We start from the raw sequence: 57,671 nt of genomic DNA on the forward strand, positions 1-57,671 counted from the left end.
CTAGACCAACACGGAATTGGTTCTCAGCCATTTCGCCAACACTACGTATACGACGGTTGCCTAAGTGGTCGATATCATCAACATCGCCTTGACCGTTACGAATAGCAATTAATACTTTCATAACAGACACGATGTCTTCTTTGCTTAATGTGCCTGGGCCTGTGTCAGAATCGTAACCAACACGGCTATTAAACTTCATACGACCAACAGTTGATAGGTCGTAACGTTCTTCAGAGAAGAACAAGTTTTGGAATAAGGCTTCAGCCGCGTCTTTCGTCGGTGGCTCGCCTGGGCGCATCATGCGATAAATTTCTACTAGTGCTTCTAAACGGTTGCTTGAAGAGTCAATGTTCAATGTATTTGACATGTAAGCACCGCTGTCCACTTCATTGATGTACAACGTATCAATGGTAGTGTGACCGGCTTTAACTAATTCAGCCATAAGCTCAAGAGTTAATTCATCATTCGCATTTGCAATAACTTCACCCGTTGATTCATCAACGTAGTTTTTAGAAATAATACGGCCAATGATGTACTCATGAGGTACTTCTAACTGAGTAATGCCTTTTTTCTCGATACTCTTGATGTGACGAGCCGTAACACGACGACCGCTTTCAACAAGTACTTCACCGTCTTCGCCTTTGATATCAAAAGCGGCAGTTTCACCACGTAAACGTGAAGGTACAAGTTCCATTAGAACTTTACCGTCAGCTACTTCAAACGCAGTAGTATCGAAGAAGATATCTAGGATTTCTTCACTAGAGTACTCAAGTGCACGTAAGATGATAGACGCCGGTAATTTACGACGGCGGTCAATACGTACATATAAGTTATCTTTTGCATCAAATTCGAAGTCTAACCATGAACCACGGTAAGGAATAACGCGTGCGTTATATAATACTTTACCTGATGAATGAGTTTTACCGCGGTCGTTATCAAAGAATACACCAGGGCTACGGTGTAGCTGAGAAACGATAACACGCTCTGTACCATTGATTACAAAGGTACCGGTATCGGTCATGAGCGGAATTTCGCCCATGTAAACTTCTTGCTCTTTAATGTCTTTAACTGTGCCTGGAGCTTCTTTGTCCATAACAACAAGACGCAGTTTCACGCGAAGTGGAGCAGAATAAGTCACACCGCGAATTTGACATTCTTTTACATCGAAAACTGGCTCACCAATACGGTAACTTACGTATTGAAGCTCAGAATTTCCCGAGTAGCTTTTTATAGGGAACACAGAACGGAAGGCAGCTTCCAAACCATGATCGCCATCAGCGTCCGGCACTAAGAATTTTTTAAACGATTCTAACTGTGTAGACAGTAAAAAAGGTATATCCAAAACTTGTGGACGTTTACCAAAATCCTTACGGATACGTTTCTTTTCAGAATAAGAGTAAGCCATGGGGTTCCTCAGCTTGCTGATCTTTGACCCGACCTGTTCTTGTAAGAACAGACTTAACTGGCAGCTATGCCAAGATTTACAACATTTTATTGTTGTTCTAATTAAATCCCTTTTCAACACTAGCAAACTATAAAGCGTTGAAAGTAAAGAAATAATTAGATTTTATTTGCGCTATAAGAGTGCATCACTCCATAGCGCAAAAAGGCCGGTGATTAAATAATCACCAGCCCTTGCCTGATTTCTCAGGCAGCGAACTTAGCGTAAGCTAAATTACTTAACCTCAACTTCAGCACCAGCTTCAGTAAGATCTTTTGCAAGTGCTTCAGCTTCTTCTTTAGATACACCTTCTTTAACAGGTGTAGGAGCAGCTTCAACAAGAGCTTTAGCTTCTTTAAGGCCAAGGCCTGTAGCGCTACGAACAGCTTTGATTGCAGCAACCTTGTTAGCGCCAGCGCCAGTAAGGATTACGTCAAATTCTGTTTTCTCTTCAGCAGCTTCAGCAGCTGGACCAGCTACCATAGCAGCTGCAGCAGTTACGCCGAATTTTTCTTCCATTGCTTCAACAAGAGCAACAACGTCCATTACTGACATTTCAGCAATTGCGTCAAGGATTTGGTCTTTAGATACAGACATTACAAATTTCCTAATAATTAACGGACTCTAGGTCCAAATAAATTTTACACCGAAAGGATTAAACAACTTAAAATTAAGCAGCTTGCTCTTCTTTCTGTACACGTACTGCTTCAATTGTTTTACACAATTTGCCAGCAGACGCTTCTTTCATAGCACTCATTAAGCGTGCAACAGCTTCGTCGTATGTAGGTAGAGTTGCAAGCATAGCTGCATCTACTACGTTACCTTCAAAAGCGGCCGTTTTAACTTCGAATTTCTCATTCTTTTTCGCGAAATCTGAAAAGATACGCGCAGCAGCACCTGGGTGCTCTGATGAGAAAGCGATTAAGCTTGGACCAACAAATGAATCAGAAAGACACTCAAAATCTGTTCCTTCAAGAGCACGTTTTGCTAAAGTGTTACGAACAACTTTCATCCATACACCAGCTTCACGAGCTTCTTTACGAAGGGCAGTGATTGCGCCAACTGTTACACCACGAGAATCTGCAACAACTGCAGATAGAGCACCATTGGCTGCTTCGTTGACTTCAGCAACTATTGCTTTTTTGCCTTGAAGATTTAAAGCCATGGGTGTTACTCCTGGTTTAATGGGGTTACCGACAATCGGTTTCCCCTGTTCTACTCTTCCCTACCAAAAAGGTAGAGATGCTTTTTACGGCGAGAGCCAGAAGGATTAGGAAAAATCTATCTGGGGTCTACACCGTCTACGTAGGTAAAATTAAGGCCAAAGCCGCCTACGGTCTTGGACGGAAGCCCAATTTATCGCTTTGCCAGAGGCGCACCGAAATTATGGACTTCAACCCGAATTCTTTATTTTGCTAATTAATAAATTAATCAACAAAATGGCGCGAAATTATAGTACAAATTTCGTGCCATGTAAACACTAAATTAAGCAACTACTGTGTTTAAAGTAGCTTGGTCAACAGAAACACCTGCGCCCATTGTTGTAGAGATAGTTACTTTTTTCAAGTAAACACCTTTAGCTTGAGAAGGTTTAGCCTTCTTAAGTGCAACAATTAGAGCTTCAAGGTTTTGTTGAAGTTGCTCAGCTGTGAAATCAACCTTACCAATAGTAGTATGGATGATGCCGTTTTTGTCATTGCGGTAACGCACTTGACCAGCTTTAGCATTTTTAACTGCTTCTGCAACGTTAGGTGTTACAGTACCAGTTTTAGGGTTTGGCATTAGACCACGTGGACCTAAGATTTGACCTAGTTGACCAACAACACGCATAGCGTCTGGAGATGCAACAACAACGTCAAAATCCATCTCGCCTTTTTTAACTAGCTCAGCAAGATCTTCCATACCTACTAATTCAGCACCGGCTTCTTTCGCAGCTTCTGCGTTAGCGCCTTGTGTGAATACTGCAACGCGAACGTCACGACCAGTACCGTTAGGTAGTACAGTTGCACCACGAACGTTTTGGTCAGATTTACGAGCATCGATACCAAGGTTAACAGCAACGTCAACACTTTCTACGAATTTAGCTGTCGCTAACTCTTTTAAAAGAGCAACTGCTTCATTGATTTCGTAATCTTTAGTTACTTCCACTTTTTCGCGGATAGTACGCATACGTTTAGTTAATTTAGCCATTTCTTAGTCCTCTACGTTCAAGCCCATCGCACGCGCAGAACCTGCGATAGTGCGAACCGCTGCGTCCATATCGGCAGCTGTAAGGTCAGTTCGTTTTGTCTCAACAATCTCTTCAAGTTGAGCACGAGTTACTGTACCTACTTTGTCAGTGTTAGGACGGCCTGAGCCTGACTTGATACCAGCAGCTTTCTTAAGTAAGTAAGCAGCAGGTGGCGTTTTCATGTCGAACGTAAATGAACGGTCACCGTAAACAGAGATCACTACAGGAACTGGAGCGCCTTTTTCGATAGACTCTGTACGTGCGTTAAACGCTTTACAGAATTCCATGATGTTTACACCGTGTTGACCTAGTGCAGGACCTACTGGAGGACTAGGATTAGCCATACCAGCGGCAACTTGTAGCTTGATTAGAGCTTCAACTTTTTTAGCCATTATAAATACCTCATTTGGTGGGTCTTAGCCTTGTGCGCGCGAGGACGCGTACTCTAACGGCTTCCCAGTTTAAAAATTGGTTTCGTACTTTTTGTACTGTAAAAATAAATTTTTACCTTTGTACAAAAAGGCCGCTGATTATAAGATAATCAGCGGCCTTTTTCAAGCTTCGTGCCAAAATTTAAAATTTCAGCAGTGAAGCTTTTTTAATCAATTACTTATCTTGCTCAACTTGACCAAATTCAAGCTCAACTGGCGTAGAACGACCAAAAATAAGTACAGATACTTTTACGCGGCTTTTTTCGTAGTCAACTTCTTCAACTACACCACTGAAGTCTGCAAATGGACCGTCAGTTACGCGCACTACTTCACCTGGTTCGAATAATGTAGCAGGCTTAGGTGCTTCAGCATTTTCTTGTAGACGGTTAAGAATACGATCAGCTTCTTTAGAGCTAATTGGCGCTGGACGGTCAGATGTACCGCCAATGAAGCCCATTACACGCTCTGTGCTATTTACTAAGTGCCAGCTAGCGTCATTCATATCCATTTGTACTAGTACGTAGCCTGGAAAGAATTTACGCTCAGATTTACGCTTTTGACCTGCGCGCATCTCAACCACTTCTTCAGTTGGTACTAATATTTCACCAAAGCTCTCTTCAAGACCTTCGATTTTAATGTGTTCAGTTAACGTTTGAGCTACACGCTTTTCATAACCAGAAAATGCTTGTACTACGTACCAACGTAATTTAATTTCTTTGTTCTCATCCGACATGGGATCAGATCTCCAATCCAGTTAAAAAGCCAACAGCGCGGAATAAAATGCCATCTAATCCCCAAAGGATAAGTGCCATAATCACGGTTGCAACCATTACAATTAATGTCGTGTGGGTAGTTTCTTGACGCGTAGGCCAAATAACTTTGCGTACTTCAATTCGCGCTTCTTTAGCGAAAGCAAGAAAGGTACGTCCCTTAAAAGTTTGTGAGGCAATGGCTAATCCGGCCGCTATTGCAACAACAACGCCGATAGCACGTAGTAATACAGACTGATCTGCATACATATGGTTACCAACAACTGCGCCTGCAAGTAGCGCGATTGCTACTAACCACTTCACTGACTCCATCCCGCTTGATGGTGTTTCTACATTCGTGCTCATAATATTATTACCTTAACTACAGACACAACAACCCTACACGCCGGCAGGGTTAATCCATTAAAATCTAAACTTAAAAACAGACTTATTTAAACCGATTTTTAACCCCAGACTTACTCATATTAATGAGTAAATTGGCAGGGGCGGAGAGATTCGAACTCCCAACCGTCGGTTTTGGAGACCGCTGTTCTACCAATTGGAACTACGCCCCTGCAAAGTGGATGCCTATTATACTTACGCAAATCATTTACACAAGCCTAAAAGATACCCGTAATGCAAAATCTCTATAAACAATTAAGTACTTAATATTAAAAAGGCTTAATTCGCCCCTTTAACAAGTGGCACGCCATTATTACCCACAGGAATATAAACCGTTGTATGGTTTGGCGACTCGGCCATTTTTATTTGCGCATTTATGGCTTCATGTTGTAAATAATTAGCTGTAAGCGTGGCGTTAATAATTTTTTGTGCCTGCGCTATGCCTTTTGCTTCTTCAACACGTATTTCTGCATCTTTACGCGCAATTTCTTTTTGTGTTTCTTTTTCAGCAAGTAACTGCTGCGCAGCTAGTTTTTTCTCTACCGCATTAGCAACAATATCGGGGTAGTTAATATTACCTACAACCACATTGGCAAGCTCAAAGGGGGTGGTTGATAAATAATTTTGTAAACGCAGTGTGACCTCTTGGGCTATTTTTTCGCGGTTTGTTTTAAGTTCACCACTGTCGTATTTCTGCACAGTATCTCTTACGTAAGTTCTGAACGTTTCACGCACAAAACGTTTGTACCAGTTCTCTGCTCCGTATTGTTCAACAACGGTTTGCACTGAACCACTTTGAATGGCAATCACAGCATGAAAATCAAATTTTATGTTTAAATCATCATTAGCTAATATTCTAAATGTTTCGGTATACGTATTAGGCCGCATATCTATGTTTACCACTTCATTACGCAGTAATGACATACCATAATTAGCAGGCCCTATCATGGTGCCTTGGTAACCACCTTCACCAAATACTCGTGGTTTTTCGTAAACATAGCCCTCTTCACCCGCTGGCGTACTTGGGTTAGTGCATGCGGTTAATCCAAACCCAATTACGCCAACAACAAAAGCACCTTTAACTAAATTATTAACCAAACTTTGCATCCCTGAATTTCTTGCTCTCATTATTTGTCCTTTATTTCTCTAATACTTTATATACATCGCTTAATAGGCTTGAAGCACCAAACCTAAATGTGGTGGCTTGAAGGTAGTCATCGCTCATTATTGAACGGGCTAGTGCTAAATATTCACTGGCATCAGCCACCGTTTTAACACCGCCGGCAGCTTTAAAACCAACACGTTTACCTGAATTTTTAATGGTCGTTAACATTACCTTAGTTGACTCAAGCGTCGCATTTATAGCGACTTTGCCTGTACTCGTTTTTACAAAATCAGCGCCGCCTTTGATAGCCAGTTCGGTCGCTTGAGCAATCAACGACTCTGTTTTTAGCTCGCCGCTTTCTATAATTACTTTTAGCTGAGCTTTAGTGCCGCACGCTTTTTTACTTTCACTTACGTACTTAAGCGTGGCTTGCGTATCCCCTGCCGTTAATTTTTTATAGGGGATAACAAGGTCGATTTCATCTGCACCACGTTCAATAGCTATGAGAGTTTCGTTTATTACATCGCTTAACGGGGCATCACCCGTTGGGAAGTTAGTCACCGTTGCTACTTTAACGTGGCTAAGCTCTCGTGCAGCAAGCGCTATTTTTGCATCGTCTACAAAATCACTATACACACACACCGCAGCTGGCGTGCCTAGTGCAGGCCTAATACTATTGATCAGAGCTTTAATGTCTTTTGTAGTGTCGCTTGTGTTTAAGCTAGTTAAATCCATAAGCTCTACTGCGAGTAATGCGTCTTGTTGTTTTGTCATACGGACTCCCTTGCCCTGCTTGGGTAAAATTAATATGCCTCATATTAACAAATTAAAAAAAACTCGCTATAGCTCATAACCAAACACTCTAAGCTTATTATTTTACTTGTAACTAGTCGCAATCCCTTGTTAACTCAGTCTTAGGCTTAAAACCGCTACCCAATATAACTTTTGGTTATATCAACTTGGTTTTAATTATTTTTTACTTACACATAGCCGCTATATTCTGCGCAACAGATTAAAGCGTTCTATAAAATTGTTTAGAGGTGTTACCAACGTGCAATATTTACCTATCTTTACCAAACTCGACAACAAACCTGTATTGGTTGTTGGCGGTGGAGAGGTCGCATTACGTAAGTGTCGCGCGTTTTTAAAAGCCCGTGCTGCAGTAACCTTAGTGGCGCCTTGGTTTTGTGACGAATTGAAAGAACACGCACAACACAACGAAGTGACCCTAATAGACGCTTACTTTGACGAATCACACCTAGACGGAAAAATGCTAGTTATTGCAGCAACCGATCGAGACGAAGTTAACAACACGGTGTTTGAGCTTGCCAATGCTCGCAATGTGTTTGTAAACGTGGTTGATGACCAACCTAAATGTACGTTTATATTTCCTTCTATTGTTGACCGTAACCCTATTACAATTGCTATTTCGAGTGCGGGAACAGCCCCTGTACTTGCTCGTCGTCTACGCGAAAAGTTAGAGACATTAATACCACAACACATTGGCCCACTTGCTACATTGGTGGGTGGCTTTAGAGATAAAGTAAAACAGCGCTTTAAGCACTTTTCTGATCGCCGCCAATTTTGGGAAGGCGTGTTCGACTCATCAGTTGTGAGTAAAGTACAAACCGGCGACACCCAAGGTGCTGAGCAACAACTTGAACAAATGCTAGACGCTAAAGCCGAGCCCGAGGGCGAAGTTTATGTGGTAGGGGCAGGCCCTGGCGACCCAGAACTTTTAACCCTTAAAGCACTGCAACTTATGCAACAGGCTGATGTCGTTGTTTACGACTTTTTAGTGTCTGACGAAATTATGGAGCTTGTTCGTCGTGATGCAGACCTAATTTGTGTTGGTAAACGCTTAGGCGACCATAGTGTTGTTCAAGAAGACACTAACCAAATGTTGGTTGACCTAGCTAAACAAGGTAAAAAAGTATGCCGAATTAAAGGAGGAGATCCCTTTATTTATGGCCGAGGCGGTGAAGAAGTACAAGTACTAGCTGCCAACAAGGTGAATTACCAAATAGTACCGGGTATTACAGCTGCAGCAGGGTGTAGTGCGTATGCAGGTATTCCGCTTACGCATCGCGATCATGCCCAAGCTATTCAGTTTGTAACAGGGCACTGTAAAAAAGACGGCCAAGAACTTGATTGGCAATCACTGGCTAAACCAAACCAAACACTTGCTATATACATGGGCGTAATTAAGTCACCACACATTCAAGCAGAACTATTACAGCATGGCCGCAAAGCCGACACGCCAGTTGCCGTGATCGAAAATGGCACGCGCAAAAATCAACGTGTAGTAACAGGCCAATTAGGTGAGCTTGCCAATTTAATTGAACGCAACAGGATTGTATCGCCAGCATTACTTATTATTGGTGAAGTAGCTGCCTTACACTCGCAGCTTGCGTGGTTTGGGCAAAACAACCAAACAAGTAGCTATGCGCAACCGTTAACCGATATAGCACATTAGTAACCAAATTTAATTTTATAACTTTTAATCATTTTAGTAGGACGACTAACAATGGCTTTAACTCATCTTCAGCAACTTGAAGCTGAAAGTATCAAAATCATGCGCGAAGTCGCCGCTGAGTTTGAGAACCCAGTAATGCTTTACTCAATTGGTAAAGACTCGTCGGTACTTCTGCACTTAGCGCGTAAAGCGTTTTACCCTGCAAAAATTCCGTTTCCGTTATTACACGTAGACACCGACTGGAAGTTTCGTGAAATGATTGAATTTCGCGACCGCATAGCAAAAGAGTACGACTTTGACCTACTGGTACACAAAAACCCAGAAGGCTTAGCAATGGGCGTTGGCCCCTTTACTCATGGCTCTGGTAAGCATACCGATATAATGAAAACCCAAGGGTTAAAGCAAGCTCTTAACAAATACGGTTTTGATGCAGCCTTTGGTGGCGCTCGCCGCGACGAAGAAAAATCACGTGCAAAAGAACGTGTGTACTCGTTCCGCGACAAGCACCATCGTTGGGATCCAAAAAACCAACGTCCAGAGCTTTGGAATACTTATAACAGTCAAGTAAACCCAGGCGAAAGCATTCGTGTATTCCCGTTATCTAACTGGACTGAGCTTGATATTTGGCAATACATTTATCAAGAAAACATCGAAATGGTTCCGCTTTACCTAGCTAAAGAGCGCCCTGTAGTTGAACGTGACGGCACCCTTATTATGGTTGATGACGAACGTATGCCACTTGAAGAAGGCGAAGTACCACAAATGAAATCGGTCCGTTTTCGTACATTAGGCTGTTACCCACTAACCGGCGCCGTTGAATCTACAGCCAGTACACTAACCGAAATTATTGAAGAAATGCTGTTATCTACGTCATCAGAACGCGAAGGCCGCGTTATTGACCATGACTCAGCAGGCTCAATGGAGAAGAAAAAACGTGAGGGGTATTTCTAATGTCTAGCCAAAATAACGATACATTTAACGAAGTAAAAGAAATAGGCATAGACGCCTACCTAGCACGCCAACAAGACAAAAGCTTATTGCGCATGCTTACCTGTGGCAGCGTAGATGATGGTAAATCAACACTGATTGGCCGCCTATTACACGACAGCCACCAAATTTATGAAGATCAGCTAGCAGCGCTTCACAAAGACAACGAAAAAGTAGGTAACGCAGGTGAAGATCTTGACCTTGCATTACTAGTAGATGGCCTACAAGCTGAACGCGAACAAGGCATTACCATTGACGTAGCATACCGATACTTTTCAACGGCTAAGCGTAAATTTATTATTGCCGACACACCAGGCCACGAGCAATATACACGCAACATGGTAACGGGTGCATCAACAAGCGATGTCGCCATTATTTTGGTTGATGCGCGTTACGGCGTGCAAGTACAAACTAAACGCCATAGCTTTATTTGTGACTCGCTAGGTATTAAACAGTTTGTTGTAGCCATTAATAAAATGGATATCGTTGATTTTGACGAAACCGTTTATGAAAAAATCAAAGCCGATTACCTTAAATTTGCTGAGCAACTAAATGTAACAAACATCAAGTTTGTGCCTATGTCGGCACTTAAAGGCGACAACGTAGTAACGCGCTCTGCACATACTCCGTATTACACCGACAAACCACTGCTTGAGCTATTAGAAGATTCGCCAGCGGCTGAAACCGATACCGGTTTTGAAGCACGTTTACCCGTGCAATATGTAATACGCCCTAACTTAAACTTTCGTGGTTTTCAGGGCACATTAGCATCGGGCAAGCTACAAGTAGGCGACGCTGTAAAAGTATTACCGTCGGGTAAAACATCAAGCATTAAAGAAATTGTCACTTTTAATGGCAACCTAGACACAGCAGAAGCAGGCCAAGCAATTACTATTACGCTAAACAGTGAAATAGACATTAGCCGCGGCGACGTAATCGTACCGGCAAGTTCAACTGCCGCTGTTACTAATCAGCTTCAGGCTAAAATTGTATGGATGCACGAATCGCCATTAGTGCTAGGTAAAAACTACAACCTAAAACTAGGCAGCAAAAACACATCGGCTGTGGTTAAAAAGATTGACCACACTATTGATGTAAACACGCTTGAACACGGCTCTGCCGATTCATTACAGCTAAACGAAATTGCTATTGTAACGCTTGAGCTAACCGAAACTATTTTGGCCGACGAGTACCACAATAACCACGAAACAGGCTCTTTCATTCTAATTGACCGTTTATCTAACTTAACGGTAGCAGCCGGTATGATTGAACACGTACTACAAAGCGAGAAAAGTAAAAGCGATTTCAGTGACTTTGAAGTTGAGTTTAATAGCTTAGTACGCAAGCACTTCCCGCATTGGCAAGCGCTTGATATTTCGAAACTGTAAGTTTATTAATGTCTGTTAGGAATAATAAAGCATGGTAGAGCAGCTAGTTTTAACAGGCATAATGCTTACCTTAGTCGGGTGCCTTTTTGGCACCCGCATTAATCCAGCATGGTTATTTGTAAGCGCTATTGGCACCAGCTACTTAGCCGGGCTAATTGACCTTGAAAACATGCTAGTTAACTACGCCAATCCGTCACTTATTACCTTAGTACTCCTCGTATTAGTGTCGATTGCAATCGAAAAAACCACGTTAATTCAAAAGCTATCCATGTCGTTATCTAAAGGTAGCTTAGTTAAGTCGGTAACAAAGCTGGGGATTTCTACTGCATTTTTATCGTCATTTACCAATAATACGGCGGTTGTTGCCTCACTCATTACCGCAATAAAAGATAACCCAAACCATTCACCCTCAAAGCTATTATTACCGCTGTCGTACACTGCTATTTTAGGTGGCACCATTACACTCATTGGTACTTCAACAAACCTCATTGTTAACGGCTTTGCGGTCGATGCAGGTATGCAGCCACTGGGCTTTTTCGACTTTACCTTAGTGGGTTTAGGCGCGCTTAGCGTTGGCCTTATTACTATTTTGGTAATGCTTAAATACTTGCCTGACAACGGCAAAAGCGATCAGGAAGTTGTTCCTTTTTACCTTGAAGGTAAAGTACAAACAGGCTCAAAATTAATAGGTCGCACAGTAGAAGAAAACGGCCTACGCGATTTAAAAGACTTGTTCCTAGCTGAAATAATTCGTAATAACGAACGCATATGCGCAGTAACGCCTCAGCAAATTATTCAACAAAACGACATTTTATTATTTGTAGGCGACATTAAATCAGTCCCTCTATTAACACGCTTTGATGGTTTAAAAGTAGTACACGATAACCACGAAAAAGACATAGAACACTTGGTTGAAGTGGTCGTAAGTCAGTCGTCTAAATTTATAGGCAAAACAGTAAAAGAAATACGCTTTCGCGAACAGTTTCACGCTGCTGTTATTGCTATTCGCCGTGGGCACGACCGCCTTCAAGGCGGCCTTGGCCAAGTACAATTACAAGCAGGCGATTCACTCATTTTGGCACCCGGCAAAAACTTTTACAGCCTACCTAATTTAAAGCGTGAGTTTGTATATATTTCAGGCCTTGATTTACAAACCCACCTTGCGCCCAAACAATCTAATATTGTATTACTCAGCTTTGCGGGTGTATTGGGTTTAAGTATTTTTGGGGTAGTGCCGTTAGTAAAAGGCTTATTGGTATTACTTATTGGCTTAATGCTCAGCGGCACCATAAAGCTAAACGAAATAAAACGCCGATTTCCGCTTGAGTTACTTGTTGTAGTAGGTAGCGCTATTGGGCTTGCAAAATTAATGATAGGCACGGGACTTGCTGGGCAAATATCGAGTGCGCTATTTATGGTACTTGGCGACTTTGGTCCTTACGGCGCATTTATAGCCATATTTTTAATGACCGTATTATTTACCGAACTTATTACAAATAATGCGGCAGCGGCACTTTCATTTCCGGTTGCTTACTCATTGGCTGTTGGCTTTAATGTAGACCCGCTACCCTTTATTATGGCGGTTGCTTTTGGCGCATCGGCAAGTTTTATATCGCCATTTGGGTATCAAACAAATTTAATGGTGTATAGCGCGGGTAATTATCGCTTAAAAGATTACATTGTTATGGGCTTGCCCCTTTCTATTATTTATTCAATCACGGTATTAACCCTGATCCCGCTGGTATTTCCTTTTTAATACTGGCGCAAACAGCATAAGAGACACATCACTATGGATGAAAATATAGTTTGGCATAACTACGCAACCACTAAAGCACAACGTAGCGAGCAAAAAAAACATAAGCCGGCTATTTTATGGTTTACCGGTTTTTCAGGCTCAGGTAAAAGCACCGTAGCCAACGCACTCGAAGCAGCGCTTAATCAGCAAGGCGTACACACTTACCTGCTCGATGGCGACAACGTACGCCACGGCTTATGTAAAGACCTAGGCTTTAGCGATGAAGACCGCATAGAAAACATTCGCCGTGTAGGCGAAACCGCAAAACTAATGACCGACGCAGGCTTGTTAGTACTTACTGCGTTTATATCGCCGTTTAGAGCTGAACGTGACATGGTGCGCAATTTAGTAGACGACGGAGAGTTTATTGAAGTATTTATAGATACTCCGCTTGATGTATGCGAAAGCCGCGATCCAAAAGGGCTATACAAAAAAGCACGCGCAGGAGAGATAAAACACTTTACTGGCATCGACTCAAACTACGAAGTACCCACAAAGCCTGAAATAATTTTAGATACAAGTAAAAACACCCTAGACCAATCGGTTGCCCAACTGATAACGTATCTAAAACAAACGCATATAATAGGTTAACCCCAATGAACCAAACCGAACTGCTAGAAGAAGCCCTCATCCTTGCCCGCACCGCAGGCAAAGCCATTATGGGGATTTACGAAAAGGACTTTAACGTTGAATACAAAGCCGATGAAAGCCCAGTAACCGACGCCGACTTAGCAGCTCATAAGGTCATTGTAGCGGGGCTTCTTCAGCTTACGCCCGACATCCCCATCCTTAGTGAAGAAAACGCCGACATAAGCTGGGCTATTCGCCAAACATGGAAAAGCTACTGGTTAGTCGATCCAATCGACGGTACCAAAGAGTTCATTAAAAAGAACGGCGAATTTACCGTAAACATTGCCCTAATAGAAAACGGAAAACCGGTACTCGCGGTTGTTGATGCCCCTGCACTTGGCGTATCGTACCTTGCAAGCGACGCCATTGGCGCGTTTAAAGACACGGGCGATGAGCGTATAGAACTTAAAGTAACTACCAAGCCTAACAAAGGGTTAATACGTGTTGTAGGCAGCCGCTCGCACCCATCACCCGATTTAGCCGAATTTGTAAAACGCTTTGACGACGTAGAAATGGTCTCAAAAGGCAGCTCACTAAAACTGTGTTTAGTGGCTGAGGGCAGCGCCGATATTTACCCGCGCTTAGGCCCAACTTGTGAATGGGATACCGGCGCAGGCCATGCAATCGCCGAAATAGCCGGTGCAAAAGTCACTAAACTTGATGGCAGCCCGCTTATTTATAACACCAAAGATGAGTACTTAAATCCGTATTTTATTGTAAGTGCGATAGAAGAATAAAAGTTAAGAGCTATCAGTTGTCAGCAAGATAAGTGATAGCTTTTACTATAAGAGTTACTCAGGGAGCATAAAGTAAAATACTTAGTAACGCTTAAGTTATTTGTTATGTAAAAGCTAACTTAATAAGCGCACTAAAGCATAGCAAAGTTATCAACAAACCAAGCGATAAAATAACCTTTTCCTTCAGGGTTTGCTCAGGCTTTTGGGCAAATACAAAAACAGTTCGGTAAAGTGTACTAGGCACTATTAAAACCAAGCCAATAAACGCAGGGAACATACACAATATGAAGCTATATGCAAAACCTGAATTTTCCATTTGGCCGAACATAGCGCTAAACCCAAACCAAATCATAGCAACTGCAAAAAACGCAACGCCTACTGAAATTGATAAAATTGCCATATATTGATCTCCCAAACATAAAGGCTATGGGTAAATATATTTTTTTTAAGAAATAAAGAAAGTAAAATAGCTACACGCACCGATAGCTATAATCAGCATAAAGAGCCGCTTTGTTAAATTACCTTCAGTAGGAGGTATTTCCTCACCGGTATATGGTGCATAAAGACTCCTTTTTAAAATAAATGCATATATATATCTATAACAAAAAGAAAATACAAACACGCAGAACAACAGCTTTTTTAATGACTCAAAACCTATAAAAAAAGCGGCTCCAAACACAAACCATATTATGCCGAAAAATATAACAATCACCTTCTTTTTATCCATGCGAACTCTCTTTACTGCCTTTGTTTTTATTTAAGTTCTGTACTTATAAACTTTAAATGCGTTTTAGTTAACTGATTTGGCGCTATTGTAGCCGGTGAAAATATAAGTAACGTTTTAGTCTTTATTAAATTGCAGTCTTAACGCTGGAATTCGTAGTCGGTAACCCTAACTTTTTGGCTATCGCCGCAAATTGAGCTTTTGTGTATGGCCCATAAACAAACTCCTTGTGTTCAGCAAACTTGTTATCTTTGATTTTATCAATATAGTAAAAAGCACAAGTTTTATGCGGACAAGCATAAACCGAAATATATTGCTCGTTAGACTTAATATTTATTGGTTCATCCAGTCGCCCAATATATGCGCCCTGACCAAGGCTGTAACCTAACCTTTTGGTACCGTCAATGTAATACACTTTATAAGGTTGCTCCTTCCAAATTGGAGAACACCCACTAAGAAGTAATGATATTAAAACTAAACATGTTCTCACACACTTCCCTGCATTCTAGTAACTTGCTCAAATTACACCCTTATAGTTAACATGAGCGTGTTCTTATTTTGTGAACATCTATTAGTAACAAACTGTGTAAGTGATTGCCAATTATAAAATTATATTAATCGAGGTATTTTACTATGTGTAAAAGAGTGCGGCATGAAGCAATACAGTGTTTTTAGCTTAAGGATAAAGGCAAAAGAATGACCGTTTCCAATTAACAAATGATGGCTGTTATACGTTTTTAAGACTTGCCATTGATTAAACGATTTTTAAGAGCTACAACCTTTATCGGTTTTGCTGGGCGATAAAAGCAAGCGAGTGCTGGTTGAATAAGTCAGGGCGTTCTACATTACAAACATGGCCGCAATGGTGAATAGTTTGCAGTACGCTGTTTTTATGGCGCTTTACCATTTCTTTAACAGGGCCAAGGAACATATGATCTTCTTTACCCATAATGTAAAGAATGGGAATATCGATGTCTTTTTCTTTGAAATACTGCATTAAAGGGTTTACATCCATGGCTAATTTAAACCATTTTATAAACTCCTTTTGGCACAAACGTTTTGCTTCACGAACAAACAAAAGCCGAGATTCTTTATGGCGCTTTTTGGGCATCATAATAAAAGCAAATAAACGGTATAGCCACATGTAAGGCAAGAAGTGCTTAAACGTATTACCTAAATAAACCAAGGTATTACTGCGAGTATTAAAGCGAGTTACCGCGCCACCTAGCACCATGCTAGAAACATATTGCGGCGCAATTTCAGCAATATTACGAATGAGTATTGTGCCCAATGAAATACCAACAAAGTGTGCGCTGGTGATATTGTTATGGTCTAACACATCAATAATATCTTTAGAGACGTTATTAAACGAATAATTATTATCAACAAAATTTTGTACTAAGTTATTTGATTTACCGTGACCACGAAGATCGAGCAACAATACATTGTATTCTTTTTTATAAGCTTTGAGCTGACGAAACCAAATTGCCGAACTTCCCCCAGCGCCATGGACAAATACAACCCATGTTTGACTGGTTTCGTGCGGAAAAATAGTATGAAAAAGAATGTCTGTGCTCATTGCTGTTAGCGGCCTATTTACTTCATTTGGCATATTCAATTGTAAGAAGTATAACGGAGTTTAATAAAAATCTCTCATTAAGTTCAGAACAATAGCGCCTACTTAACAACTTTTCGGAACAGGTTTTAATTTTTAAATAAAAACAAATAAGAACAACCTTTACCAATACTCAACGTATTTGAGGCGCTTGCCCATGAAAATTTAAGTACAGCTTTTTTAGTTTATCGGGAACAAGTGGCCAACCCATTTCAATTCCGATGGGAGTCGCTTTCCAAAACAAGTGCTCAACATAATAGGTATCTATGTATTCAAACTCGGCAGGGCTTGCAGTCTCTAGTTTTAGATTCATATATGACAAATACTTTAGGGCGTCGGCGTTTTTATTTTCGTTGAATGCAAACGTTGTTAAATTTGCAAGCTCCTCCATACGAAAAGCGAATTCACATTCTTCGTGTTTATCCATTAACGGTATGACATCTGGAAACTTAGATTGTATATCCTCAATAAATTGTCTTATTTCTTGGTCTGCCATATATTGCCTGTTAATACGTAGTCATTCACATGCCGATGTAAAATGTAAGCTAGATAAGGTTTCAGATACTTATATTAAAGCCACAGAAAGCCTTTCAATTTTGCTTTACTTGCCCTTGTTCAATGCATATATCGCCATTAATAGTGTCTTAGATTGAATAGAATTTTCTAGCTCTTCAGTTTCATCTAGACTAGAGGCAGTAGAAATATAACCTTTAAAAATAACATTATCACCCACCTCAACTACCTCTTTACCTTGAGCTTTTACAAAACTCGTTACCCAAATATTGTTGATAGATGGAGTTTTTAAATCCAACAAGTACAAGTTATTGTTGTTTACTGTAATGTGTTCTAATACTGTTCCCCCTAAAGCTGTTGCCTCTCCTTCATATTTTGCGTTTAACTCCCCATTATGAAATGGATTCTCATTAGCTTGATTTGCATACTTTCCAGCAAATGCTTGAATAGGTGTTAAAAACAATAAAATTAATAAATACTTTATCATCGGTTTATTCCTTAGTTAGGGTGTTTCTTGTTATGGGTTATAGATGTAAGTCATAGAGAGAGGCACAACCCTATTATTTATTATTTTTTGTTTGTTAGCGGCCCACAACATCTGTAATCCAATTGTAGTAACTAGATATTCTAGTTTGATAAGCAGTTGTACCATATAAACCGCCTTTAAATGCCGAAATATCTCCAGTTGCAAATTGCCAACTAGACAATCCCACTAGGGAGGGCTCACCGCTTTGATAAATGATAGAGGCGCCCCCGCTATCTCCAGAACCATGCATCCCTTCTAGAGGGAGCGCGTTGTGCGGTGAGTCAAATTTGAATGTCAGCCATTTGCCATTTGCCATTTGCGCTTTCTACAACATTTTGAAATTTATTTGGCTGATATAAATATTTAGTATCTAAATTTTCACCTGATAATCAATTTCCCATAGCACCTTTACCGAATACAGTTATGACTTTGCCTTTTTCGTCAGATTTTGAATAAATTGAAATTGGCTTAATGTCTAAAACAGGGCTGGATAGTTTTATTAAAGCAATATCACTGCTTGATTCCAAAACTTGCATAAGCGGCGCTAAGTCGCCACTAAGTATATTGTTGCTAGGTTTTACATATTCCGGATGGATATATACTTTGTCAATTTCATATTGTTTCGAACCGACGTTTAGCTTAGACCCTGCATAGTCGTGAAAGATAGTATGCGCTACTGTGACTACCCACTTTTCAGCAATAAGGACTCCATGGCCTTCCTGTGGCATATCGACAATATATTCTGGTATTTTTTCAACACGATAACTGTCTATTGGAACATCATGTCTCATGACCACTGCATAGGAACCGATGCAGTAAAAGGCCAATGCTATAAAAATGAAAAGTTTCATATCACTCCACAGTATAAATTGAGTAGATAACATTTTAACAAAAAACATTTTCATTACTTCCAGATGAAAACATCCTTATTTTATGAACACCTATTAATAACAAACCGTGTAAGTGTTTGCCAATTATAAATATTATATTTTAGCGAGTTACTTTACCGTGTAGAGAATAGTAAAACGTGTCATTACTACATTTTTAAACACCTTGTGCTGGCTTTGTTTACTTTTACACCGCTGTTTCGTATTCATGACACTTGGGGGCTATTTTAACGCAGTTAATTGCGGCTCTAGGGCGCTAAAAACATGAAAAAGTGGGCCAAAAACTATATCCTTCGGCGCGGTTATTATTATAAATAATGGACGGCACACACACATGACAACACCTTTAGATGCAACGCATTCAAATGCATCAACACACGCGCATTCAAGTGCAAATTCAAACGCAAAATCTAAATGGAACCTGCACGATACGCAGTGGACCTTAAGCCTTTTTGGTACCGCCGTTGGTGCGGGTATTTTATTTTTACCTATTAACATTGGTATTGGCGGTTTTTGGCCGCTGATTATTATGGCGTGTTTAGCGTTTCCGATGACCTTTTTAGCCCACCGTGGTTTAGCACGCTTTGTATTATCGTCTAAAAATAAGCATGCCGATTTTACCGATGTAGTTGAAGAACACTTTGGCGTTAATGCAGGGCGATTAATTTCATTGTTGTACTTTTTATCTATATTCCCTATTTTGCTTATTTACGGTGTGGGCTTAACCAACACGGTAGACAGCTTTATGGTAAACCAGCTGGGCATGGAGTCGCCGCCTCGCATAGTGCTTTCGGGTGTTTTGGTAGCCGGTATGATAAGCCTAATGATGGGTGGCGAGCGCCTAATGCTGCGCGCGTTTTCTATTTTGGTGTATCCGCTTGTGGGTATTTTGTTTTTTTTATCCTTGTATTTAATACCTAGCTGGCAAATGCCCGACATGAGCCTACCTGAAGTGGGTAACTTTGGTAAAACGCTGTGGTTATCTATTCCTATCATTGTGTTTTCGTTTAGCCATGCAGCGGCTATTTCAAGCTTTGTGCATGTACAACGCGAACACTATGACGACCTTGCTACACGCAAATCAGAAGCCATTTTAAAGCGCACAAGCTTACTGTTAATTGTGTTTGTATTGCTGTTTGTATTTTCGTGCGTGCTGTCGCTTACAGGTGAGCAGATGGCACAAGCAAAAGCCGATAATGTCTCGGTTTTATCGTACCTTGCTAACATTACCCATAACTCGTTTATTGCGACGCTTGGGCCTTTAGTTGCCTTTATTGCCATTACGTCGTCGTTTTTAGGTCACTTTTTAGGAGCCCGCGAAAGCTTTACAGGCTTGGTGACTAAGCAAACACAGCTTGGTGCTAAAACGGTAGATAAAATTGGCGTAGTTATTATGTTTTTTGCAATTTGGTTTTGTGCAGTTAAAAACCCAAGCATACTCGATATGATGGATCAGCTGTCGGGCCCTATTATTGCAATGATATTATTTATCATGCCTATGATTGCAGTTTATAAAGTACCGGCTCTGCATAAGTATCGTAACCGTTTAAGTACTTTGTTTGTGTTAGCGGTAGGTGCGCTTGCGGTATTTGCACTTATTTACAGCATGATTAAATAATATTCCTATTCATGCTAAAGCCCAGCGAGTTAGCTGGGCTTTTTTGTGTGCTGTTTATCTCAAAATGTTTTTTTATGACTGCTATTAAGGCATGTTATAAATTAACTAGCCTAAAAATAAAACAATTATGCACCTTACAAAACAACTCCTACTTTGCGTGAGCTTACTTACTACGCTTGTTTTAAGTCCCTTAGCTAAAGCCGATGGCGTGCCTGCTATTTTATCGATGAAAGAACGCGCTGCGTTTATAGATAATATAACCGAGCTTAGGGTAAACACATTAATGCCCAGCTTAATGAAGCAACACAACATCGATATGTGGCTGCTTATTAGCCGCGAATACAACGAAGATCCCATATTAAAAACAATGCTGCCAGCAACCTGGTTATCGGCAAGGCGTACCACCATTTTGCTCTTTGCCTTAAATGAACAAGGCAATGTGGATGCTTACGCTATTGCGCCCTATAAAATAGGTAACGTATTTACAAAAGGCTGGGACAAAAAGGCGCAGCCAAACCAGTGGCAAGCACTGAACGATATTATTGAACGCTACAACCCAGATAACATTGCACTCAATACGTCTACCGATTGGGGTCATGCCGACGGCTTAGTGCTAGGCGATTACAATACCTTAATGGCCAACTTACCTAGCGCTTATAAAAATAAAATAATATCGGCCGAGCCGCTGGCAGTTGCCTGGTTAGAGCAGCGTATTCCCCAAGAAATAGACATGTATAAACACATTGTTGCTATTGCGCACGCTATTATTGCCGAGGGTTTTTCAAGCAAAGTAATAACGGTGGGCAAAACAACCAGCGACGATTTAGTGTGGTGGTTTAGAGAGCGCGTAAAAGAGTTAAAACTGCAAACATGGTTTCACCCAAGTATTGCAATACAACGCGCCGACAGCCAATCGTTCGATCACGAAGACAGCTTTACTAATGGTTACGCCGATAACGTTATTCAAGCGGGTGACTTACTGCATGTCGATTTTGGTATTACGTACTTACGCTTAAATACCGACACCCAACAACATGCTTATGTTTTAAAGTCTGGCGAAACCAATGCGCCCGCTTACCTTGTTGATGCGCTTAAAAAAGGCAATAAACTACAAGACATTTTTACCGCTGAATTTGGCGAAGGTAAAACGGGTAATCAGGTATTAAAAGCCGCTCGCGAAAAAGCCATTGGCCAAGGTTTAAAACCCACTATTTATACGCACCCGCTTGGCTATCATGGTCATGCTGCGGGTACCACACTGGGTATGTGGGATTCACAACAGGGTGTACCCGGCGATGGCGACTACCCACTGCATTTAAATACCGCTTACTCTATTGAGCTTAACAATGCGGTGTTTATAAAACCATGGAATAAAGAAATACGCATAATGCTAGAAGAAGACGCTATTTTTGATAAAACCGGCGTGTGGTACTTAAACGGCCGACAATCCGAGTTGTTACTTGTTAAATAACCTAAACTCTGATGTAAGTGATTTATAGGTATATTTATTAACGCATACAAAAACGTGACTATTATTCTGTTTCTGGCAGGTTACGACCATAGAATATTTCTTGCATTTCACGGTTTAGCTTAGAGCGAATTTCTTCTTCTTCATCATCCGATAAATCAGTTGTAGAAAGACCAAACAAGTATGTGTTCAGGTCGGTTTCTTTTAACATCATTTTGGTATGGAACAGGTTTTCTTGATACACGTTTACGTCCATCATTTGGTACGCTTCTTTGGTATCGTCTGTCATGAAGTTTTGAATTGAGTTAATAGCGTGGTCAATGTAGTGCTTAACGCCGTTTACGTCGCGAGTAAAACCACGAACACGGTAGTCAATTGTTACCACGTCAGACTCTAAACTATGAATTAAAAAGTTTAATGCTTTAAGCGGCGAAATAATACCACACGTAGATACTTCAATATCAGCACGGAATGTACAAATACCATCATCAGGGTGAGCTTCTGGGTATGTGTGTACACAAATATGGCTTTTATCTAGGTGTGCAACCACTGAGTCAGGTAATGGGCCTGGTGCTTCGTCAGCATCGTAATTTTGCTGCTCTTCTACTGGCTCTTCCGAAACCAAAATAGTTACACTGGCGCCCTGTGGTTCATAATCTTGGCGTGCAACATTTAAAATATTGGCACCAATAATATCAACAACTTCACCTAAAATGTCGGTTAGTCTATCTGCACTGTACTGCTCATCGATATATTCAATATATTCTTTACGTTGTTGCTCGGTTTTTGCGTAGCAAATATCGTAAATACTAAAGCTTAAACTTTTGGTTAAATTGTTAAAGCCATGAAGTTTAAGTTTATCGAAGGGTTTGTTCATAATAAACCAACCTATAAATTAGTGAAATCTGCACCTGCAGAATGAAAAGTTCGCGGATTTTATACGAATTTTCCTTATGGAAAAAGCGTTATTTTACCTGTTCTTGCACAACTTCATGGCTATGAGTAATTTCTACTGTTTTATCAAGCATTAATGCTACCGAGCAATACTTTTCAGCAGACAAAGAAACAGCGCGTGCAAGGTGCTTTTCAGACACGTTTTTGCCTGTAACAACAAAATGTAAATTGATTTTAGTAAATACGCGAGGAGCGGTTTCGGCGCGTTCAGCACTCAATTGTACTTGGACGTCTGAAAAATTTTGTTTAGCTTTTTTTAAAATACCCACAACGTCAACCGATGAACAACAGCCAACCGACATCAACACCATTTCCATTGGGCTAGGTGCAGCACTATCGCTACCGGTATCAAATACTACGTTGTGATTAGAATTAGAACGACCTACAAACGTGTCGCCTTCGACCCACTTTACATTTGCTTGCATGTTTTTATCTCAAAAATATTTTTGTTGATTGTAAGCAAGTTGGCCGCAGTTGCAAACGAAAATGCGATACGCGGCACTATAAATTGAGGCTTAATACTGCTGCGAAACAGCGCTGTCGAAGAGATTTTTAATTAAGCTGGCAAATTCGTCAATAAACTCATGTTGCTCAACCGTAACAGGCTGTGACGTAATGCTGCTAAGCACTTCTTGTAAATCGTAAACAATGCCATCAACCTCGCGTACAATTAAGCTGCGCTGTTCTGTGTTGAGGTTTGTGTGCTGTTCACAAATTAGCATAACGTTTTCGGCAATAACATCTTCTATGAGTTCCATTACCGTTGGAGCGCCTGGTTTTATTACACCTGGCTTCTCAAACAATGCTAAATTTTGAGTTAGATACATGATTAAATCATCGTACCCTTGCCTATCTAAAACCATGATATTTACCACCTAATAATATTACTTACGCTGATTTAAGCAGAAAGCGCGGTTGATTGCTAGCTTTGTGATTTAAGCATACAAAAAAAGCAGCCGAAGCTGCTTTTATACTAATTAAGTATTATTAACTTAATCTATTTTTAAGCCTGGGCTTAATGTTGCTGGCATGGCTACTTTTTCAAGCTCTACTGAAGCTACAGGGTATGCACAGTAGTCAGCTGCGTAGTACGCGCTTGCTCTGTGATTGCCTGATGCGCCAATACCACCAAATGGTGCAGCGCTAGACGCACCCGTAATTGGGCGATTCCAGTTAACAATACCAGCACGAATACGACGTAAAAAGTGGTCGTAATCAGCTTGGCTGTCACTGAGTAAGCCTGCTGATAAACCAAAGCTTGTGTCGTTTGCTTTATCAATTGCGCTGTCAAAGTCGTCAAAGCGGAATACTTTTAAAAGTGGGCCAAAATGCTCTTCATCTGGGAAGTCGCCAATTGCTGAACACTCAATAATACCTGGCGTTACAAAACCGGTATTTGCTGTGTGCTCTAGTTCTACAAGGACCTTACCGCCAAGCTCAACAAGCTCGCGTTGTGCTTTAACCATACCCGCTGCTGCCGCTGATGAGATCATAGAGCCCATAAATGGCTGATCTTCATCGTCGTAGTTGCCTACTTTAATGGCTTTAGTTGCAGTAATTAGGCGCTCTAATATTGCATCGCCTTTACTACCTGTTGGTAAAAATAACTTACGAGCACAGGTACAACGCTGACCGCTCGAGATAAATGCTGATTGCACAATATCGTGAACAACGGCTTTAGTATCTTCAACATCAGTAATAATAAGCGGATTATTACCGCCCATTTCGAGAGCTAAAATTTTACCCGGCTGGCCTGCAAACTGTTCATGTAAAATATGACCTGTGCGCGATGAACCAGTAAAGAACAAGCCATCAATGCCTTTATGAGCAGCAAGGGCTTTACCCGTTTCAACTTCACCTTGAACAAGGTTAATAACGCCTGCTGGTAAACCCGCTTTTTCCCACAATTTAAGGGTAAGCTCAGCCACTTTTGGTGTTAGTTCAGACGGTTTAAATACAACCGTATTACCCGCTAGTAACGCTGGCACAATATGGCCGTTTGGTAAGTGGCCCGGAAAATTATACGGGCCAAATACTGCTACAACACCGTGTGGCTTGTGGCGAATCATCGCGCGGCCCAATGGCATTGCATTTTCAACATCGCCCGTGCGCTCTAAAAATGCTTTTTCTGAAATGGCAATTTTACCAACCATCGCACCCGCTTCAGTGCGTGTTTCCCATAGTGGCTTACCTGTTTCTTGTGCAATGGTGATTGCAAGCTCTTCACTGTTTTCTTTTAATTGTGCTGCGAATGCTTTTACTATTTCTAAACGCTCAGTAAAGCTTTTATCAGCCCATGCGTAAAACGCTTCACGCGCAGCGCCAACAGCTGCATCAACTTGCTCTGCAGTGGCTGATGGTGCTTGCCAAATAACATCGTTATTTGCTGGGTTTACTGAGTTAAATTCTGAGCCTTGGCCTTGTGACCATTGACCATTAATAAATTGTGCAGGATGAGTCATATACTTTCTCCTAAATTAAACTGGGGTTGCGCTAACAGTATCGCCCGTTTGTAATTGCAGGGCGTCGGCTACTTGTTGTGATAACACAACGGTTTTAGCGCGTTCGTCGAAACTCATTGATGCAACGGTCGCTCTGAAGTTTTCGAGCTTGTCGTTTGCTAATAACACCATGGTGTTGCCCGTTTGCTCACCAATTTCAACAATAAAGTCGTGTGAGTTACGTACTGTAGCTATATTATCTACTTTTGCTTCAACTGTTGGACCTGCGTCAAAAATATCGACGTAGCCGTTAAACGTGAAGCCTTCGCTTTTTAATAATTCAATCGCTGGGCGAGTATTGTTGTGAACTTGACCGATTACCGCTTGCGCATCTTTACTCAATAAATTGACGTAAATTGGGTATTTAGGCATTAGTTCAGCAATAAATACTTTTTGGCCAATACCCGTTAAGTAATCTGCTGTTGGGAAGTCCATTGAGAAAAAGTGTTCTTCTAACCACTTCCAAAACGGGCTATTGCCGTTTTCATCAGACACACCGCGCATTTCTGCAATAACGGTTTCTGCAAAGCGTGCTTGGTGTTGTTTAATAAACATAAAGCGTGCTTTAGACAGCAGTTTGCCGTTACAGTTTTTGCGATAGCCGTCTTTCAAAAACAAGGTGCACAGCTCTGTTGCGCCAGTGTAGTCGTTACATAGCGTTAAAATATCTACCGCTTTGTAAACATCTAGTGTGCGCGAAGAGTGAATCACTTTACTTAAATGGTAATGATAAAACGCATCATCTAGGCCCACAGCTGCTTCTATAGCCGAGGTACCTACTACTTCACCTGTTTCGCTATCTTCAAGAACAAACAAGTAGCCTTCGTCACCGGGTTGTGACGTTTGTTTAGCAAATGAGCTTACTGAATGGTCAATCTTCTTTTGTAATAGCTCTTCGTTTAAAGGCAAAGATGTAAAACCATGGCCCGATTCGTGGGCGATTGTCAGTAATGCTGAATAATCATTTTGCTGGATTGGGCGAAGGATCATCATGAGTCCGCTTGCTCCCTTATAAATAACGGTAAATAAAATTCGTAGGGCAAACAATGCTTGCCCTCGGTAGATTGGCTAAAACAGCTTATGCGTTTACTACGCTTGCAACTGCTTTTTCAAAACGTGCCATACCTTCGCGAATATCCGCTTCTGGGATAACAAGAGACGGTGTAAAACGAACAACATCAGCACCTGCCACTAATGACATTAGACCTTGTTCAGTACCGGCTACTAAAAATTCTTTAGCGCGGCCTTTGTATTGCTCATTCACAACAGCACCAATTAACAAACCTTTACCGCGAATTTCGCTAAATACGTTGTATTTTTCGTTTACCGCTGCAAGGAGTTCGTTAAATAAAGCTGCTTTTTCTTTTACACCAGCAATTACGTCGGGTGTGTTAACAGTATCAAATGCGGCTTCGGCAACAGCACATGCAAGCGGGTTACCGCCGTAAGTAGAACCATGAGTACCTACTTTTAGATGCTGTGCAATATCTGTTGTAGTCAACATTGCGCCAATTGGGAAACCACCGCCTAATGCTTTTGCTGAAGTTAAAATATCAGGTACTACATTTAAACCTTGGTATGCGTACAAGTCACCTGTACGGCCAACACCTGTTTGTACTTCATCGAAAATAAGTAGCGCATTGTGTTTAGTACATAAATCGCGAACTTGCTGAGCAAACTCGTCAGTTGGTGAAACAATACCGCCCTCACCTTGCAGTGGTTCCATCATTACGGCACATGTTTGGTCGCTAATTAGCGCTTCAAATGCGGCTAGATCGTTGTAATCACAATGTACGATGTCACCCGGCTTAGGACCAAAACCATCTGAGTATGCCGCTTGGCCACCAACAGTTACAGTAAAGAATGTACGACCGTGGAAACCTTTATTAAATGCAATAATTTGTGATTTTTCTGGGCCAAATTTATCAAGTGCAAAACGACGCGCTAATTTAAGTGCAGCTTCGTTTGCTTCTGCGCCAGAGTTAGCAAAGTAAACTTTTTCACCAAAAGTGGCATCAACCATTTTTTTAGCGAGGCGAAGCGCCGGTTCATTAGTCATAACATTTGATAAATGCCAAATTTTTTCGCCCTGTTCTTTTAATGCACCTACTAAAGCAGGGTGACAGTGGCCAAGACAGTTAACAGCAATACCACCAGCAAAGTCGATAAACTCTTTGCCTTGTTGATCCCATACGCGAGAGCCTTCGCCTCGAACAGGAATTACGCTTGAAGGTGCGTAGTTAGGAACCATTACGTGATCAAATAATTCGCGATTGACTGTCATTTTATTTCCTCTTAATTGTGATCTACACAAAGCATAAATAAGTGTTTGATTAAAAATATTAACCAAGCTTTTGAGTACGTTCAGGTGTCTGTTGGGTACAAAAAATTGCTTTGTGGTTCAATTTTCAGACGCCCATTATTTCAGAATTAGTGGTAGCTGTCTCGTTAAAAACTTTCATGTAACCCTTGAAAATAAAGGGCTTAAGATATTATTTCATAGATAGTGAATAACTATTTGCATACCTAAACACACTTATTTTTTATTAACTAACCGCATCAGTAGTGACCTGCATAGGCTTTTACCACTAAATAACTTTACGGATGAATCAGTGGGAATGAATGAATAGTCGTAAAAAAATTAACAAAAAATTTAATTTTTTAGTCAATTTGAATAGCAAGATTGGTAAAATTGCTTGTTTGAAGGGTTTTTAGTTCCGTTTTAGTGAACTGAAAATACGAAAACCACGCCGCCGTTTCGTCGGGCTCAATTAGTTGGTGTTCTTTTAAAGTTAAGTACTGGGAGTAACACCGCGCTTTTAACATGACCTGCGTTAACGGTAAGGCACTATCGCCTTTATTTACGCCATTTTGTAGCTGTTCCATCACGCCTTTAAATGGCAAATATTTAAAGGCCATTTTGTCGATGACTCGCCCACTGACCTGAATTGACTTATTGCACAGCAGTGTAGTTAAAAATAAAGGGTCGGGCTTTAGCTCTAATAATGCTGTGTGAAGGTCTTTTTGGTTTTCTTGACGTGCTATTTGTACTTTTCGTTGCCAAACCTGCTCAAAGGTTTTTAAGTACAAACGTACTAACGTAATACGCCCTACATCTAATAACATACCCAAGGTAAATGCGTGTATCTCGTTTACGTCGTTTATTTCTGCAATTTTTTGCGCGGCAATGGCGTTGGCCATTGCGCTGTCTCTGAGCCTACGTTTTAGTAACGAAAAAGGCTCGGTACTGTGGGGCATCCAATGGCGAACTGCAAATGTGGGAATCACTAACTGTAAGTTATCAAGCCCTATGTAACGCAGAGCAAGTGCGGGGCTGTCTACTTTTACCGCGGTATTTTTTTTACTACGCTGGTTTCGGTAATACGGGAGGTTAACCAACGTGACCAATTCGCGCCCTAGCCAGCTTAAATCGTTTACTAACGGCTCTAAACGGCCAACTGAGGCCGACTTTACAGCTAATATATCTAAAATAGTGGCAACGCTGTCTTCAATCCCTATTGTGGTTTGAATCACTGCGTCCATATCTTCGAGCTGTTTAAATATAGCTGTTTCAATTACTTTATGAAGCTGTTCGCTGGCTTGTGCACGATACTTATGATGAGCGGTACTTGTTTGCTTACGCTTTTGTTGCGCTGACACTTCAACCTGCAACAAGGTACGCTGCTTCATAGGCTCGCCGTAATCAATATCTAAGGTATGAATAAACCCAATTTGCTGATGCGCAAAACTATGACCCAACAGCAAATCGTGTCCCCGTTGATCAAGTATTTTTGCTGTACGCTGTTGTTGTGCAAGTTCAGTCATAGTGCTCGTTAATTAGTAATTATTGAATACGTTTAGTGTTATTAGACTAGAAGCGAGTTAAAAAGTTATCAAGCAGCGTTAATCCCTGCTCGGTTAAAATAGCTTCCGGGTGAAACTGCACCCCTTCAATTGCTAACTCCTTGTGTTGCATGCCCATTATTTCGTCAAACTCACCTTGCGGTGTTTGTGTCCACGCTGTTATTTCAAGTTCGTTGGGCAACGACTGCGCTTTAACCACCAGCGAGTGGTAACGACAAACCGTTAAAGGATTAGCTAATCCTTTAAAAACACCTTTATTGGTGTGCGTTATGGGAGATGTTTTACCATGCATTACTTTTTTAGCGCGCACTACATCCCCGCCTAAAGCTTGGGCAATCGTTTGATGTCCCAAGCAAATCCCTAATATAGGAAATTGGCCTTTTAGGTGTTCAACTACACTTAACGATATACCAGCTTCATTCGGTGAGCAAGGACCCGGAGAGATAACTATATGCTCCGGATTAAGTTGTTTAATTTGCGCAATGCTCAACTCGTCATTACGTTTTACTAATACGTCTTGATCCAATCGCTGAAAGTACTGCACTAAGTTATAGGTAAACGAATCGTAATTATCGATCATTAAAAGCATGTAATTAAGTACTCAATAAAGATAGTTATCGGGAGTATTTAGGCGTGTTGCATTCTAACCCAAGCTGTTATGAGTGTCAGTGATTTGCAACTAGATAAATAGTAATTCCCTCTTTAGCATGACGTAACACTTACTTACCCTATTAAATTTTTGATGCGAGTGGTTGAATTCCCCTTATTTAAACCCAAGCTCATTAAGTGACAGCTTATTTTGTATAAGCTTATTTTTTACTAAGGAGCGACTATGTTAGGCGAAGACCATTCATTAACAAACGACTTTCCTGAGCACATAAACACGATAAATACGTTGAACAAAAGTGATGCTGACTTTGCAGAAAAAGCCGAGCAGTACAATAAACTAGATAAAGAAATAAGAATATTAGAATTGGACGGTGCGCCTATTAGCGATGAGCAAATGCACCAGCTAAAACACGACCGTTCTGAATTAAAAGATTGGTTGTATCAGCGTTTAATAAGCGCACAATAAATATAAAATTCCAAAAACAAAAAAGAGTTCGCCATTTTAAAGTGGTGAACTCTTTGTTTGTCTTCAATAAAACTTTATACGGTGTATAACTAGGTAATACACTCTATAACCAGCGCTCAAATTGCGTTAGCTATATTGCTAGCTGTAATAACTTTAAATCGAGTGCATCTATTAGCTGTTGATTTTTAGCGTCATTCAATGCATCTGCATGAGGGGCTGAAAAGCACTCAGCGTCATTATCAAAGTAAAGCCCTGTTGAATTACTAAACTCATCGCTTAGTGCAGCGCGGCAAAATATATCGGCACCTAACTTTAAATCGCCGCCATTAAGGCCGTATGCGTCTTTAACCATTTTGCTGCCTAGTAGCGACTTAGGGTTAACCGATACCACCAATGGACCATTACCCTTAAGTTTTATACCCATATGACGCGACCACATTGTAATTGCCAATTTGCTTTGTGCGTATGCTGCGTTATCTGACAAAAAGCTTTGCCCAATCAGTGCATCTAAGTTGACTGTTGCTTGCGCCGCTGACGACACATTAACAATTCGCCCTTGGGTATCAAAAAGCGGTAATAGTAAAGTTGTTAATAAATAAGGCGCTAATGTGTTTACTGCAAATCGTGCATCAAGACCATCTGCAGTTTCAGGGTTGTCGAGCTTAAACACACCTGCATTATTAATAAGTACATCTAAGTGTTTATGGTCGGCTGTTATTTGTTTAGCCAGATTACGCACTTGCGCCATTTCACTCAAATCGGCCACGTAAGTTTGTGTGCTTGCTTGCGGATAATCGTTATTGAGTAAAGAGTGTACTTTATTGAGCTTTTGCGCATTACGCCCGTGAAGAAGAACGGTATGACCTTGCGCTAGCAGCATTTTAGCTGTTTCAAACCCAATGCCATCTGTTGCACCTGTGATTAAAATTTTTTTGTTCATACCTAGCTCCATGTTATGTAATACAGCGCTTACACATTTAACGAATTACGATTGTGAAATAATAGCATTGCCATCTTTGAATGATAATTAGACCGTTGTTGAATCAGTTTATAGAAAGTATTAATAAAGTGACGGCAATAGCAGTGAATGTTTTTTAATCATTTATTTGAATTTTGAACAATTCATAACTATTGTTTTTAAACTTCCTTAATAGTAGTATTTATCATATAAATATATTTTCGAGAAAACACATGAAAGTTTTAGTGACTGGCGGCATGGGTTACATAGGTAGCCACACATGTATTGCATTACATGAAGCAGGCATTACACCTGTAATTTACGATAACTTATCTAATGCGAGCCCTCGTGTACTTGATCAACTCGAAAAAATTACAGGTACACGTTTTGAATTTATTTTAGGCGATATTCAAAACGAGCAGCAGTTTAAACTTGCGCTTAAGCACACTCAGGCTGAGGCTGTATTTCATTTTGCAGCGTTAAAAGCGGTAGGTGAATCGACCGAGCAACCACTACGTTACTACCAAAACAATGTATCGGGCACATTAAGCATGCTACAAAACATGCAAGATGAAGGTGTTAATCATATAATTTTCAGCTCATCGGCCACTGTTTATGGCGAGCCAGACTACCTGCCTATTGATGAAAAGCACCCAATACGCGCAACCAATCCTTATGGTTGGACTAAAGTCATGGTAGAACAAGCCATGCAAGATGTATGTAATGCCAACAGCAACTTTATGGGCATAGCACTGCGTTACTTTAACCCAGTAGGCGCACATCCAAGTGGTTTATTGGGCGAAAGCCCAAATGGTATTCCAAATAATTTAATGCCATTTATTGCTCAAACTGCGGTAGGTAAACGTGAGGTAGTTAATATTTTTGGTGACGACTACGATACCGAAGATGGTACTGGCGTGCGCGATTACATTCACGTTTTAGATTTAGCTAAAGGCCATGTAGCGGCATTTATGCAACATAAATCAGATACCGCCTTTCATGCATACAACTTAGGCACAGGCCAAGGTTATTCAGTGCTTGATATGATCAACGCATTTAGCGCATCAGCAGGTAAAGCTATTCCGTATAAAAGTGCACCGCGCCGTGCAGGCGATATTGCCTGCAATTACGCTGATGCCACAAAAGCGCAAAACACCCTTAACTGGCACGCAGAACTAACACTGAGCGACATGACCAACGATACATGGCGCTGGCAAACTAATTACCCAAGTGGGTTGGAGAGTTGATATGGCTTTATTAGAAAGTACTCACAGACGTAAAAACCCGCTAACGGGGCGCTGGGTATTAGTTTCACCGCATCGTAATAACCGCCCATGGTTAGGCGCAACCGAAGCCGTTAACGAAACAGTATTGCCAAAGCATGACGAAAGCTGCCCGCTTTGCCCAAGCAATACACGAGCAAATGGCGACAGCAACCCAGACTACAAATACACCCATGTTTTTAAAAATGACTTTGGCGCACTAACGCCCAATGCCAGCGAACAATCACAAAGCGTAGAGTCAGATAGCGATTTATTTATTGCTGATGAAGCAAGCGGCGAATGCCGCGTAATTTGTTTTTCGCCAGAACATAACAAAACATTACCAGAGCTTGAGCACGATGCCCTGCATGCCGTAGTAAAAACGTGGAAAGACAACTATACCGAGCTTGCACAGCAATACGAGTGTGTTCAGGTATTTGAAAATAAAGGCGAGATCATGGGGTGCTCGCAGCCCCATCCGCATGGCCAAGTATGGGCGCATTCGCACCTATCTACCGAAATAGAAGCCGAAGATACTCAGCAGCGTGCTTATTTTGATAAACACGGCACTGCTATGCTTGCCGACTATGTAAAAAAAGAACAAGTCGATAAAACCCGTGTCGTATTTGAGAATGAACACTGGCTTGTTGTGGTGCCTTTTTGGGCAGCATGGCCATTTGAAACCTTACTAGTAACTAAAGACAACATTCAAAACTTTAGTCAGCTTAGTGATGTACAAACCGATTCACTCGCTCAGGCATTAAAAGTATTAACCACTAAATACGACAACGTATTTAACTGCAGCTTCCCTTACTCTATGGGGTGGCATAATGCTCCAGCAAATCGTGGCTCTGATGAGCAACACTGGCGCTTACATGCACACTTTTACCCGCCACTACTTCGCTCTGCCACCGTTAAAAAACACATGGTTGGCTACGAAATGTTAGGCGAAAGTCAGCGCGATTTAAGCGCAGAAACAGCCGCGTCTATTTTAAAAGCAGCAAGCACTACACACTATAAAAATACAGCAGGACACACAGATGAAGCTTAATGAATTTCAACACCACTTTTTATCACTGTACGGTGCCCCTGCTCAGGGTATTGCAGCTGCACCAGGACGTGTAAACCTAATCGGTGAGTTTACTGACTACAACGACGGCTTTGTATTTCCGTGCTCATTAGAATTTCGTACCCAAGTGATGTTTAAAGAGCGCGACGATAATACAATTACCGTGCAGTCACTCAATTACCCAGGCGAGCAAGACAGCTTTAACGTTGACGAACCGATTAGCGAAGGTCAATCGCAATGGGGAAATTATATTCGCGCCGTTGCATTCGTATTAAAACGCGCAGGCCACACCTTACGCGGTGCTGATTTACTTATTGATAGTAACTTACCGCAAGGTAGTGGTTTATCATCATCGGCAGCATTAGAAGTGGCTGTGGGTGGTATGTTTAACCATATTGCACAGCTTGGTTTAAGCGAAGAAAAAATTGCACTACTAGGGCAAGAAGCTGAAAACGACTTTATGCATTGCCAGTGTGGCATTATGGATCAGCTCATTTCGGCAAAAGGCGAAAACGGCCACGCATTACTAATAGATTGCGAAAATTTGGCAACTAAGTCTGTGAAAGTGCCTGATGACTTAAACATTGTTATTGTAAACTCTAACTACCCACGTAAATTAGTAGACAGCGAATACAATCAACGCCGTATTGATTGCGAACAAGCTGCTGAAAAAATGGGAGTTAAAACACTTCGCCAAGCAACGATGGCTAAGCTAGATGCTGTTAAAGCACAACTTAGCAATAACGAATACAAACGTGCGCACCATGTAATTAGCGAAAACGACCGTGTTATCGCCGCAACTACAGCATTACAAGCCAATGATATGGAGCAACTTCGTGAATTGATGGCTGCATCGCACCAATCACTTAAACACGACTTTGAAGTAACGGTACCCGCAACGGATGGCTTAGTAGAAATATGTAAAGAAGCCATGGGTGAGCGCGGCGCAGTGCGCATGACCGGCGGTGGTTTTGGGGGAGCAATAGTGTGTTTATGCCGCGATGCAGAAGTACCGCTAATTAAAGCCGCCGTTGAAAAACATTACTTTGAACGCTTTAACTTATACGCAGATATTTATGTGTGCTCAGCAGGTTCAGGGTTACAAATAACGTCTTTTTAAAAGTAGGTATCAATATGGCAAAGGTTAACTGGGGTATTATTGGGTGTGGCAATATTGCTCACACCTTTGCTAAAAGCATTGCGCATTGCGCTGATGCTCAGCTTATTGGCGCAGCCTCAACTAGTGAGCAGCGCGCAAACGAGTTTGCCACACATTATTCAATTAAAGGCTATGAGAGCTACCAAGCCCTTATGCAATGCCCAAACATTGATGCTATTTACATTGCAAACACTCACGACCAACACTTTCAAAGCATCGCCCAATGCTTGATGCATAATAAGCACGTACTAAGTGAAAAACCTATTACCGTTAATGCACAGCAGTTAAAAAACTTAACCGCACTGGCCAAGCAAAAAAATTGTTTTTTAATGGAAGGAGTGTGGATGCGCTTTTTACCCGCCATTATAAAATTAGAGCAGCTACTAAGCGAAGCAGCTATTGGTAAAGTACATACCGTGCAGGCCAACTTTAGTTTACCCGGCACCTTTGCCAACACCCACCGCTTAATGAACCCAAATACAGCCGGTGGCGCTTTGCTTGATTTAGGGATTTACCCGCTATCGATTGCTGATGTGGTTTTTAATAAAGCACCTGAAAAAATCAGCTCATTTGTGCATAAGGCAGATACAGGTGTAGATGCGCGAAATATTACCATGCTCGATTATGGTAATGGTCAGTTCGCACAACTTAGCAGCGCACTTGAGCAAAACGGTCCAACCGAAGCATGTATTACCGGTGAATATGGCTTTATACGCATACCTTGGTTTGTAGGTGCAAAAGGTCTTGAGCTTCATATTAATGGGCAAGCTATTCAACATTTTGACTATCCATTTAGTGATGATGAAAACTTTAAATTTGAAATTGATCACGTTACTGAGTGCATATTAAATAAACAAATACAAAGCTCTATATTACCACTGAGCACAAGCTTACGGGTTATGACGATGATGGATAGCCTAAGAGACCAATGGCAGATTGAATATAGCGCGACTGTCGAATCTCATGACATAAATAAAAATACACGCAACAAGGATACACAATGACAACAACACACCGTTTAAAAACGCTTTCAAAAGCAATGTTATTAGCCACGGCCAGTTTAACAACCGGTGCGGTATTTGCCGAATCAAATAAGCCTGAGCAACTTTATCCGCCAATAACCAGCGAAGTGCTCCCTGAATTAGCAGCTAAAGGCACCTATAAAGTAGGTGTAAAAACCCTAGACTTAGTTAATCCAGCGCAGTTTGATCCCACAACGCAAAGCCAAAAAGATCGCCCTTTAAAAGTTGAAGTGTGGTATCCAGCAGATAGTAAAGCAAACAAACCACTAACTAGCTACACAGACATAACTCGCTCAGGCAAACAATTTACCTTACAAGCCGATGCACAGCGTGATGTTGATATAAGTAACGCCGATAACTACCCAGTTGTAGTGCTTTCGCACGGTTATACCGGCTACCGCACAATTATGTACTACCTTGGCGAGCACTTAGCCTCGCATGGCTACATAGTTGTTGCACTTGATCACACAGACTCCACAAACGCCCATGTAGATTTTAAAAACGCGCCCTTTGCGGGCTTTTTTAGCACCTTGATTAATCGCTCACGCGATCAGCAATTTGTGATTAATTATTTTAACGAACAAAGCAACTTTGCAAGCGAGCAAGTAGATCAAACTAGCGCAGGTGTTATTGGCTACTCTATGGGTGGATTTGGTGCGGTTAATACAATTGGTGGTTGTTATGCCTTTAACGAGCAAACTACAGCCATGTTTACGGGAATGACTGACCCTGCTCAAATTAAACAAGTACAGCAACTACTTAATAGCTGTGCAGGCGGGCAATATCAAAACCCGCAAGTAGACCCTCGTATAAAAACAATGGTGGCTATCGCACCTTGGGGTGGACAACATAACTTATTTGACGCTAAAGCAATGAAAAACATTAAAGTGCCTTCACTTTATATTGCAGGTGACTTAGATGATATTTCTGGTTTTGAAGGCATTAAAAATCTTTACAACCAAACTGGCAGTGCCGACAAGTACATGCTTACTTATAAAAATGCCCGCCATAATATTGCACCGCACCCAGCCCCTGCTATTGCCCAAAGCAGTAGTGAATTAGATTTAGGTCATTACTACGAGCCATCGTGGTCATTGCGCACCATTAACGAAATAAATAAACACTTTGTACTTGCCATGATGGATTGCCATGTAAAAGACATAAGCAGCCAGTGTAAGTACTTAGATTTACCTCAAAATGGCGACCAAGCCATTGTTGATGGTAAGCCACTACCACAATGGTATGGCTTTGATAACCGCTTCTCATCAGGTATGGATTGGCAACAAAGTAAACCTCGTAGTAAGTAATACTTAATTTAAGCGGCTATAAAACTTGATAGCCGCCTTCGCCTTAAAACCAGACTGAAATAAAAACCTTTTATATAAATGAGTTAACACACAATATAAAAATGTTTGTTTTTTAATCGGCTATTTTAAGAAAAAACCATTGCCATTAACCTTTGTTAAAGGCAATCTAGTCATATATAAGATAAGATAAATAACACAAATATCATGTCAAAATACATACTCTCAATTGATCAAGGAACCACAAGCTCTCGGGCCATCTTGTTTACAAAAGATGCAGACGTTTTTGGGTCAGCACAACAAGAATTTTCACAGCATTTTCCAAAAAACGGTTGGGTTGAACATGACCCAAACGATATTTGGCAAACCGTGCTTAGCACAAGCCGTGAAGTGTTATCTAAAAACGACGTGAAGCCTGATGAAATTATTGCTATTGGTATCACCAACCAACGCGAAACAACCTTGGTATGGAACAAAAAAACCGGTAAGCCAGTGTATAACGCCATTGTTTGGCAAGATCGCCGTACCAGTGATTATTGCGAAAGCCTAAGCACTGACGAACTTTGCCAAACGATTAGCGACAAAACAGGCTTATTGCTCGACCCTTATTTTTCTGCCACTAAAGTACGCTGGATTTTAGACAACGTAGAGGGCGCACGTGAACAAGCCGATGCTGGCGAACTGGCCTTTGGTACCGTTGATACTTATTTATTATGGCACCTAACAGGTGGACAAGAGCATCGCACCGATGCCACTAATGCCTCGCGCACCATGTTATTTAATATTCATACACAGCAATGGGATCAAGAGTTACTCGACTTATTTGGTATTCCTGAATCTATGCTTCCACAAGTAATGGATTCAGCAGACGAGTTTGGCTCAACCAGCGAAGATATTTTTGGCGCGCCAATACGCGTATGTGGTATTGCAGGCGATCAGCAAGCTGCGCTTGTTGGTCATGCTTGCTTTGAACAAGGTATGGCTAAAAGCACCTATGGTACGGGCTGTTTTTTAATGCTGAATACGGGCGAAAAAGCCCTTACATCTGAGAACCGCTTACTGACTACGGTTGCTTATAGATTAAATGGCAAACCCACTTACGCCATTGAAGGCAGCATTTTTATGGCGGGAGCCACTATGCAGTGGATTGTTGAAGGCTTAAAACTGTTGAGTCATGCAGGCGAAAGTGAATCACTAGTGAAAGATGTACCACTTGATCATGGGGTATTTTTAGTGCCTTCGTTTACAGGTTTAGGCGCACCCTATTGGGACCCTAACGCACGTGGTGCAATTTTAGGCTTAACACGCGACTCTGGTATTAGCACTATTGTTGCCGCAGCTTTGCAATCGGTGGGTTATCAAACCAAAGATTTACAAAAAGCAATGGAACGTGATGGACTTCGCCCAAGTGTACTACGTGTAGATGGCGGTATGGTTAAAAATAACTGGGTACTCACCTTTTTATCTAACATTTTAGGTGCAACCGTAGAGCGTCCAACGGTCACCGAAACCACCTCGTTAGGCGTTGCTTATTTAGCCGGCTTGCAAGCAGGTATTTACGAGTCAACTGAGCAACTCGCTAAAATGTGGACCTGTGACCGTCGTTTTGAGCCAACAATGGGTGCTGATGAACGTAATGATTTATACGCAAAATGGCAGCACTGTGTAGCGCAAGTTCGGCTATCTAGCGACGATTGCCAACAACAGTAATGTATGCAGCCGCTAATGAAATTTAGCGGCTTTTAAAGCAGGCCTAACGCTATTTAAAGGCGCGTTTTACGCAGTTTGATTTTAAAAAGATCAGGCTAAAAAATTTAAAATCAAAAAGCACGGTTAGCTATTGTCAAACACTGACGGTCGCTTTATGATGACATATATCTTATTTATATTACAAATAAAAAGGTTAGCTCACAGTGGAATTAGCAGATAACGAATACGACCTACTCGTCGTCGGTGGTGGTGTAAACGGCACAGGAATAGCAGCTGATGCAGCTGGCAGAGGTTTAAAGGTACTTTTGTGTGAACAATCGGACCTTGCTTGTGCGACATCGTCAAATAGTTCTAAGTTAATCCACGGTGGTTTACGTTACCTTGAGCATTATGAATTTAGATTAGTAAAAGAAGCTTTAGCTGAACGAGAAGTGCTGCTTAAAAATGCCCCTCATATTATGTGGCCACTTACTTTTAGATTACCACATCAGTCGCATTTACGCCCTGCATGGATGATCCGCATTGGCTTGTTTATGTACGACAACCTAGCCAAGCGCGAAACACTGGCTGGTTCTCGAGGTATTAAATTTGGCGAAAATAGCGTGCTAGAGCCATCTATTGTAAAAGGTTTTGAATACTCAGATGGATGGGTTGATGACTCTCGTTTAGTTATTTTAAATGCCCTTTCTGCACAAGAAAAAGGCGCTACCATTGCTACACAAACCAAGTGTGTAAAAGCTAAACGTGAGCAAAATAAATGGCAGGTAACGCTTGAGCAACAAAATACTAAAAGTAAATACACTGTATCAGCTAAAGGCATTGTTAATGCAGCAGGTCCGTGGGTTGCAAAATTATTTGATGAAGCGCTAATTGAAAAATCACCACAAAATATTCGCCTTGTAAAAGGCAGCCACATTGTAGTGCCTCGCATTCACGACGAGAAAGAAGCCTATATTTTACAAAATAAAGATCAAAGAATTGTATTTGTTATTCCATTTGAAGATGACTATTCGTTAGTTGGCACAACCGATGTAGAGCATAACGGCGCAGCTCAAGATGTTAAAATTAGTGATGAAGAAATCGATTACTTAATCGATATTACTAACAGCTACTTTAAAAACCACATTAAACGCGAAGACATAGTTCATACTTTTTCAGGTGTACGCCCGCTACTAGATGACGAATCTATTAATGCGCAAGCCGTAACACGTGACTACAAGCTAGAGCTTTCAAGTGAGAGTAAACACACTCCATTATTAAGCGTATTTGGTGGAAAAATTACCACTTACCGTAAACTGGCAGAAGCCGCTGTTGATAAGTTAGAAGACTTTTATCCGCAAATGGGTAAAGCATGGACTAAACACAGTGCATTACCTGGTGGCGACTTTGATAATGTTGAAGCACTGACTCAAGAGCTTAAATCTTTATACAACTGGCTACCAGAAGTGACGTTGAAGCGTTTTGTGCGTACGTATGGCACACGTACAAAAATTATTTTAGGTAATGCCACACAACTCAGTGATTTAGGACATGACTTTGGCCATGGCTTATTTGCTGCTGAAGTTGATTACTTACTAAAACAAGAGTGGGCTGGTAATGCTTACAACATTTTATGGCGTCGCAGTAAACTGGGTTTACGTTTTAGCGATGAGCAGATTACAGTTTTAAATAATTATATTGAAACACTCAATTAATAAGCCGTTTCATTATCACTATTCCCCGTTTTCCCCTTTATGGCTAACAAATTATAAAGGGGCTTTTATTCTTAACTATTCAGCCGACTGATATAGGTAGTTAAACCCACTAAGCGTTGCCGATTTAATATCAAACTCACTACACTGTACCCCTATTTTTGTAAGCGCCTTGGTAAAACACGTGTTAAGTTGCTTAGTGCCAATAACCACAACCTGTGTGTTGCTAAGTAGTTGCCATTCACTTGCATAACGTGCTGCGCGTACATCGCTGCCAATTAGTACACCCGATAGGTATGCTTTAGCTTGAACAGGGGTTAATTCTTTAGACAGTTGGCGTGTTCGCACACTAAAAATACCATGGGCTAAATTTCCGCTATCACTACCCAATGTTAAATCGCAGCCTTGCTCAAACGCTTGCCAATCAAATTCACCTTCAGCGCAATCATCAGGAATTAATACGCTTTGATGACATAACAGGTCGTATAACTCACCGGTCATAGCGGTTTTAAAACATATTATTTTACCATTGTTAATTAGTACCCACTTGGTATGCGTACCAGGTAAACACAGTAAAATTTTGCCCGTTTGATACTGCTCGTTTTGTTTTAAAAAACCCAGTATTTGTAATTCTTCACCTCGCATGACATCAATTAGCGTGTTTTGTAACGTGCATTTTGTGCCTGGTAAGGCATTAATGGTGTGCCCTTCACATTCAAAGCTAACAGCAGCATCAAGCAAGCCTTCAGGGTTAATTGGGCACTCTAGATAAGGGGTTTCATGCCAACCAATCGTTGATGTAATTTGGCCTGCAATATAAATAGGTAGTACACCATATTGCGCTGTCCAAGGTGTAATTGCGTGAATGAGTGTTTGTTGAAAGTGTTGATTAACTTTTACAACGCCAGGCCCGTCACATTGATCAATTAACGTTAACTCACTGCCCTCACCTACTTTACACAAGTAAGCACGTAAATGACTTGTGCCCCAGTCAACGGCTATAAACAAAGTTGAAGTAGTCAAACTTTAAAGTCTCCCACCGTCAATTTTAATGCCTTGCCCGGTGATCATACTGCTTTCATCGGCGGCTAAAAAAAGCGCTAAATTAGCGACGTCGTCTGGCGTTACTAATTTTTTAAGCGCCATAGCTTCCATCCATTTTACTTGCTCTTCTTCGGTGAACCAGCTTGCTAATTGGCGCTCGGTTGCAACCCAGCCTGGTAATATGGCATTAACGCGAATACCAAACTCACCATAGTCACGAGCGAGTGCTTTGGTCATACCTATTAAACCCGCTTTGGCGGTTACATAACCTGCCATTTGCGGTTGGCCCATAATGGCATTGATAGAGCTAAAATTAATAATACTGCCAGCACCTTCTTGCTGCATAAACGACATAGCCACTTGAGAGGCAAAAAAAGCAGGATTTAAATTAATTTGTAAACACTGGTCCCAATCTTTAACCGTCACGTCTTCACTGGCTTGACGACGGTCGTTTGCCACATTATTTACAAGTACATTTACGCTACCAAGGGCAGCACACGCATCGACCAGTGACTTTTGCAAATCGTTCGAATCAGTGACATCAACTTGCCTGTACCATAAATTAGCATCGGGTAAATCGCTAATGAGTGCTTGCGCCGCTTCATCATCTATATCAATAAATGCTACTTTGGCTTGCTGTTTAACAAACGACTCAACCATGGCTCTGCCAATGCCTGACGCACCACCAGTGATAAAAATAACCTTGCCTGAAAGACTGTGATATTGAGCTTGAGTGTTCAAATTAAATTTCCTTGCAGCATGTTTTCAGTTCAACTTAAACCCTTTAAAAACGATTACTTAAAGAAAAAGAGCCAAACCAAGTTGTTATTGCTGTGTTAAAATAATTAGCGATTTAAAAGTTTATACCATATCCTTACGTACATTAATATGATATATGATATATAATTAAGCAATAATGAACTCGGAAATTCGCACGATGAAAACTCAACCTCGCCAAAATTTAACTCACCAACTAACCCATGATTTAGGGTTTGCAATAGTGCGGGGCGTGTATCCTGTAAGCGAAGGATTACCATCGGAAGCTGATTTATGCATTAAGTACAATGTAAGCCGCAGTGCAACGCGCGAGGCAGTAAAAATGCTCTCTGCTAAAGGGCTTATTTCATCGCGTCCAAAGCAAGGTATTCGTGTATTACCAGAAAGTAGTTGGAATATGTTTGATACCGACGTACTTCGTTGGATTTTAAGCAGCAAACCGTCACTATCATTATTAAAAGAATTTACCCAAGTACGTGTTGCACTTGAACCACAAGCAGCCGCGTTAGCCGCAATAAGCGCTACGCCAGAGCAGCTTGCAGAAATTGATAACGCACTTGCGCGCATGGCTGATGCCGATGAAGGGTTAGACGATCCGTTAGAAGCCGACATCGCCTTCCATACCAGTATTTTAGTAGCCAGTAACAACCGATTTTTTGTACAGCTGACTGAATTTATTAGTACTACTCTCAGAGTGAGTATTCGTTACACTAACCATATTAAAGGTGTACCAGGCGCTGACGTAACTAAACACGCTGATATTTTAGACACAATTAAATCTGGGAATCCCGAGCGCGCTAAAAAAGCAGTCGAAACAATTTTAGAAGAAGCGCTAGAGCTCATCGAATCTAAACTCGATTGATGACTAAAAAATATCATTAAAAAAGGGAGCTACTTAGCTCCCTTTTTACTGCTTAATATTTTAAGCTTTAGTAAGCTCAAAAATAAGTGATGTTTGCGGGAATGAAATTGGCATTTGTAGGCCAAATTCCATTAACGCTTCACCGGTAAATGTTTGCCCGTTGACGGCGGCAATAGACGAAGGGCGGTATTCTTCAAATTTAATAGGCCACACTAAATTAAGTGTGTACTGTGTATCTGCATCTAAACCAACAAAACGAAGCTTATTAGGCGCGGTACGCGGTGTTTCGCGTACACTGTTGTACGCAAATAACGCTTTTGATTTATGCTCGTCTATTAAACCAAAGTTAATAGATAAATCGTCGCTATCGAGGCGGTATAAATCGGCAGCATGAATAAATTCACGGTGCTCTTTATGCAGCGCAATAGCCGCTTTAAGCGCATTGTATTCGTGATCGGTGAGTTCACGTGGATCCATTTCAATTCCCATGTGGCCAAACATGGATACCGCAGCACGCATTTCAATGCTCACATTACGCCCTGTAATATGACAATCACGTGGGCCTACGTGTGCACCCATAACCGACGATGGGAAGAAGAACGAACAACCACGTTGAATTTCAAGACGGTCAAGCGCATCGTTAGAATCTGACGTCCATACACGGTCTGTGTGTGCAAGCACACCATAATCTACACGTGCACCACCTGACGAACAGCTTTCTATTTCAAGGCCTGGATGCGCCGCTTTAATGCGATCGATTAAGCGATACAGCGCCAGTGTTTGCTGATGTACCGCAGGCTTACCATCAAAATTACCCGCATGGTTAATATCGCGGTTCATATCCCATTTAATATACTTAATTTTTGGGTACTCAACCAAAATATCGTCAATGGCTTTGTATAAATATTCAACCACCTCAGTGCGCGTTAAATCAAGCACAAGCTGGTTTCTAAAGCTCAGTTGCTCGTTATTTTCTGAGCCTAAGACCCAATCAGGGTGAGCGCGGTATAAGTCGCTATCTGGGTTAACCATTTCTGGTTCAAACCAAATACCAAATTCCATGCCTAAGCTATTTACATGATCGATGACTGGCGATAAACCATCTGGGTAAATTTCGTAATCTACTGTCCAATCACCTAAGCCTGCAAAATCACCGCGGCGACCTTTAAACCAACCATCGTCTAGAACAAAACGCTCAATACCTAATGGTGCTACTTTATCGGCTAACTGCTTAAGCGTATCTACATCGTGGTCAAAATAAATACCTTCCCACGTGTTGTAATGCACCGGGCGTGTTTTTTCACGCTGTGCTTGGCTAAGTAAATTAGCCTTAACAAACTGATGAAAATTACGCGAAAGCGCGCTAAAGCCGTCGCTTGAAAACGAGCCATAAATACGTGGGCTCTGATACGTTTGGCCTTTAGCAAGGGTTAGCTCGCCCGGTAATAATAACTCACCCATTTGCACATAACGGCGCCCTTCTGGTAGTAGTTCAGCGCGTAGCTTGTTGTTACCACTCCAGCCTAAATGAAAGCCATAACACTCGCCTTGTTGCTCGCCTGCGCCTTCGCTATGAACTAATAAACCAGGGAATACGTCGTGCGATGTTTTACCTTTACGATTTTCGCGTACAAAGCTGCCTAACACTAAATCGACAGATTGACGTTGAAATTCGTTTGACCAACGCCCTTCAAAACTTACAATTTTGTTAACGCTATCGGGTAGCTGAAATGTGGGTGCTGCACAAAAATTAACGCTTAGTGGAGAATCACTTAAATTAGTTAATACCGTATGCGCGCTTAACACATTGGTATTGTTATCAAGCGTAATACTATGAACGACTTCAATTCCACGTAATGTATCTTCACTTACAAACTCAAGCGTTGATGATGATGGCTGACTAACCTCTTTTAACTTTGGCCCTACAGACCAAGCAATAGAGTCGTTTACAAGCTCAAGGCCAGGTGCACCAGTAAAGCCCTCACCTAAAAGTGGAGAAAGAGAAATAGGCGCTTCTTCAACTGAGGCACATTTTACCTCTTGACGGGTAGCAAGCTGAGCAAGCATCAACTCAGTTGTTTGCTCTGATAGGCGTTTACCAAAATACAGTAACGCAGGTGTTTTACTTTGGCAGTTGAAAATAACGGTGCTGTTTACACTGTCTAATCGATAAAATGATTTAGTGTTGGCCATGATTTTCCTATCCTCTTATTCATTGTGTGAGTTATTAATATACCGAGATGATGTTAGCGATAGGCGTTAACGCGATCTCTAAAGTGTTCAGGCACAATCTGATAGATGGCGAACATTAATAATAGTATATATCATATAAATTTAGTTTTAATAGTTTTTCTATCGCAAATACTGAGATAAAACCACTGGATATACTACTTAGGTTTCATTTGATGGTTAACTATAGTGATAATCACATTCTTTAAAATAAAAAATCGGCCAAAGCTATACTTTGGCCGATTATATTAATGTCGATTAGTTAACGTTTATTGTTTTACTGTGTCGTCAATTGCTGAAGATTTACCCGCCCATTGCGCGTTTAATCCAAACACGACTTTATTCACAGTTAATGCAAATGCCACACACACAAACAACGTCACTGGCATTAAATGAATATAGTGAATAGTAGTGTGAAGCGGTGAGCTTTCAAATGTCAGCATGCCATACATAACAACACCTAAAATTACAGCGGCAATACCCGCTCGTGCATCTACATTTTTAAACAACAAGCCAACCACAAAAATTGAGAATATAGGCATACTTAGTAAGCCGTTTAGCTGCTGTAGTAAGTTAATAATGCTGTCAGCTTGCTGGTAAATAGGTACAAGCACCAACGTCAAACTAGTTAATAATAATGTGACATAACCACTTAGCTTTACAACACTTGGTTCTTTATTAAAATATGCTTCGTGAATATCACACACATATAATGCCGTAGATGAGTTTAGTAAACTGTTATAAGTTGAAAGCACTGCTGCAGCCATTGCTGCGGCAAACACACCTGTTAACCATGTAGGCATTACATCGCCAACAATTCGTCCATATGCGGCATCACCAATATCGCCATACAACTTGTAAGAAATAATACCAGGTAGCACCACGATTGCCGGAACAATCAAAAGGCGAATACCTGCTGCCGCAAATATCCCTTTTTGCGCTTCTTTGACACTAGGTGCTGCCATAGCGCGCTGTGTAATCGTTTGATTAGTTCCCCAGTAAAACATCTGAATGAATATCATACCAGTCAGTAGCGTTGGCCAAGGGATAGGCGAATCAGGCCCGCCAATTAACGTTAAGCGCTCTTGTGGGATGCCGCTAAAGTCGTAATCAATTGCGTTAAGCGCTAAGAACACGACTAGTATTGCCATACCTAGCACGAGTAGCCCGTTGTATGTATCTGACACCGCAACTGCACGTAGCCCACCAAAAAAGGCATAAATGGCACCTACAATAGCAAAAGCGGTTGCTATGTACATTAATGGTATATCAACTTTAAACATGGTTTGCATAAATAGCGAACCCGAGTAAATAACCGCAGGCATGTAAATGAGTGCATTTCCTGTAAAAAACAAACTACCAATAACGGCACGGATATGCTTATTGTTGTAGCGCTTTTCTAATAACTCAGTGGTTGTTGTGCAGTTATATTTGTAATAAACAGGAATAAACACTTTAGCCAATAATATTAGACCTATAATCGCCGCAAGCTCCCACCAAACTAATAAAGCCATTTGGTTCCCATTCATGCCAACTAACTGGTCTGTACTTAAATTAGTAAGCGTGATTGAGCCTGCAACAAATATCCAAGTTAAACCGCCTCCTGCTAAAAAATATTCTTTATTTTGAGTTTGCTCACTACGCCCCTGATCGCGGCATTTTAAGTATGTAAATAAACCAATTAGGCCCGTTACAATAGCAAAAACTAACACTTGGATCATACTATCAGACATTTTTACTCTCCTGCATTAGCGCGCATTTGCACACCTAATATCGTATTTTCTGAGCAATGGTTATGGTGTTTAATTAAGCGGTTAACTTGAACTAGCGACGATAACATTGCATGGATAGGTAATAAGTAATTTTGTTTATTAAGCTCAACAATATCAGTGTCTGGCAGTTTTCTTAGGGCTTCTTCGTCGATTGTGTAGATGCCTTTTACTCGTGTTTTCTTTCCATCACTAAAATTAATAACCAATTCTATTTCTTTAAGTAAGCTCAAAGAGAGTAACTTTTGGGTAAATTCATGTGAAACCTGTTCCTGCTGATAATACTCACTCATTTTATCTTGAACTTGATGCAAAAATTGGCTCGGTTCGCCATTTTGAAATAAAGCTTCGCCCTGTGAATTATTCACATAGTCGCTTTGTTCATTTATGTAAATAGTGAGTGTTTTATCTTTTTCTGGATCTGGCCCTAACTCAAACGGGGCTCTTAAAAACGCTGAAGGAACATGAACTGCTAGCCACTCTTGTTCTGTGAAGAACACATTATGGCCAGCGACTAAACCAAGCAATCCGACAGCGCGAAATTGCCCTTGAGTAGGCTCTTTCATATAAACAACGGGAAAGCTACTCGCAGCTGCGCCAAACTCATGAACAACTAATGATGCGTGGTGCTGATTTTTTGAAAAGCCGAAATTGCTATGTGGTTTTATTTTTATATCCTGATGTTTTGCAGGATCAAGTAGTACATAGTTAGACATGTTTATCTCTCATCAAAGGGAATTACAGTTTTGCAAAACCCAATGAATTTACTTTATTAATAAGATCTCTGTGAGTGGGCAAATTATATTTCAGCTGATCTATACGTATTTTTGTCATCTGTAGCTGTTTTTTTGCTAACTCACCTTGATTATAAATATGTTCCATTTGACTAAAGTCAGACTTAAACCCAACACCATATAAGATGTACTGATAGCTAGCAGCACTAAATGCTTCTACATTATCAGTAAAGTCATACTCGCTTGGGGAGCTATAACGCCAAATAGACAATAACTCTTGCAAAGAATTAGGAATACTCTGTGTATCGCGATGCTCAAGCCAAAACGGTTCAGTACGCTCACTCAAAGCATAATGCAACTTAAGAAAATCAATTACACCGCGCCACTTTTTCAACATGATCGCATTAAAACGTTTTGCAGTAATAGGCATCAATTCTTTATTTGGAGGCAATTGATCCGCGATATAATTTGCAGACGCTTCAATAAGCATGAGCGCTGATGCCTCTAGTGGTTCTAAAAAACCTGCAGCTAAGCCAACAGCAACACAATTATTCTTCCAGAAAATTTTTCGATGCCCTGGTTTGAAATTTATTTTTTTAGCTGTTTTTACCTCTTCCAAGCCAATGTAATTCGCAAGTGTTTTGCGAGCTTGTTCTTCTGAACAATGTTTACTCGAATACACATAACCAACACCACGACGTTCTTGTAAGCCAATATCCCATATCCAACCCGCCTCTTGAGCTGTTGAAATAGTATGACAAGCAATAGGGTCATTTTCATTGATATAAGGAACTTGAGTGGCTATGGCCGTATCAGCTAAAAAAACATCATCGCATGGAACAAACGGAACTTTTAGAGTTTCACCAAGCAACAAACTTCGCATACCTGAGCAGTCTACAAATAAGTCAGCTAGTTGTGCGCCATGTTCTTTGGTCTGTAAACAACTGATATCACCACATGGAGCTTGCTCAATACGATCAACGGTATCGCTAATGTGCTCAACACCAAGTTCACTAATACAGTGCTTTCGTAATAAAGCGATAAACTTTGCCGCATCTAAATGGTAGCCATAATTAGCTATCACTTCGTACTCTTTATTCGCAATAGTTTTCGGGGCTAACCCCTGTTCACATAAATATTGCTGAAAGCTGACGGCTTCAGAAAACGAGCAAGTAGGCTCAACTACAGACTGCCAGTAAGGTGCTGGATCAACTTTATTAAACCCTTGTGGTTCTGTAAACGGGTGATAATAGACATCATCTTTTGCATTTACCCAGTTAACAAACTTACTAGCTTGTTTGAAAGTAGCTCCGCATTCACGCATAAATTGCGTTTCTGAAATTCCCAACTGCGATAATGTTTTACGCATCGTTGGCCATGTCCCCTCACCAACGCCAACTACTGAAATTTCAGGCGATTCAATTAGGGTAACTTTAATGCCTTGGTTGGATAGATTGCTAGCGTGTTTCTTTGCAAGAATGCCTGCAGTTATCCACCCTGCTGTACCACCACCCAGGACAATAATTCGATTAATAACACCAGACAAAGCGTTTACCTTTTCATTGCATGTTAAACTTTAAGAAAAAAGGGGGGTAAATCCCCCCTTTAAACTTACATCATAACCTGACTAGAACGAGCCTCGAATACCTAGTGCATAGCGAGAACCTGAACGAACTTGTTCAGTAAAGTGACTTGCTAAGCTACCGTGTTTAGACGTGTACTCATCAGTAATATTGATACCTTCAAGAATAACTGTAAGGTTGTCGTTTATGTCATAACTGGCGCTAATATCCCACTGTCCATAAGTATCTACGTACTCAGGCTCACCAGTATCACCGTTACGAAGAGTTTGTAAAAACGATTCACGGTTATTGTAAGCAATACGAGCTTGGAAACCGTCTTTTTCATAGAAACCAATTAAGTTTTGTGAATCACCTAATCCTTCTAACTGAAAGCCATCTTCACTATCACTATTAACAATAGTTGCATTTGCTTGGAAACCAAAACCATTTTCAAACGTATGAGTCCAGGCCATTTCTAGACCTTCAACTTGTGCAGTCGCACCATTACGTGGACGACTTACTTCAAAATCATAGCTTCCACTTGCTAAAGAGAAAGACTCTGTAGCCGGTGTTACTGTGATAAAGCCTTCAACATCTTTGCTGAAAATACCAAAAGATACGGCGCTTGCATCATCATAGTACCACTCGTATGACATATCCCAGTTTGTTGATAGGAATGGAGTCAAATTAGGGTTACCACCGCTCGCCAGTAAAATATCTGGACGGGTTGTGCCTATATTTGTAACTGGACGCATTGCTTCTAATGTCGGACGAGTAATCGTTTCTGAGTAAGCAAAACGTAACAACATATCATCTTCAACTTCAAACTTAGCGTTTAAGCTAGGAAGTAAGTTGGTGTAAGAGTTTTTAAGCGTAATTGGAACAGAAGCTCGTTGGCCGTTTGCATCTTCAATATAAACTTGGTCAAGGATTGTACCGTCTAGTGGGTTTTGAGCAATATCAACTAATGTAGCCTGGTTACCCGATGCTGTAGTTGTAGTTTCACTGTAGCGAACACCAACATTTACAGTCCATGGTATATCACCTAAATCACCTTGGAATACAAAGTCAGCATAAGCAGAAAATATTTCTTCTTCTATTTCAAAACTTGTACCTAACTCAACCGGCGTATAACCATTTAACGCTGCAAACGCTGCAATATTTGCATCTGCATCATCACCGCGGTTGGCTGACTGACCAGAAATAGCGGCATCAGATTCTAGGTACGATAAGTAATCATCTACGTTGTAACCAAAGAATGATGATGGAATACCATTAAACCAACCATTTGGTGTAACTAGATATGCTAAGTCATCTGGAACATCTAGACCGTAACCACAGTAGAAACAATTTGGTAAGCTTGGCGATTGGAATACTTTAGCTTCTTTTGTTCTATCTTGTGTATACACACCGTAGCGTAACTGAGTAAACGTTTCGCTATTTGGTGTATAGGTGAAATCTGCACGCATTTCTGTGATTTCATCAGTTCGTTCATCACCTCCACGCTCTACGTAGTGAGCACGAAGTTTACTTGAGTCTGCTTGAGTGAATGGGCCGTTAATTCCATCAGAAGATAACCCCGGTAAATCACCACCACCAGTGAAGTCATATGTATAACCGTTTGCGTAACCCATTACGGTGAAAACACGACTTTGATCGCCACTTAAATCTTCAGCTTTAGAAGTAGAAATATCAATATCTACTTTTAATTGATCTGTTAATTTCCAATCAGCATTAAAGCCAAAAGATTGAATTTTAACATTGCGGTCTAAACCTTGTTGAACAAAGTCAGTTGCACCTGAACCACCACCATTTGGATCGTCAAACGCATTGTGTGACCAATAAGTTACTGTTTCTGTTGATGGATCTACCTGAAAATCACGGAAGTTACCTGGAGTAAACCAGTTTGCATAGTTACTTACTTGAGACTCAACTTCAAATTTTGAATAAATACCGTCAAACGTTAAAGTTAGATCATCGCTAGCAGCGTATTGAAATACCAGTGTACCACTTGTGCGTGTGCGGTCTTCAACGTTTGATGTTAAATCTAAATTACGTGGTACCCATACATTAAATGCTTCTTTACCTGTACCTGCAGCAGCATCAAAGTCATTTGTTTGGATACGGTCGACACGGTAAAAGCCACGTGTATCAGCTTGGTTAATTTGTGCATCACGCTTTTGTACTGATAAAGAGGCTAGTACGCCTAATTTATCTTCCATAAAGGTGTCACTTATGAGGCCTGAAAATGCAGGGGTTGTGCTTTCAGATAAGCTGTCGTAAGTTGCTTTTACATTACCCACAGCTTTGAAACCGTCCAAATCAAAAGGCTTAGCTGTATTTAAATTAATGTATGAACCAATACCACCTTCTTGATTAGCAGCATTTGATGTTTTGTAGATATCTGCACCTGAAATTAGCTCTGAAGCAAGTGTGTCGAAGCTAAACTCACGGCCAGCTCTTTCCGACGCCATTTGACGGCCATTAACAGTAACCAGGTTAAACTGAGGGCCAAAACCACGCACAGATATAAGCTGACCTTCACCACCGCTTCGGTCAATAGCAACACCTGTAATACGTTGTAGTGACTCTGCTACGTTTTGATCAGGAAATTTACCAAGATCTTCCGCCGAAATACCATCAGAAACGATGAGCGCTTCTTTCTTATCAGAAAAAGAACGCTTAAGGCTACTTATTAAGCCGCGTACTTCAATGACTTCGATATCTTTTTCTGCTGTAGCTCCCTCTGCCTCTTGAGCTGCAACATGGCCGCTTGCCAGTACACCAGCGATAGCTAAACTGAGTGCGGTTTTCTTGTTGAACGATAACTTATTGTTAATTATCATTTTTTAAAAACTCCTGATTGTGTGTAGTTATTTTGTCGTTATGTTGATTGAATAGCTTCAAAATTATTTCAAATACTATTTATATTATAAATACTTTAAACAAAGCAAAAGTGCAACCTTTTCCTTAATAATACGTATCACTTCATTACTATTGATTTTCTTTTTGTTTTCTTTTAATTAACATTAAAATCAAATTAAGGTGTTGAGTTTAATTACGAAAATGCATAAATAATAACCTGATTATATTCTTCATCAGGCAATAAATTAGCTTTAGGATAATTTTCGCGATTTGGCGCATCAGGCCAATTTTGCGCTTCAAGGCACAGTGCTTGTCGCGGCTTAAAAGGAGCACCAACAAAGTTTGCTGTGTATAACTGCATGCCTGGCTGAGTGCTTTTGAGTGTTAAATTAATACCGGTTTGCTGCGACGTTAAAGTAGCCATGGTATGAAGGCTGTCGTCGTTTTCAAATACATAGCAGTGATCTAAACCATTAGCTGCATCTAATTGGGTGTGACTTTGCGTTAATGTATCTTTAACTAATTTTGGCGTAATGAAATCAAAGCAGCTATTTGCAACGGGGGCAGGCCCGTCCAATGGGATGCTGTGCTCATCAATGGGTAAATAGTGGGTCGCATTTACCTGAAGTAAATGGTTAGTAATAGTATCGCTGCTCTCAAGATTAAAATAGCAATGGTTAGTGAAGTTAACGAGAGTTTCTTTATTGCAAGTCGCTTTAAACTTAAGTAGAAGCTGCCCATTTTCTGCAGTAATGGTTTGCCATACTTTTAACTCTCCAGGAAAACCCTCTTCGCCATCCTCTGAGCAATAATAAAGCTCAACCTCACTGTCGGTTTGTTTGGTTACTTGCCAAAGTACTTTATTAAAGCCTTTAACGCCGCCGTGTAGGCTATTAGGGCCGTTATTTGCTTCCAGTTGATACTGCGAGCCAGATAAGTTAAAACGCCCTTCAGCGATACGATTAGCGTATCGACCTACTGTAGCGCCTAAATAAAATGGGTTTTCAAGATAGTACTGAGGATCGTCGACGCTAAGCGTCATTTCTTGGTTTTTAAATTTAATGCTTTTAATTATTGCACCAAATGGCAATATTTCGGCAGTTAGATTCTTAGAGTCACTAAGCCGTATAACCCGCATTGGTTCATCAATGGTTGTCATCGTCACGCACATTCCTCAAAAGTTACCTAGAAAACTATATTAGTTAGATAAGGCAGCTATATATATTATAAATAGTATATAACTCATATTGGTAACTCAATTAAAAAACGTTAAATTTTTTAATAAAATTTACAATTGCGCTATTTATTTAACGTTAATACTGACTACCTTTTTATAATTGGCTAAGTTGAAATGTGCGTAACACCGCAGTATCGGTTTGTAAATTAAGCCATATGCTTCTCAAGTGCTGCTTTTTCTTCAGTGCTCAAAGCTTGCTTAGCTCTTTCAGCAAAGTTATATCTGACCATTACAACCTTTCCAATTGCACAGCATTTATCATGCTGAAATGCCTCTTGCTTGAGTACAAAAGAGCTTTTTCCTATGTGATCTACAGACGTTTTAATCGTGATCTCGTGGCCATAAAATAACTCCCCCACAAACGACACTTCTATTTTGGCAATGATTAGTTTCCAGTCATGTGGGTTTAAGTCTGGCGTAAAAAATTTAAAAATAGGGACGCGAGCGGCTTCAAACCACACGGGGAGTACGGTATTGTTGATGTGTCCGAGTGCATCTGTTTCGCTAAAGCGCGGTATCACTTTTTCAATAAACATATTAATCCAAAAATAATTATACAAAGGTAAACCATGACGGACTTTATTCGCGTTTATGAAAACGCATTGAGCGATGATTTTTGCGATAACTTTATTAATACGTTCACGCAAAGCCCGCATGTAAAACAAGGGGTTACTTCAGGCGGTGTTGATTTAAAGAAAAAAGATAGCCACGACCTACACCTAAATAGTCACCCCGAATACGCAGAGCAATTAAAACATATACAACAAACGACTGCACAACATGTTTTTAACTATATTGAAGAACATATTTTTATGATGATTGGCGCATTTGGCTTAAAGGTTTATCATCCAAAAACGGGGGAAGTAGTGGATTTAACTCAAGAAAATTTTGATGAAGTGGGTAAGCCACAGCTCCCTGTCCTTGTGCAGCAAATATTTAGATTAGGTAATATCCAAGCGCAGAAATACGAGGTAAATAAAGGGGGTTATCCTTACTGGCACAGCGAAGTGTATCCTCAGTTACAACACAATGAAGCCCTGCATCGTGTACTTTTATTTATGTTTTACTTAAACGATGTCGAGGAAGGTGGAGAAACGGAGTTTTATTATCAAAACCGTAAAATAGCCCCTAAAAAAGGCACCATGGTGATAGCGCCTGGCTACTTTACGCATACACATAGGGGTAATAAGCCAGTATCAAACGATAAGTATATTTTAACCTCGTGGGTGCTATTTAACCGTGCAGAGCAAATATATGGTGCACCTAAAAGCTAAACCAATAAATAAGCCATAAGTAACACTTATGGCTTATTTATATATTTAGTAGACGACCTATTTAACCAAGTAGCTCGTCAAACATATCAAACAGCTTATCAAGCTCTTCGACTGTGTTGTAATGCATACAACCAATACGTACTACACCGCCTGTATCAAGCACGTTTAATTGCTTACATAAACCTTGCGCGTAAAAATGTCCATCCCACACACATATATGCTGTTTGCCTAAAAACTCTGAAACGGCGCGTGGCTCAAGCCCTTCAAATGTTAAAGCAAACGTAGGGGTACGTTCGTTTAATCGATCAAAGTCATCAATACCGTATAACTTTATACGAGGGTAATTAACCAAACGCGTTAAAAAGTGCTCACTGAGCGCCATCTCGTGCTGTTTAGTTTTAGCAAACGCAGCTGTTAGCTTTTCACAGCGTGTATGGCCATCATCAAGCTCGCTAATTGCAGCAATGTAATCAACAGCGGCAATAAAGCCTGCCATTGCTTCAAAGCTTTGGGTACCTGTTTCCCAACGTCCCGGCGCTACATCTTTAGCAGGCTCTACTTTGTAAGGCGTAAAACCTTCAAGATGCTCTTTTTTACCGTACACCATCCCTAGGTGTGGCCCAAAAAACTTATACGCTGAGCAGGCTAAAAAGTCGCAATCAAGGGCTTGTACATCAATAAGCTCGTGCGGCGCATAATGTACCGCATCAACATACACAAGAGCGCCCACAGCATGAGCTAGCTCTATAATGCGTTTAATATCGTTAATTGAGCCTGTGGTATTTGAAGCATAGGTAACAGCCACCAACTTAGTCTTGCTGTTTAATAAGCTTTCAAACTGCGTCATATCTAGGCTGCAATCGGCTTCATTAATCAAGGCAGTATTAACCTTAACGCCTTTATCTTCTGCGGCTTGCTGCCATGATGACACGTTTGAGAAGTGATCGGCGTTAGTAACAATGATCTCATTACCGGCTTGCCAATCGCGCGATATAGCTCGGCTAAAACTAAAGGTAAGGCTTGTCATGTTAGGGCCAAACACAATATTTTGAGCACTTGGCGCATTGAGTAAATCGGCTGCAGCTTGGCGTGCATTTGCCATTAGCTCAACAGTTTTATCGCTTGAAAAAAACGCGCCACCTAGGTTTGAGTTGTAATGCCCTAAATAAGCAGACATTGCATTAAGCACTGACTGCGGCACTTGAGAGCCACCAGGGCCGTCCAAAAATATCGGCGATTTACCATCAACGCTTTGCATTAATGCCGGAAACTGCTCACGTAATTGCGCTATATTCATGCTCATCCCTTAAGACGTAAGTACGAAGCAATCCAGGTAACCTGGTTTGCTGGCATCAACTTTGTTCATTGGTGTGGCGTTATGCCACACTTGACGGTCGTTTATAAGCGCAAACATGCCGTCTTTAATTTCCATTTTAAAACATGGCTCAGCTTGTTTGTTTTCGTATACAAGTAACTCGCCACCTTCTAAGTTTTCGTGCGAAACACCGCATATACATACATGATCAAAACCGTCTTGATGCACGCCTTCTGGCGCTGCTGGCGTATCGCTATCAATGGCTAACATTCTAAATTGATGTATTTCAATATCGCGATCTTCATCAATACCGGTAAGCTGGCAAAACTCACTGACAATACTTTTCATGCCATCTGATTCAAGTAGGCTTTGCTCTAAATTTTCGTAAGTACGTTCAACGTTACCTTGAAACGTATTAATCGAATCGTCTTGAACAAATGCTTTGGCAGCTTGCAATTTTAGCTCACCATTTTGAAATTTAATTACTGAATAACGACGCTTACGAAATTCGCCATCTGCATATGGATTTGCAGGTAGGTTATCAAAAGAAGGCTTAACCAAATCAATATTTGCTTGGTTAATAAAACGAAGTTGCAGTAAATTCTGGTTGTTTAATGCAGTCATGAAATCTCGCCTAAAATAATGAGAATGTTAAAAGAGATTTTAATGCATATAGCGAGGAATTATTGCTTTATTATCTAACTTAAATGTAAAAAAATACTTAATTTTAATTCAGTATAAGGCTATTAAAGCATGAATAATCTAAATTATATTTAAACAATAAAAAACCCGCCGAAGCGGGTTTTTTATTCAAACTCTATAAATTAAACAGCTTGCTGAATAATTACGTTGTCTGCTTTTTTAGTGTACTGAGGCATACGGTGGAAGTTCAAGTAACGGTAAGTATCTGCTGCCGTTGCATTGATTTTCGCTGCATATTCTTGGTACTCAGCCGGAGTAGGTAATTTACCTAAAATTGCCGCCACTGCAGCAAGCTCTGCTGATGCTAAGAATACGTTTGCGCCTGTACCTAAACGGTTAGGGAAGTTACGTGTTGAGGTAGAAACAACCGTTGCTTTATCTGCAACGCGTGCTTGGTTACCCATACACAGTGAACACCCTGGAGTTTCAATACGTGCACCAACACGACCAAAGATACCGTAGTAACCTTCGTCTGTAAGTTGGTCTTTATCCATCTTCGTTGGTGGAGCAACCCAAAGCTGTGTTGGAATACGACCAGTAAAGCCATCTAATAATTTACCTGCGGCACGGAAGTGACCAATATTAGTCATACAAGAACCGATAAATACTTCATCGATTTTCTCGCCTGTAACGTCAGATAGTAAACGCGCATCATCTGGGTCATTCGGTGCACAAAGTACCGGCTCTTTAATATCAGCTAGGTCGATTTCAAGTACGTGCTTGTATTCCGCATCCGCGTCAGCTTCCATAAGTTCTGGGTTAGCTAACCAATCTTGCATTGCAGTAATACGACGCTCGATTGTACGAACATCGCCGTAACCTTCAGAGATCATCCACTTAAGCATAACAATGTTAGACTCAAGGTACTCAGAGATAGACTCTTTAGAAAGCTTAACAGTACAACCTGCAGCTGAACGTTCTGCTGATGCATCTGATAGTTCAAATGCTTGCTCAACAGTTAAGTGCTCAACACCTTCAATTTCTAGTACACGGCCAGAGAATTCGTTGAT

Annotated in this window: 54 protein-coding genes, 1 tRNA gene and 1 pseudogene (2 of these 56 cut by a window edge); 18 read left to right on the forward strand and 38 right to left on the reverse strand. The window is 40.9% G+C overall.

The annotated features are described in order from the left end of the window. The 10 genes from rpoB to deoC all read right to left on the reverse strand — a co-directional run. On the reverse strand, positions 1-1,405 hold the start of the coding sequence (gene rpoB, locus MTP24_RS14625) for a DNA-directed RNA polymerase subunit beta (RefSeq protein ID WP_006791260.1). Its footprint begins 2,621 nt before the window's first position; only the first 1,405 of its 4,026 coding nucleotides appear in the window; its start codon is at positions 1,403-1,405; its stop codon lies off the left edge, out of view. Positions 1,406-1,675: 270 nt separating this feature from the next. Beyond that, a complete protein-coding gene (gene rplL / locus MTP24_RS14630; RefSeq protein WP_006791261.1) occupies positions 1,676-2,038 on the reverse strand; it encodes a 50S ribosomal protein L7/L12 in 363 nt (120 codons plus the stop codon). A gap of 73 nt (positions 2,039-2,111) precedes the next feature. Beyond that, positions 2,112-2,606, reverse strand: a complete 495-nt coding sequence (gene rplJ / locus MTP24_RS14635) for a 50S ribosomal protein L10 (protein ID WP_006791262.1) — start codon at positions 2,604-2,606, stop codon at positions 2,112-2,114. 320 nt (positions 2,607-2,926) lie between these two features. Then, positions 2,927-3,631 carry a 50S ribosomal protein L1 gene (gene rplA, locus MTP24_RS14640; RefSeq protein ID WP_006791263.1) on the reverse strand — a complete coding sequence of 235 codons (705 nt, stop codon included), beginning with the start codon at positions 3,629-3,631 and terminating at the stop codon, positions 2,927-2,929. 3 nt (positions 3,632-3,634) lie between these two features. Continuing rightward, positions 3,635-4,063 (reverse strand): 50S ribosomal protein L11, encoded by a 429-nt coding sequence (gene rplK / locus MTP24_RS14645; protein ID WP_002958879.1) that lies wholly within the window; start codon positions 4,061-4,063, stop codon positions 3,635-3,637. A gap of 214 nt (positions 4,064-4,277) precedes the next feature. After that, a complete protein-coding gene (gene nusG, locus MTP24_RS14650) occupies positions 4,278-4,835 on the reverse strand; it encodes a transcription termination/antitermination protein NusG (RefSeq protein ID WP_006791264.1) in 558 nt (185 codons plus the stop codon). Between the two features lie 4 nt (positions 4,836-4,839). Further along, the gene (gene secE, locus MTP24_RS14655; protein WP_006791265.1) at positions 4,840-5,217 is read right to left on the reverse strand and encodes a preprotein translocase subunit SecE; all 378 of its coding nucleotides are present in this window, start codon (positions 5,215-5,217) and stop codon (positions 4,840-4,842) included. Between the two features lie 132 nt (positions 5,218-5,349). Further along, positions 5,350-5,426 (reverse strand) — tRNA-Trp (locus MTP24_RS14660). 106 nt (positions 5,427-5,532) lie between these two features. Next, on the reverse strand, positions 5,533-6,381 hold the full coding sequence (locus MTP24_RS14665) for an SPFH domain-containing protein (protein WP_243531904.1): 849 nt from the start codon (positions 6,379-6,381) through the stop codon (positions 5,533-5,535). A gap of 10 nt (positions 6,382-6,391) precedes the next feature. Further along, positions 6,392-7,132, reverse strand: coding sequence for a deoxyribose-phosphate aldolase (gene deoC, locus MTP24_RS14670; protein WP_243531907.1), 741 nt, complete (start codon positions 7,130-7,132; stop codon positions 6,392-6,394). A gap of 277 nt (positions 7,133-7,409) precedes the next feature. Between deoC and cysG the strand changes: the two genes are divergently transcribed. The 6 genes from cysG to cysQ are packed head-to-tail and all read left to right on the forward strand — an operon-like array spanning position 7,410 to position 14,371. Further along, the gene (gene cysG / locus MTP24_RS14675; RefSeq protein ID WP_138740756.1) at positions 7,410-8,834 is read left to right on the forward strand and encodes a siroheme synthase CysG; all 1,425 of its coding nucleotides are present in this window, start codon (positions 7,410-7,412) and stop codon (positions 8,832-8,834) included. A gap of 51 nt (positions 8,835-8,885) precedes the next feature. Next, positions 8,886-9,785, forward strand: coding sequence for a sulfate adenylyltransferase subunit CysD (gene cysD / locus MTP24_RS14680; protein ID WP_006791269.1), 900 nt, complete (start codon positions 8,886-8,888; stop codon positions 9,783-9,785). Further along, positions 9,785-11,209: a sulfate adenylyltransferase subunit CysN gene (gene cysN / locus MTP24_RS14685; RefSeq protein WP_138740755.1), complete on the forward strand. Its 1,425-nt coding sequence runs from the start codon at positions 9,785-9,787 to the stop codon at positions 11,207-11,209. Before cysD ends, cysN begins: the two co-directional genes overlap by 1 nt. Positions 11,210-11,240: 31 nt before the next feature. Next, positions 11,241-12,965, forward strand: coding sequence for an SLC13 family permease (locus MTP24_RS14690; protein ID WP_008127183.1), 1,725 nt, complete (start codon positions 11,241-11,243; stop codon positions 12,963-12,965). A 33-nt stretch (positions 12,966-12,998) separates the two neighbouring features. Then, positions 12,999-13,595 carry an adenylyl-sulfate kinase gene (gene cysC, locus MTP24_RS14695; RefSeq protein ID WP_008127182.1) on the forward strand — a complete coding sequence of 199 codons (597 nt, stop codon included), beginning with the start codon at positions 12,999-13,001 and terminating at the stop codon, positions 13,593-13,595. Positions 13,596-13,600: 5 nt separating this feature from the next. Then, entirely contained in the window at positions 13,601-14,371 is a 771-nt protein-coding gene (cysQ, locus tag MTP24_RS14700) for a 3'(2'),5'-bisphosphate nucleotidase CysQ (protein ID WP_243531909.1), read from the forward strand. A gap of 103 nt (positions 14,372-14,474) precedes the next feature. Here cysQ and MTP24_RS14705 read toward each other — a convergent pair whose 3' ends face one another. The 7 genes and pseudogenes from MTP24_RS14705 to MTP24_RS14735 all read right to left on the reverse strand — a co-directional run bounded on the left by MTP24_RS14705 (position 14,475) and on the right by MTP24_RS14735 (position 18,600). Beyond that, positions 14,475-14,771 carry a hypothetical protein gene (locus MTP24_RS14705; RefSeq protein ID WP_243531911.1) on the reverse strand — a complete coding sequence of 99 codons (297 nt, stop codon included), beginning with the start codon at positions 14,769-14,771 and terminating at the stop codon, positions 14,475-14,477. Between the two features lie 45 nt (positions 14,772-14,816). Then, positions 14,817-15,098, reverse strand: coding sequence for a hypothetical protein (locus MTP24_RS14710; RefSeq protein ID WP_243531912.1), 282 nt, complete (start codon positions 15,096-15,098; stop codon positions 14,817-14,819). Positions 15,099-15,222: 124 nt separating this feature from the next. Continuing rightward, the gene (locus MTP24_RS14715) at positions 15,223-15,510 is read right to left on the reverse strand and encodes a hypothetical protein (protein ID WP_243531915.1); all 288 of its coding nucleotides are present in this window, start codon (positions 15,508-15,510) and stop codon (positions 15,223-15,225) included. 366 nt (positions 15,511-15,876) lie between these two features. Beyond that, entirely contained in the window at positions 15,877-16,674 is a 798-nt protein-coding gene (locus MTP24_RS14720) for an alpha/beta hydrolase (RefSeq protein ID WP_006791277.1), read from the reverse strand. Between the two features lie 169 nt (positions 16,675-16,843). Beyond that, on the reverse strand, positions 16,844-17,206 hold the full coding sequence (locus tag MTP24_RS14725; RefSeq protein WP_243531917.1) for a hypothetical protein: 363 nt from the start codon (positions 17,204-17,206) through the stop codon (positions 16,844-16,846). Between the two features lie 105 nt (positions 17,207-17,311). Further along, positions 17,312-17,710, reverse strand: a complete 399-nt coding sequence (locus MTP24_RS14730; protein ID WP_008127096.1) for a hypothetical protein — start codon at positions 17,708-17,710, stop codon at positions 17,312-17,314. A 94-nt stretch (positions 17,711-17,804) separates the two neighbouring features. After that, positions 17,805-18,600: pseudogene (locus MTP24_RS14735) on the reverse strand (trypsin-like serine protease). 370 nt (positions 18,601-18,970) lie between these two features. On the opposite strand from MTP24_RS14735, the gene MTP24_RS14740 reads away from it, so the two are divergent. After that, positions 18,971-20,254 carry an aromatic amino acid transport family protein gene (locus tag MTP24_RS14740; RefSeq protein WP_243531919.1) on the forward strand — a complete coding sequence of 428 codons (1,284 nt, stop codon included), beginning with the start codon at positions 18,971-18,973 and terminating at the stop codon, positions 20,252-20,254. A 127-nt stretch (positions 20,255-20,381) separates the two neighbouring features. Next, positions 20,382-21,725: a M24 family metallopeptidase gene (locus MTP24_RS14745; protein WP_138740562.1), complete on the forward strand. Its 1,344-nt coding sequence runs from the start codon at positions 20,382-20,384 to the stop codon at positions 21,723-21,725. A 61-nt stretch (positions 21,726-21,786) separates the two neighbouring features. Here MTP24_RS14745 and speD read toward each other — a convergent pair whose 3' ends face one another. The 8 genes from speD to MTP24_RS14785 form a co-directional block, all read right to left on the reverse strand. Further along, positions 21,787-22,599, reverse strand: a complete 813-nt coding sequence (gene speD / locus MTP24_RS14750) for an adenosylmethionine decarboxylase (protein ID WP_006791283.1) — start codon at positions 22,597-22,599, stop codon at positions 21,787-21,789. Between the two features lie 88 nt (positions 22,600-22,687). Then, complete coding sequence (locus MTP24_RS14755) at positions 22,688-23,101, reverse strand: OsmC family protein (RefSeq protein ID WP_138740561.1); 414 nt, start codon at positions 23,099-23,101, stop codon at positions 22,688-22,690. A gap of 90 nt (positions 23,102-23,191) precedes the next feature. After that, on the reverse strand, positions 23,192-23,539 hold the full coding sequence (locus MTP24_RS14760; protein ID WP_006791285.1) for a DUF3802 family protein: 348 nt from the start codon (positions 23,537-23,539) through the stop codon (positions 23,192-23,194). Positions 23,540-23,668: 129 nt separating this feature from the next. Beyond that, the gene (astD, locus tag MTP24_RS14765) at positions 23,669-25,138 is read right to left on the reverse strand and encodes a succinylglutamate-semialdehyde dehydrogenase (RefSeq protein ID WP_243531921.1); all 1,470 of its coding nucleotides are present in this window, start codon (positions 25,136-25,138) and stop codon (positions 23,669-23,671) included. 15 nt (positions 25,139-25,153) lie between these two features. Continuing rightward, positions 25,154-26,170 (reverse strand): arginine N-succinyltransferase, encoded by a 1,017-nt coding sequence (astA, locus tag MTP24_RS14770; protein ID WP_243531924.1) that lies wholly within the window; start codon positions 26,168-26,170, stop codon positions 25,154-25,156. Positions 26,171-26,255: 85 nt separating this feature from the next. Continuing rightward, positions 26,256-27,461, reverse strand: a complete 1,206-nt coding sequence (locus MTP24_RS14775) for an aspartate aminotransferase family protein (RefSeq protein ID WP_243531926.1) — start codon at positions 27,459-27,461, stop codon at positions 26,256-26,258. Positions 27,462-27,838: 377 nt separating this feature from the next. Next, positions 27,839-29,002 (reverse strand): HDOD domain-containing protein, encoded by a 1,164-nt coding sequence (locus tag MTP24_RS14780; protein ID WP_243531928.1) that lies wholly within the window; start codon positions 29,000-29,002, stop codon positions 27,839-27,841. A 46-nt stretch (positions 29,003-29,048) separates the two neighbouring features. Then, complete coding sequence (locus tag MTP24_RS14785; RefSeq protein ID WP_010557686.1) at positions 29,049-29,630, reverse strand: aminodeoxychorismate/anthranilate synthase component II; 582 nt, start codon at positions 29,628-29,630, stop codon at positions 29,049-29,051. 243 nt (positions 29,631-29,873) lie between these two features. On the opposite strand from MTP24_RS14785, the gene MTP24_RS14790 reads away from it, so the two are divergent. Then, positions 29,874-30,116, forward strand: a complete 243-nt coding sequence (locus tag MTP24_RS14790; protein WP_006791291.1) for a YdcH family protein — start codon at positions 29,874-29,876, stop codon at positions 30,114-30,116. Between the two features lie 130 nt (positions 30,117-30,246). Here MTP24_RS14790 and MTP24_RS14795 read toward each other — a convergent pair whose 3' ends face one another. After that, positions 30,247-31,056, reverse strand: coding sequence for an SDR family NAD(P)-dependent oxidoreductase (locus MTP24_RS14795; RefSeq protein ID WP_203985344.1), 810 nt, complete (start codon positions 31,054-31,056; stop codon positions 30,247-30,249). A gap of 251 nt (positions 31,057-31,307) precedes the next feature. On the opposite strand from MTP24_RS14795, the gene galE reads away from it, so the two are divergent. From galE to glpD, 7 genes are all read left to right on the forward strand, one after another. Next, positions 31,308-32,321 (forward strand): UDP-glucose 4-epimerase GalE, encoded by a 1,014-nt coding sequence (gene galE, locus MTP24_RS14800; protein ID WP_010557684.1) that lies wholly within the window; start codon positions 31,308-31,310, stop codon positions 32,319-32,321. 1 nt (position 32,322) lies between these two features. Beyond that, positions 32,323-33,387 carry a UDP-glucose--hexose-1-phosphate uridylyltransferase gene (locus MTP24_RS14805; protein WP_058430005.1) on the forward strand — a complete coding sequence of 355 codons (1,065 nt, stop codon included), beginning with the start codon at positions 32,323-32,325 and terminating at the stop codon, positions 33,385-33,387. Further along, positions 33,377-34,525, forward strand: coding sequence for a galactokinase (gene galK, locus MTP24_RS14810; protein ID WP_006791295.1), 1,149 nt, complete (start codon positions 33,377-33,379; stop codon positions 34,523-34,525). Before MTP24_RS14805 ends, galK begins: the two co-directional genes overlap by 11 nt. A 14-nt stretch (positions 34,526-34,539) precedes the next feature. Continuing rightward, complete coding sequence (locus MTP24_RS14815; RefSeq protein ID WP_010557681.1) at positions 34,540-35,568, forward strand: Gfo/Idh/MocA family oxidoreductase; 1,029 nt, start codon at positions 34,540-34,542, stop codon at positions 35,566-35,568. Beyond that, on the forward strand, positions 35,565-36,893 hold the full coding sequence (locus tag MTP24_RS14820; RefSeq protein WP_243531930.1) for a dienelactone hydrolase family protein: 1,329 nt from the start codon (positions 35,565-35,567) through the stop codon (positions 36,891-36,893). Before MTP24_RS14815 ends, MTP24_RS14820 begins: the two co-directional genes overlap by 4 nt. A 204-nt stretch (positions 36,894-37,097) precedes the next feature. After that, complete coding sequence (glpK, locus tag MTP24_RS14825; RefSeq protein ID WP_243531933.1) at positions 37,098-38,600, forward strand: glycerol kinase GlpK; 1,503 nt, start codon at positions 37,098-37,100, stop codon at positions 38,598-38,600. Positions 38,601-38,803: 203 nt separating this feature from the next. Further along, on the forward strand, positions 38,804-40,294 hold the full coding sequence (glpD, locus tag MTP24_RS14830) for a glycerol-3-phosphate dehydrogenase (RefSeq protein ID WP_010557678.1): 1,491 nt from the start codon (positions 38,804-38,806) through the stop codon (positions 40,292-40,294). Positions 40,295-40,369: 75 nt separating this feature from the next. On the opposite strand, the gene MTP24_RS14835 is transcribed toward glpD, so the two are convergent. Together MTP24_RS14835 and MTP24_RS14840 are read right to left on the reverse strand one after the other, a co-directional pair. Then, complete coding sequence (locus MTP24_RS14835) at positions 40,370-41,314, reverse strand: 2-dehydro-3-deoxygalactonokinase (protein WP_010557677.1); 945 nt, start codon at positions 41,312-41,314, stop codon at positions 40,370-40,372. A gap of 3 nt (positions 41,315-41,317) precedes the next feature. After that, entirely contained in the window at positions 41,318-42,076 is a 759-nt protein-coding gene (locus MTP24_RS14840; RefSeq protein WP_010557676.1) for an SDR family NAD(P)-dependent oxidoreductase, read from the reverse strand. 196 nt (positions 42,077-42,272) lie between these two features. On the opposite strand from MTP24_RS14840, the gene MTP24_RS14845 reads away from it, so the two are divergent. Continuing rightward, entirely contained in the window at positions 42,273-42,974 is a 702-nt protein-coding gene (locus tag MTP24_RS14845; RefSeq protein ID WP_243531935.1) for a FadR/GntR family transcriptional regulator, read from the forward strand. Between the two features lie 60 nt (positions 42,975-43,034). On the opposite strand, the gene MTP24_RS14850 is transcribed toward MTP24_RS14845, so the two are convergent. The 7 genes from MTP24_RS14850 to MTP24_RS14880 all read right to left on the reverse strand — a co-directional run bounded on the left by MTP24_RS14850 (position 43,035) and on the right by MTP24_RS14880 (position 53,906). Next, the gene (locus tag MTP24_RS14850; RefSeq protein WP_243531938.1) at positions 43,035-45,167 is read right to left on the reverse strand and encodes an alpha-galactosidase; all 2,133 of its coding nucleotides are present in this window, start codon (positions 45,165-45,167) and stop codon (positions 43,035-43,037) included. A 305-nt stretch (positions 45,168-45,472) separates the two neighbouring features. Next, positions 45,473-46,936: an SLC5 family protein gene (locus MTP24_RS14855; protein WP_243531940.1), complete on the reverse strand. Its 1,464-nt coding sequence runs from the start codon at positions 46,934-46,936 to the stop codon at positions 45,473-45,475. Between the two features lie 2 nt (positions 46,937-46,938). Next, on the reverse strand, positions 46,939-47,688 hold the full coding sequence (locus MTP24_RS14860) for a SapC family protein (RefSeq protein WP_010557672.1): 750 nt from the start codon (positions 47,686-47,688) through the stop codon (positions 46,939-46,941). A 22-nt stretch (positions 47,689-47,710) separates the two neighbouring features. Beyond that, positions 47,711-49,252 (reverse strand): tryptophan halogenase family protein, encoded by a 1,542-nt coding sequence (locus tag MTP24_RS14865; RefSeq protein ID WP_058429997.1) that lies wholly within the window; start codon positions 49,250-49,252, stop codon positions 47,711-47,713. 81 nt (positions 49,253-49,333) lie between these two features. Next, on the reverse strand, positions 49,334-52,114 hold the full coding sequence (locus tag MTP24_RS14870; protein ID WP_010557670.1) for a TonB-dependent receptor: 2,781 nt from the start codon (positions 52,112-52,114) through the stop codon (positions 49,334-49,336). A gap of 212 nt (positions 52,115-52,326) precedes the next feature. Beyond that, complete coding sequence (locus MTP24_RS14875; RefSeq protein WP_243533735.1) at positions 52,327-53,292, reverse strand: aldose epimerase family protein; 966 nt, start codon at positions 53,290-53,292, stop codon at positions 52,327-52,329. A 224-nt stretch (positions 53,293-53,516) separates the two neighbouring features. Continuing rightward, positions 53,517-53,906 (reverse strand): acyl-CoA thioesterase, encoded by a 390-nt coding sequence (locus tag MTP24_RS14880; protein WP_006791310.1) that lies wholly within the window; start codon positions 53,904-53,906, stop codon positions 53,517-53,519. A 33-nt stretch (positions 53,907-53,939) separates the two neighbouring features. Between MTP24_RS14880 and MTP24_RS14885 the strand changes: the two genes are divergently transcribed. Further along, on the forward strand, positions 53,940-54,644 hold the full coding sequence (locus MTP24_RS14885; protein WP_006791311.1) for a 2OG-Fe(II) oxygenase: 705 nt from the start codon (positions 53,940-53,942) through the stop codon (positions 54,642-54,644). A 61-nt stretch (positions 54,645-54,705) separates the two neighbouring features. Here the strand turns inward: MTP24_RS14885 and MTP24_RS14890 are convergent, their stop codons facing one another. From MTP24_RS14890 to acnB, 3 genes are all read right to left on the reverse strand, one after another. After that, a complete protein-coding gene (locus MTP24_RS14890) occupies positions 54,706-55,941 on the reverse strand; it encodes a cysteine desulfurase-like protein (protein ID WP_243531943.1) in 1,236 nt (411 codons plus the stop codon). Positions 55,942-55,950: 9 nt separating this feature from the next. Then, positions 55,951-56,583 carry a 2OG-Fe dioxygenase family protein gene (locus MTP24_RS14895; RefSeq protein ID WP_203985376.1) on the reverse strand — a complete coding sequence of 211 codons (633 nt, stop codon included), beginning with the start codon at positions 56,581-56,583 and terminating at the stop codon, positions 55,951-55,953. A 200-nt stretch (positions 56,584-56,783) separates the two neighbouring features. After that, on the reverse strand, positions 56,784-57,671 hold the 3' end of the coding sequence (gene acnB, locus MTP24_RS14900) for a bifunctional aconitate hydratase 2/2-methylisocitrate dehydratase (protein WP_006791315.1). The gene runs 1,710 nt beyond the window's last position; the window shows 888 of its 2,598 coding nt (coding positions 1,711-2,598); its start codon lies off the right edge, out of view; its stop codon occupies positions 56,784-56,786.

It is taken from the genome of Pseudoalteromonas sp. APM04, from assembly GCF_022809815.1.
Lineage (GTDB): Bacteria > Pseudomonadota > Gammaproteobacteria > Enterobacterales > Alteromonadaceae > Pseudoalteromonas > Pseudoalteromonas marina.

Coding starts and splice junctions, on each gene's coding strand:
- MTP24_RS14725 (WP_243531917.1), bottom strand. CDS start 17,206: ATGGCAGACCAAGAAATAAGACAATTTATTGAGGATATACAATCTAAG.
- secE (WP_006791265.1), bottom strand. CDS start 5,217: ATGAGCACGAATGTAGAAACACCATCAAGCGGGATGGAGTCAGTGAAG.
- cysN (WP_138740755.1), top strand. CDS start 9,785: ATGTCTAGCCAAAATAACGATACATTTAACGAAGTAAAAGAAATAGGC.
- MTP24_RS14815 (WP_010557681.1), top strand. CDS start 34,540: ATGGCAAAGGTTAACTGGGGTATTATTGGGTGTGGCAATATTGCTCAC.
- MTP24_RS14745 (WP_138740562.1), top strand. CDS start 20,382: ATGCACCTTACAAAACAACTCCTACTTTGCGTGAGCTTACTTACTACG.
- MTP24_RS14855 (WP_243531940.1), bottom strand. CDS start 46,936: ATGTCTGATAGTATGATCCAAGTGTTAGTTTTTGCTATTGTAACGGGC.
- MTP24_RS14860 (WP_010557672.1), bottom strand. CDS start 47,688: ATGTCTAACTATGTACTACTTGATCCTGCAAAACATCAGGATATAAAA.
- galK (WP_006791295.1), top strand. CDS start 33,377: ATGAAGCTTAATGAATTTCAACACCACTTTTTATCACTGTACGGTGCC.
- MTP24_RS14795 (WP_203985344.1), bottom strand. CDS start 31,056: ATGAACAAAAAAATTTTAATCACAGGTGCAACAGATGGCATTGGGTTT.
- MTP24_RS14705 (WP_243531911.1), bottom strand. CDS start 14,771: ATGGCAATTTTATCAATTTCAGTAGGCGTTGCGTTTTTTGCAGTTGCT.
- MTP24_RS14740 (WP_243531919.1), top strand. CDS start 18,971: ATGACAACACCTTTAGATGCAACGCATTCAAATGCATCAACACACGCG.
- speD (WP_006791283.1), bottom strand. CDS start 22,599: ATGAACAAACCCTTCGATAAACTTAAACTTCATGGCTTTAACAATTTA.
- MTP24_RS14820 (WP_243531930.1), top strand. CDS start 35,565: ATGACAACAACACACCGTTTAAAAACGCTTTCAAAAGCAATGTTATTA.
- glpK (WP_243531933.1), top strand. CDS start 37,098: ATGTCAAAATACATACTCTCAATTGATCAAGGAACCACAAGCTCTCGG.
- MTP24_RS14760 (WP_006791285.1), bottom strand. CDS start 23,539: ATGGTTTTAGATAGGCAAGGGTACGATGATTTAATCATGTATCTAACT.
- cysC (WP_008127182.1), top strand. CDS start 12,999: ATGGATGAAAATATAGTTTGGCATAACTACGCAACCACTAAAGCACAA.
- deoC (WP_243531907.1), bottom strand. CDS start 7,132: ATGACAAAACAACAAGACGCATTACTCGCAGTAGAGCTTATGGATTTA.
- nusG (WP_006791264.1), bottom strand. CDS start 4,835: ATGTCGGATGAGAACAAAGAAATTAAATTACGTTGGTACGTAGTACAA.
- MTP24_RS14890 (WP_243531943.1), bottom strand. CDS start 55,941: ATGAATATAGCGCAATTACGTGAGCAGTTTCCGGCATTAATGCAAAGC.
- cysD (WP_006791269.1), top strand. CDS start 8,886: ATGGCTTTAACTCATCTTCAGCAACTTGAAGCTGAAAGTATCAAAATC.
- MTP24_RS14885 (WP_006791311.1), top strand. CDS start 53,940: ATGACGGACTTTATTCGCGTTTATGAAAACGCATTGAGCGATGATTTT.
- MTP24_RS14850 (WP_243531938.1), bottom strand. CDS start 45,167: ATGGCCAACACTAAATCATTTTATCGATTAGACAGTGTAAACAGCACC.
- MTP24_RS14805 (WP_058430005.1), top strand. CDS start 32,323: ATGGCTTTATTAGAAAGTACTCACAGACGTAAAAACCCGCTAACGGGG.
- rplK (WP_002958879.1), bottom strand. CDS start 4,063: ATGGCTAAAAAAGTTGAAGCTCTAATCAAGCTACAAGTTGCCGCTGGT.
- MTP24_RS14710 (WP_243531912.1), bottom strand. CDS start 15,098: ATGGATAAAAAGAAGGTGATTGTTATATTTTTCGGCATAATATGGTTT.
- MTP24_RS14790 (WP_006791291.1), top strand. CDS start 29,874: ATGTTAGGCGAAGACCATTCATTAACAAACGACTTTCCTGAGCACATA.
- MTP24_RS14895 (WP_203985376.1), bottom strand. CDS start 56,583: ATGACTGCATTAAACAACCAGAATTTACTGCAACTTCGTTTTATTAAC.
- MTP24_RS14880 (WP_006791310.1), bottom strand. CDS start 53,906: ATGTTTATTGAAAAAGTGATACCGCGCTTTAGCGAAACAGATGCACTC.
- rplJ (WP_006791262.1), bottom strand. CDS start 2,606: ATGGCTTTAAATCTTCAAGGCAAAAAAGCAATAGTTGCTGAAGTCAAC.
- MTP24_RS14730 (WP_008127096.1), bottom strand. CDS start 17,710: ATGATAAAGTATTTATTAATTTTATTGTTTTTAACACCTATTCAAGCA.
- MTP24_RS14875 (WP_243533735.1), bottom strand. CDS start 53,292: ATGACAACCATTGATGAACCAATGCGGGTTATACGGCTTAGTGACTCT.
- MTP24_RS14780 (WP_243531928.1), bottom strand. CDS start 29,002: ATGACTGAACTTGCACAACAACAGCGTACAGCAAAAATACTTGATCAA.
- MTP24_RS14665 (WP_243531904.1), bottom strand. CDS start 6,381: ATGAGAGCAAGAAATTCAGGGATGCAAAGTTTGGTTAATAATTTAGTT.
- astA (WP_243531924.1), bottom strand. CDS start 26,170: ATGATGATCCTTCGCCCAATCCAGCAAAATGATTATTCAGCATTACTG.
- MTP24_RS14870 (WP_010557670.1), bottom strand. CDS start 52,114: ATGATAATTAACAATAAGTTATCGTTCAACAAGAAAACCGCACTCAGT.
- astD (WP_243531921.1), bottom strand. CDS start 25,138: ATGACTCATCCTGCACAATTTATTAATGGTCAATGGTCACAAGGCCAA.
- MTP24_RS14755 (WP_138740561.1), bottom strand. CDS start 23,101: ATGCAAGCAAATGTAAAGTGGGTCGAAGGCGACACGTTTGTAGGTCGT.
- MTP24_RS14775 (WP_243531926.1), bottom strand. CDS start 27,461: ATGACAGTCAATCGCGAATTATTTGATCACGTAATGGTTCCTAACTAC.
- rplA (WP_006791263.1), bottom strand. CDS start 3,631: ATGGCTAAATTAACTAAACGTATGCGTACTATCCGCGAAAAAGTGGAA.
- MTP24_RS14845 (WP_243531935.1), top strand. CDS start 42,273: ATGAAAACTCAACCTCGCCAAAATTTAACTCACCAACTAACCCATGAT.
- MTP24_RS14785 (WP_010557686.1), bottom strand. CDS start 29,630: ATGCTTTTAATGATCGATAATTACGATTCGTTTACCTATAACTTAGTG.
- galE (WP_010557684.1), top strand. CDS start 31,308: ATGAAAGTTTTAGTGACTGGCGGCATGGGTTACATAGGTAGCCACACA.
- cysQ (WP_243531909.1), top strand. CDS start 13,601: ATGAACCAAACCGAACTGCTAGAAGAAGCCCTCATCCTTGCCCGCACC.
- rplL (WP_006791261.1), bottom strand. CDS start 2,038: ATGTCTGTATCTAAAGACCAAATCCTTGACGCAATTGCTGAAATGTCA.
- MTP24_RS14720 (WP_006791277.1), bottom strand. CDS start 16,674: ATGAGCACAGACATTCTTTTTCATACTATTTTTCCGCACGAAACCAGT.
- MTP24_RS14690 (WP_008127183.1), top strand. CDS start 11,241: ATGGTAGAGCAGCTAGTTTTAACAGGCATAATGCTTACCTTAGTCGGG.